Genomic DNA, 57,671 nt, shown 5'->3' on the forward strand with positions numbered 1-57,671 from the left:
AAAACAAAGCGCATCATCCGATGCATTAATAAAGCAGTTTGTAATGGTTACGTTCTTTGAGTCGGTAATATCAATACCGTCATTGTTCCAGTATGCAGTGCTTTGCACGGTAATGCCATCGATCGTTACGCCGTTGCATTCCCGGTAATCCTGTACCCAGTCTGCCGAATTCTTAAGGGTAACACCGGTTACCTTTACCTTGCTGCAGCCCGTAAATGTGAGCAGCAGCGGTCTTCCCTCCGGGCGTTTATACCGCCAGACAGAATCCTGTTTCACCTCCCCGCTCCGCAGCCGTTTAAACAGGTCCAGCATCAGCTCCTGCCCCTGCCCGTCGATAACACCGTTGCCGGTAATGGAAATACCGGTTTGATCCCTGGCAGCTATAAAAGCGGCTGCCCGGCCGGGCCGGTCTCCATAATCGGCATGACGGGTAGAGGCCAGCAACCGCGCACCCGGCTCCAGGTGCAGCTCCACACCGGATTTGAGATACAGGGGCCCCGACATGAAATTTCCCGGAGGCACCCTTACCCTGCCACCACCGCCGGCCGATACCTTATCGATCAGTTGCTGAATGGCTGCTGCGTTGTTGGTTTGCCCGTCGGCAATTGCCCCATAGGCGGTGATCGGCTCCCCGGTTACCTGGCCTTTTAAGGAAAGTACCCCTGCCAGTGCTGCCAACAATAATAATTTTCTTTTCATGTTTGCGTTTTTGCTTTGTCCCTGTTCAGGTACAGCGCTTCTTTTATTTGTATCCTTACCGGAAACGCTTTCCCGTCGGCGCTGCTTTGATCTGTTCCAGCAAGGCGGATAGTTCCTTTACTTTTTGAGGATAGCGCTCATATACATTTTGTATTTCGCCGATATCCGTTTCCAGGTTGTAGAGCTGGCCGGCCGGCAGACCGGCGGTTTCTTTTATAATGGACGGAATAGAAAAGCCGCCGGAGCCCAGGCCCGCAATGAGCTTCCAGGGCCCCTTGCGGATATCGTAAAAACCTTTGGAAGAAATATTAACGATTGCCGGTTGCACGGCCACCGTATCCGATTGTCCGAGCAGCACGGGTGCAATGGAGTAACTGTCTTCCGTTTCAAATGCCGGATCATGCGCGCCGGTAAGATCTGCACAGGTTGCCATCAGGCTGGCCAGGGTGATGGTGGCCTTACTAACCGTGCCCGGTCTTACACGCGCCGGGTAACGCACTATAAAGGGCACCCGGTGCCCGCCTTCAAAAGCATCGCCCTTCATACCCCGGTAAGGGCCGGCCGCCCGGTGATTGTATTTTTTTACAAAATTCCCGCGCCAGTAAGGGCCGTTATCACTGGTAAAGACCACCAATGTATTTTGTGCCAGGCCGGTACTGTCCAGCACGGCCAGTATGCGGCCCACCATCGCATCTACTTCCTGTATATAATCGCCATAGTCGCCGGCTCCCGACCTGCCCCGGTGCGCCCTCTCCGGCATCCAGGGAGTATGCGGGGCCGGCATGGGGAAATACAAAAAGAAAGGTTGGCCGGAGCGCGATCGCTCCCGGATGAAATGCACCGCTTTACCGGTAAATATGGGTAACACCTTATAAAAATCAAAAGAAGGGCTTTGCAGGCCTGCCCTCCAGAAGGCACCGGTATAACCCGTATCCGGTTTGTTGCCCGGCGTATAGGCCGTCAGGCCTTCTGTTAAACGATCATTTTCCAGGTAGCAATAGGGCGGCATATCCAGCGATGCGGGCAGTATAAACGAATAATCAAAACCCTGGGTGCGCGGACCGCGAACCGGTGCTTTTGTAAAATCGATCTGATCCGGGTTCATTTCACTGGTGATGCCATAAAGCTGATCCCTGTTAAAGGCGGGGCTCACCGAATCCCCGAACGCCTCTTTGAGCACCCAGTCCAGCCCCAGGTGCCATTTACCCACCACCCCGGTATGATAGGCTTTTGTTTTCAGCAGCATGGCTACGGTGGGCAATCCAGCCTCGATCAATGTTCTGCTATATCCCCGCAGCACGCCAACCGGAAGCCGGCTGCGCCAGGGATACCGGCCGGTAAGGATGGAGTAACGGGAGGGCGTACATACCGATGAAGTGGTGTGTGCATCCGAAAAACGCATGCCCTGTGCGGCCAGTCCGTCTATATGGGGCGTACGAACCTGCGCCTGTGCGTTGTAACATTGAATATCCCCATAGCCCAGGTCATCTGCTAAAATGTATACGATATTGGGTAAGGGCGGTTGCGATTGTGCCCTTAAGGCCGCATTACCGGTTGCCAGCAAATAAACGGCCAGCAAGCAGCAAGACCTCAGACGCAACAGGAACGGTTCTTTTTTTGGACGGAACATCATTGTTTAAAAATTTATTCTTCGACGGTCTGGGAGGAGAGGGAGGGCGGGGCCTGCCCCGGTCTGCTGCCCCATTGCTTATTGGGCTGCGCGCCCATTTGCAGGGTCAGCTCACCGCCGTTTACCAGGGTCTCGTGGTAAAACCAGGGCTGGTTCAATGCCTTGCCGTTCAGCGTCGCCGACCGGATATACCGGTTTTGATCATTGTTGTTTATTGCCCGTATCACAAAGGTTTTACCCTTATAATAGTGCGGGTTTAAATGAATGGTGATCTTTCGGAACAACGGGCTGGTAATTTCATAAAACGGTTTTTCTGAAGTGCCGCCATTAGTGGCAAACAGCCCGGTTTTCATCAGCACCGCCAGGGCACCCATAAGGCCCTGGTCCTCATCGCCGCTATATCCCTTTTGCGGCGAAATACCACTGTAAACGGAATCGATGAGCAGCCGCGTCCAGTATTGGGTAAGCCAGGGTTTACCGGCATAGTTGAACAGGAAGGGGGTTTGCATACAGGGCTGATTGCCGTAATTGATATACACCCTCCGGTTGAGCTCCTGGTCTTTCGGATTTTCCGATTTTCCGGATACAAAGCCATGCTTACGGGCCTCGGTAAAGGACCGGTTCAATTTGCCGGTGAAGGCATCCCGCCCGCCGATCAGTTCAATAAGCCCTTTTACATCCTGGGGTACAAACCAGGTATACTGTGCCGCGTTGCCCTCCACAAACCCATGCTCATATTGCAGCACATCTACCGGCTGGTTCCAGTTGCCCGCATGATCCTTTGTCCACATCCACCCGATGTCTTTATTAAATACGTTCTTATAATTCAGCGCCCTTTTGCTGAACAGCCGGTAGTCCTCCTGCTTACCCAGCGCCTTTGCCATCTGCGACAGCGCATAGTCCTGGTATGCATACTCGAGGGTTTGGGCCGTACCATCCTGGTGATACCCATATTTGATGGCAGAAAGCGGATAGGGCACATAACCCAGCCGGATGTATTCCTCAATGCCACCGCCTTTAAATGTAGTATGCTCATACCCCGCCTTGCTCATCATACCCCCGGGGAAATGATCCTTGCGCATGCCCTCATAGGCCTTTTGAACATCGAACCCCCGAATGCCTTTCATATAAGCGCTTACAATAAAAGGGGTAACCGCGGCTCCCGTCATTACATAGGTGTAATTACCGCCCGAAGGGCCGCGGGGAATCAATCCCCCGTTCTTATACATCTCCAGGAAGGCATTGATGAACGATTCGGTCACCTCCGGGTATACCAGGTGCCAGAGGGTGTTGAGGGACCATTGTGCCCCCCAGAACGAATCAGAATTGTACTCCCGGAACAGCGGCTCTCCGCCGGCGTCCAGCGGTATTTGCCGGGCAACCGGCTGAGGGCCGGTATTATCAATATAGGTACCGCTTACATCGCTTACGATCCGGCGCCCCTGCAGGGCATGAAAAAGATCCGTGTAAAACCGGCGCCGGTCTGTTAAGCTGCCCCCCTCTACCTCAATACGCCCCAGCCACGCATTCCATTCACTGGCCGACTCTTTTACCACCCGGTCAAAATCCCAGTGGGGCAGTTCTGCCTGCAGATTCCGCCGGGCCTCATCCGTACTCACATAGGAAATGGCCACTTTCATTTTGCGTACCTCGCCCGCCCTGGTCTTGAAGCTTACAAAGACACCGGTATGCGCGCCTGCTACTGTTTGCTGCGGCGGCAGTATCTTACCATTTTGCCAGCCGCCAAAGGTTTCAAAATCCTTATCAAAATCCACTACAAAAAAAACAGTAATGGGTTTGGGCCGGCGTACCGTTGCCGCCATGGTTACCGCTCCCTCCATGGAATGCCGGCTGGTTTGTGTAACCCGGGCCGTTTGGGTGCCGGCGGATCCGAGCACGGTGGTAAAATCAAACAATATATGGGCCGGCGAGGCTGCGGGGAACCGGTACCGGTGAAAACCTACCCTTGTGGTAGTGGTGAGTTCTGCCGTGATGCCGTAATCCTTTAATACCACTTTATGATAACCAGGTTTGGCTACCTCATCCTTATGACTGTAAAAAGAGCCATAGGCAGCAGGACCTAAATGCCCTTTAAAAGCACCCGTAACCGGCAACACCGGTATACCGGACATTTCCCAGCAGTGGATATGACTAAACGCCCTGATGGTATCTTCGTTGTAACGGTAGCCTGAGTTCCAGGTGCCGTCCAGCTCCATATCCGGACTCAGGTTTACCATACCAAAGGGTCTTGTAGCCGCATTAAAATAAAAGAACCGGGAGTTGGCTGCATCCACCATCGGCGCCACCAGGTCTGCGGGAAGCTGCGCCTGTTTGCCGGCAGGCTGCGCTAAAACGCCCTTATTGATCCATAAAGAAACCAGAAATAAAAATGCGCTTTTAAAATACATGTTGCGATGTGTTTGAATAGTGCAACCATTAAAGAAACCGGCACCCGCCTGCTTTTTTAAAAATGATCCTGCAATGGCAATGCTGAACCCCGTAAGATTGCGACCGGTAGTTCCGGCACGTATGTTTTTATAATGAAGTTGTTTAAACAACTTCAATGAGAAAAAGCGTTGTACATTTTAACGAACAGAAAAGGACAACCGCACCCCTAATGGCAATGGCGGGGCCCTTTTCTGCCGGATCAATAACCGGCGTTCTGCTCCATGGACGGGCTGGACAGATCGATCTCACTTTGAGGAATGGGCCTTAAATAGTGAAACTCTTTGATCGTATTGCTTTTTGCGGCCCAGGGGTTGTATTTTAAGACCCGTTCGATGAGCTTGCCGGTTCTTTTCAGATCGAACCAACGGTCATACTCGCCCAACAGCTCGCGGGCCCGCTCATCCAGGATCAGATCCACCGTTATATTGGCTGCGGTAGCCCGGTAAGGAACCGACTCCAGCGATTTGATGTTCTCCGGAAATTTTGCACGCTCAGGATTGGTACCGGCCCGGCCTGCGAGTGCACGGTCCAATACTTTATTATAATACACATCGGCCGTGCCCAATTTGCCGCCCTTGGCTCCTTTCACTATGGCTTCAGCGGCAATCAGGTACGCTTCGGCAGCGCGGAACACGCATTCATTAAATGTACCGTATGCATCGCCATAGGGGATATTCGGCTGCCAGAACTTCCACATGACGGGCTCCCCGGAAGGAAAACCGCTGGCAGCCACACCATTGACCATATTATACCCGCCGCCCCATTCGTCACCATTAATAACGGAATATTTACGGGTGCCGCCCACATCAATGCCCCGTTCATCTGCTGTGGTGGCCGGCTGGTTCCAGGGCCGGTAATAGACTACCGTATCCCCCGCCTTAATATCGATCTTAAGATTGGGGTTTACCTGGGGAAGCGGTTTAAATCCGGCTACAGCTGTTAATGCATAACCCACTTCCAGGAAATTATGATCATAACGGCTGTCATTTTGCGGATCATAGAGCCTGTAAATAGCCGGCCCCAGCGGATAAACGGACTGGTAGCGGTTATAATCACCGGTGCGGCCTTTTGAACCCGGAAAATTTTCGGGTCCTGATGCTCCTCCAAAGACAGAATGCAGGTTATTACCGCCTGCCACATCCTGGGTAAATGCCGGATCGGTCTTGTTGGTTAATACATCAGCATTGTACTGTATGGAAAAAATGATTTCTGCATTCTTATCATTCTGCGCACCGGTATATTGCTGCAAGGGGTTTTCTGAGCGTTTGGGAAACAGGTCGCTGTAACTGGCCGCCAGCGGGTAGGTATCGATCACTTTATCCGCATACTGTAATGCGGCGGTAAAATCGGCATCGGATCCACCCAGTGTATTATTAAAGTTCCACCCGCGTGTCAGATATACTTTTGACAACAGGAACTGAGCGGCCCCTTTTGTAATGCGCCCGTAGTTGGATGCCACAGCCGGAAGTTTGGCTTCGGCCTCCAGCAGATCGGCAATGATCTGCTTGTAAACATCGGCAGCGGCTATCCTTTTCGCTTCCTTGCTGGCGCTTTGGGTTTCCGTCAGCGGCATGGGCACATCGCCCCATTGTTGTACCAGGTAAAACAACACCAGTGCCCTCAGGAACCGGGCTTCCGAAACTCTTGTCGTTTTTAAGGTTTCGTTCATGCCTGCAACCGCATCCGCCCGGCTGATCGCGGTATTGACACGGCCCAGCTCTGCATATAAAAGTGTCCATAACACCCGCACTTCTTCCAGCGAGCCATTGAGCCCGGCATCGTATTGATTCAATGACCCGGCATTGGCAGGCGTGGTTGCAAACTTCGGATCGTTGTACCCGTTGGGTGTAAAAAGATCGGTACCCAGCAATGCCAGCGCCCGGGCCTGGTAAATGTTCCTGAGCAAGGGATAGCAGGACTTTACCAGGTCCTCAAATCCGGCTTCTGTTTTGTAATAGACATCCGTGGTCAATGTGGATACGGGTGTTTCATCCAGAAAGGATTTTTTGCATCCGGCCGCCACCTGTAAAATGAAAAGGACGGCCGCCGCTTTATATATTAAGTTGAATCTTGACTTCATGCTCGTTTCAATTAATTTAAGTTAGAAACTGATGTTTACGCCCAGTGTGTAAATGGTTGAAGGCACATCATCCTGGTAAATGGCAGAGTTAAACTCGGGATCGAACCCTGTATACTTTGTAAAAATGAAGGGATTGGATACCTGGGCATAGATCCGCGCATTGGCGATCTTATACCGGTTTAACCGGCTCCGTGAAAATGTATACCCCAGGGTAATGTCCGACACCCTCAGGAAACTGGCATCCTGGTAATTGATCGCGCTCCGGTAAGGGTTGGCCACATAGGGCGAAAAATAGGTATTGGAGGGGTTGTCTTTTGTCCAGTAATCCAGCGAAGCCAGGGAATTGTAGCGGCTGGCCAGCTGACCAAAGGTACCCGAAAGCGTAGCATTGCTGTATTGCACCCCGTTGCGGTAATACAGGAAAAAAGACAGGTCCACATTTTTATAATTAAACCGGTTCGTAACACCCAGCAGCCAGTTGGGTAACTGCGTGCCCAGCACCTTGCGGTCGTCGATATCATTGGAGGATGAGATCTTGCCATCATTGTTCTGATCTGTTACCCGCACTGCACCCGGCACCTGCCCGTAGCTTTTGGCCAGCACCGAATCGGCAAGCTGCCAGATACCGGCAAATTCATAATCAAAGTTTGACCGTATGGGATAGCCTACAAACAGCTTGTTGCCCTTGTCTACCGTTTGATCGCCTCCATAAAGCTCCAGCAGTTTGTTGTTATTCCTGGTAAAATTCACCGTGCTGTTCCATCCAAAATGGGTTTTTGCAATGTTTACGGTATTCAATGTGATCTCGATCCCCTTGTTCTCAATTTTACCCACATTGGCCACCACCTGTGTGAACCCGGATACCGCGGGTATTTTCTGATTCAGGATCAGGTCCACGGTATTTCTTTTATATATCTCGATCGTGGAGGTGATGCGGTTTTTTAACAGCCCGAGATCGACTCCCAGGTTCAGCTCTTTGCTCCGCTCCCATTTGAGGCCCTTATTACCCAGATTGGCCGGGGCAAAGCCATAGGCTGCCGTACCATCAAAATCGTAACCGGTATTCAACACCCCTGCCTGTGTGCTGTATGGTGCCACGGTGGAGTTGCCCACTTCGCCATAACTGATCCTGAGCTTAAGGTTGGAGAAGAGGTTCATTTGCTCTATGAATTGCTCCTCGCTTAACCGCCAGCCCAGCGCTACCGAAGGAAAGAACGCCCATTTATTGCCCTCGGCCAGTTGTGAGGCCCCGTCTGAACGGCCGGTAACCGTTAATAAGTATTTGTCGTTATAGGTATAATTGATCCTGCCCATAAAGGACTGCAGGGTACGCTTTACCAGGTTGCTGCTTTGCGCAGTAACCGTGCCGGTATTGAGGGCATACCAATAAGAATTGAAGGGTAGGTCCTTAACGGCAATGCTGGTTGTTTCATCTTTTTGAAGGAACGCACTTTGCAAACCGGTTACCGCCAGTGAATGCTTCCCGAAGCTGCGGTTATAGTTAAGGATATTATCAATGGTATAATTGAGCATACCCCGGGTATCTAACTGCGCCCGCGGTTTATTGCCGATCTGCGATTTTGACCAGGTGCCCCGCCAGTCTCCGGTTTTTGCATTGCTGTATGAGCTGGAAAGCGAACTGCGGAAGGAAAGCCCTTTTGCAATCGCTACTTCCACATACCCATTGGCCAAAACCGTAAGTGTGGTCGTATTCAGCCTTGAGTTCAGCGGGTCGATATCCGCAATGGGATTGGGCACCTGTTTGTCGTTGATGCCCATCCAGATGGCCAGCCCGTTGTAGTCCAGATCCCCGTTCTGACTGGGATTGCTCAAATCTTTGTAATAGGCCGTACCGGTAGGACGTGCCCGGAAGGCTCCCCGCAGCGATTCCATAGACCCCCACTCCTGGTCGGCATAGGTTACATAGGAGGTAAAGCCGATCTTTACATGCCCGCCGACCTTGCTATCCAGACCCGCATTGAGGCTGTACCGTTTATACCCGGTATGTTTAACATTGCCCTCTTCATTCAGATAACCGCCGGAGAACCGGTAAGTAGTACGGTCGCTTCCCCCCAGCACACTGAGGTTATGACTGGTTTGCAATCCATTTTGTGTAATGAGATCTACCCAGTCCGTGGTCCTGTTGGCTTCGATATTTTCCGTTTCCGCAGTGGTGAACACCACTCCGGTAAGCCCGGCCGCCACGCGGTCTGTAAAGACCAGTTTATAGAACTGCGCAACATCCATCATTTTGGGAACATGGGCGATCTTCTTTACGCCCACATAGGCATCATACGCGACCCTGGGTTTTCCGGAAAGTCCTTTTTTTGTGGTTACGATCACCACGCCATTGGCGCCCCGGGCACCATATATGGAGGTGGAGGATGCATCCTTAAGGATCTCCATGGACTGGATATCATTGGGGTTCAGCGTATTCAGATCTCCTCCCATCAGCCCGTCGATAACCACCAGGGGTTGTGTGGAGTTATTGATGGTATTTTCCCCTCTTATCGTAATACTGTAAGGAGCACCCGGCCGGTTGCTGGCCTTGGTAACGGTAGCCCCGGCCACCTGCCCCTGCAGGGCCTTGGCTGCCAGCACGGGGTTGGCCCTGTTAATATCTTTGGACTCTACAGACGCCAGGGCGCCGGTAAGGTCCCGCTTTCGTTGTGTGCCGTAGCCCACCACCACCACTTCATCCAGCTGGTTTTCGATTTGCGTTAATATAATCGGGCCTGCGGTCAGTTTTTGTACCGGAAGCTCCAGGTCGGAATAGCCCACCCTTGTAACCAGCAACACCGCATGCTCATCCTTAATTTCCAGGGAAAAACTGCCCTCTTCGTCGGTGGTGGTCCCGTTCAGTGTGCCCTTTTCAACAATATTGGCCCCGGCCAGCGGCGTTCCCCTTTCATCCGTAACCTGGCCCTTTACTGGCACAATCGAATCCAGCACCTGCTGGCTGCCGATGATCACATACAGCCCCCGGTTGATCTTTTTGTACGAAAACGAGGTATGCTGTAAAAGTTGCTCCATTACATAATCAATGGTTGCCCGTTTTGCATATACATTGATACGCTGCCGGTTAAGCCCGATTTCATTGGTATACCCAAAACGATACTCATAGTGGGATTCGATCTTTTTCAGCACCTCTATGATCGAGGCATCCTTTATATCCAGGTTGATCCGGCTTTGGGAAGCACCTCCCAGCGCCATTGCCTGAAAAGCTGAAATAAAAAGAATAAAAACAGCAAGCTTCATTATGATGATATATTTTACGACCGTAACGAAAACGACACGGCCCGTGCAATCCTTTTTTATCATATATTGCAGGTTCATTTAAGTGTGATAAATATTGCTTTCAGCAGTTTTGTCCATTGAGCGGAGAATGGTCTCAACATTTTCCGCTTTGTTTTTTTCAGACTCGTTTCATACGCAGGAATTGTTTTTAAAATATATAAACCAGGGAATTATCCTTTCGGTAATCAAACCCCATTGTCAGTTTTAGTGTTTTGAGCACATCGTCAATACTATCGTTATCAAAAACGCCGCTAAAAGTTCTTTGAACCGGCGCTTTTCTTTTCATAATAATGGTTATATTATACCATCGTTCCAGAACGGGCAGCATATGCTCCAGCCGTTCGTTTTCGAACGCCAGCCTGTTGCTGACCCATTGGGTTTCGTAGATCAATGAATCGGCGCCGTTCCTGTTTACCGCAACCACGGTCACTTCCGCTGTGTCGGCAGCATCAACTGCGTGATAGGCTGCGTTGCGTACAATGGCCTTTTCGTTGGGCCGCAACATTATTTTTTTGCCCGCTTCCTTATTGAGCAATTTTATTTGCACAGAGCCCCGCACCAGCGTGGTTTGGGCATTGGCCTCATTGGCATAGGAGCGCACGTTAAAGGCCGTACCCAGCACCTTTATATCCATATTGCTGGTGTGCACTATAAACGGAAGGTCTTTGTTCTTTTCCACCTCAAAATACGCTTCTCCCTCCAGCGTTACCTCCCGCAGTCCTTTGCCGAACGATTCGTCATAATTTAACCGGGTATCCGAATTGATCCATACTTTGGAATGGTCCGGCAATACAACCATGGACTTGGAGCCCTTATTGGTTGCTACAATGTTGGCAGCCTTGCCGGTGCCTGCCGGTCTGCCGGCCATAAACCAGATGAGCGCCCCGGCCACGATCAGCACCGAAGCGGCCACTCCAACGGCATACCAGCGTCTCTTTTTTGTAACGGGCAGCACGGTATCCGTAAACGGGGAACCCTGTTGTGCAACCGTTGTTTTTTCCAGCACCCGGGACCAGCTTTCTTCTGCCTTGCGCTGTTTTACCGCTTCATCATTATGGTAGCCGGCGGCCATATACTCATAAAGGACCCCGACCTGCTGCTGCTCTTCCGGGTGCTCCCCTAAAAGAGCGGAAAGCTCCAGCTGCTCCTTAGGGGTAATAACCCCTAACACTTTTTTCGACACCAGTTCCAGGATCCGCTCTTCTGACATTTTAGATAATTTTCCCTTCGGTTTCACCGGTTTACAACAATGGGCCATCAGCCCTTTTTTGCTTCCGGCTCTTTACAATGATGATACGTGTGCACGCTTACTGTTTTTAATATCTTTTTGATCGCTACGTTCATGTGATTTTCGATCGTTTTTAAGGATATATCCAATAAAGCAGCGATCTGCTTGTAAGACATGCGCTCTTCTTTTACCAGCCGGAATACCAGCCGGCATTTCGGAGGCAGGGATTCTATGGCACAGTCCAGACTTTTGAAGAGCTCTTTTTCAACAAAAATATTTTCCGGCGAATACTCCGTCCGGTACTGCTCCTCATTTATTGCCGCTTTCAAAGAGAACCGGGCCTGTTTATTCCGGTTCAGGTAATTGATGCTTGCATTTTTAACGGAGGTGTACAGGTAAAAGGACAGATTGTTTACCGAGCGGAGCATGGAGCGGTTCACCCACAGCCGTACAAATACATCCTCCACATGCTCCTGCGATACCTGCTGATCTTTCGTTATGGCCGATGCATAGGTCAACAGCCGTTCAAAAAAGAGCGTAAACAACTCTTTAAATGCCAGCTGGTCACCTGCATCAGCAACCCTGCCCACTAAGTATGCCATCCGTTCGTCCGTCATTTTTTTCATACAGCTTTGCCAGTCCTTTTCAAATATATATATTCCTTCTGCAATATCTTTATCCGAACACTAACTATATATTTCGTTTTGGCAATGTATCCGCACATATGCGTTGTATTTTAATCTGCACAGATCCGCGGAAATTTTAAGGCCTATCTAACCGTTAAATAAACATTTTAAACAAATTCATGAATCCGCATACAATAAAGGCCTGTTTTTAAGCGCTTAGCCGGCCTTCTTTTTATGTGAAAAACATCGTTGTTATTATATAGACCCCATTTTTCTCATTGTCCCCTATTTTTCTTTTCATTTTCTGTAAAAAAAGTCTGAGAAACAAAAGAAGCTGTTTAAAAACACCATTTTGATGCTCCTTACAAGCGCCATCCGGCGCGTTGTTGCCGTTAAAGCGGTTGTATCAAAAGTCTTTCATTTGTCATGCCGGACTTATTTCGGCATCTAATAATAGTTGCCTATCAATAGATTCTGAAACAAGTTCAGAATGGCAACATGCTATAAAGTGACTTTTAATACAATCTCTTTAACGAAGCCGTAATTTCATAAGTGCCATCGGCACGGATCATCATGCCCCGAGCCCAGGGCTCTCCGTTGTTCTTTGGGACGTATGAACGGGTTGAAACCCGTTCTTGCCGGATCTTCCGAGGCGATGCCTCTTTTGCCAAAATGATCGTTGAACCCCTTTTTACAGATGGCGGCCCTAAGCAGAGGCGATAAAAAGCCGGTACCTTTTTTGACGACAAGAATGTTCCGGAATCGCTTTTAAACAGCTTCTCAAAGCACTGATAATTGAGTGGTTTACAAAAAGAAAATCTATCGGGCCTGTGTTTACAACCAGATCGTCCTAAGGAACTCTTATTCGGGCCAGCCGCTCCTTTTAAGGAATTGACGCCTGTTCAGGACCCGCAGATGCATTACGCTTTAAGAAAAGGTCATAAATATCATCCGTGAAAGTCAGGCGGTCGTTTGTTTGCCGCATATGATTCTTCAACAGGGTGATCATGTCTTTTGCCGTGGAATAGTGTTCGGGCGTCAAGGCCAGGTTCCTTGTTTCCTCAGGATCTTTAATCACATCATAGAGCTCTATATAAATTTCATCTTTAAAACAATCAATGATCAGTTTATAATGGCCTTTCACGATGCTCCGTTGATTGTTTCCATACCCCGCATTCCCATCATACTGAATAAATACCTGGGACCTGCTCAGCTTTTCATTTTTTAAAAGCGGCATCAGTGAGATGCCATCTGTTTTTCCGCTGGTTCTTATTTTTAAAAAGTCGATCAAGGTCGGCCACACGTCAATCAGGCTTACCAGTTCTTCCGACGCCCGGATTTCCGGCCGAAAGGATGAAGGAAATTTTATGATCAGCGGCACCCGGGCCGATTCTTCATACATACAGGATTTTTGCCACAAGGAATGACTGCCGAGCATTTCCCCATGATCAGCGGTGAAAATAATAAGCGCCTTATCATAAAGCCCCGATTCTTTGAGCGCAGCAATCACCCTTCCAACATTATCATCCAAAAGATTCACCAAACCCAGATACTTAGCCCATATCTCCTTCCAGGCCGACCGGTCATACTGCGTACCCACAAACCCCGATAAATTGTACAGTTGCAGCGGGGATTGATGATCATACCAGGCGCCCACATTGTCCGGCAATTTTAATTCCCCTGGTTTTACCTTACTGTAGTACGGCTCTGGTATACTAAAGGGAGGGTGCGGGGAATAAAACATCAGATTCAGCAGAAGTGGCTTATCGCTTTTATGTTTACGAATGATCTCCACCGATCTGTCTGTGTAATAATTATCATGAAAAAAGGCGGCGCCTTCCCTGTAAACACCCAGGGCGGGCTTTGTATACCGCCGTATCTGTGTATATTTTCCTGAAACCAGTTGCGGCACAACGGTGGAAAACGTTTTTCCCCCGGGCGGTTTTACCCCTTTTGCCTCCATCCATGCTTTGTAATCGGCAGGCAATATCCATGTAGTTGCCGAATGCGGATCCTCATCAATCCTGTCTTCCGTGTAAAAATGTTGCTTCCCGACATGCCAGCTATCCCAATGGGATTGCATTGTTTCATACAAATTAGATATCCCGGATTTCACATACCGGAAATGTTCATCCTTTTTTTCCCAGCCATTCAACAATGAACCCGTGTTATTGGGATAGCGTCCTGTAAAAAATGAACCGCGGGACGGAACACAAATCGGGCTGGCAGTATAGGCCCGGTTAAAACTTACCCCTTCTTCCCTGAGGGCATTTATATGCGGTGTCATAGCGCCCAGGGCATCGGAACGCAGCTGGTCTGCCATGATAATGACAACAGGAATATCGGGCAGCGAATCCGGTTTCTCATTCGCAGCATTTTTTTTATCCTTTTGCCGGACTCCTTTTTGCGGAAGTATTTTCGTTGGATCGTCTTTTCCTTTTTTATAGCCTGTATTATATTTTCCCTGCTCCTTAAACCCCGGGAAATCGCGCATGGCTCCAAACCGCGGGTATGTCTCAAAAATGTCACCATCCCCTGTCATTCTCGGATCCTTTTGATTTGACAGCGTCTGTACCAACGTAGCTTTTAATGTCGTTCTTAAAGCCTCATATCCGGGTGCATAAGCGAGATCATGTATACAGTCCGGATCCTTTTGAATATCGAACAGCTGATCTTCTTTCCGTTTTTCAAATCCGGCAGCAAACAACAGCGGCCATTTTGCCTGCTCTTTCAATAAAAATTCTTTGGTGGGGGAAGGATCGTCGATATCATTGTATCCCATTCCAATGGGCTTGAAGCCCGGCAACAGCGTTTCTGGTTTCCTGTGATCCGACCCCGGAGGGGGGTCTCCCGCCGGCCACCGGTCCGGCCGGATGTTCATTATATACAAATACCGGCTGGTCCTGATTGCCCTGGAGGGATATCCTTCATTATCCGGCCGGGAATGGCTATGCCGCTCCCTTCCGGTCACTACAAATTCCCGGAAATCTGCTTCCCTGTTTTTGCCGTTAAAAAGAACCGGGGCCAGATCTTTCCCGGTAATACCCGGTACTTTATTCAAACCGGCAACGGATAAAAATGTGGGGGCCAGATCAATTAAGCTCACCAGATCATCTGAAATACATCCCGGTCTGATCTTACCCGGCCAGCTCATGGCCAATGGCACATGTGTGCCGTATTCCATAAGATTCGCCTTTGCAGTGGGAAAGGGCATTCCATTGTCTGAGGTAACCACGATCAGGGTATGATCCAGCTCCCCCCGGTCTTTTAAAAAACCGATGACCTTTCCAAGCTGTTTGTCGAACCACTCAATCTCTGTCAGGTAATCCGCAATATCACTTTGCACAACGGGATCCTTCGGTAGGAACCCGGGTACATCAATGCGACTCAGATCTTTTCCGGATCGCCGGCCACTCCCTTCCAGGTAATTACGGTGGGGTTCATGTGTGCCGATCCAGAAAAAGAACGGTTCATCTTTTTTCTTATGCTCAAAGAAGTCAAAAAAGTTTGCCGAATAATCGATATTGCTGATATATGGATTGGGAGGGATGCGCTTTTTCTTATTAAACTCCGGACCTGCCGGGTTACGTTTCCACCCGGCATCTTTCCAGTTACCGGGCCCCCAGCCTTTTCCGGTGTAACCGATCGCATAGCCGGAGGCCTCCAGGAGGTCGGGAAATACCTGAAATTTCTTTGGAAAATAACTGCTGTGTGTGCCGGCTTCTTCCAGTTGCCAGATGTTCTTACCGGTCAGCAGGGCAGCCCGGGAAGGACTGCATTGCGGCGCTGCCGCGAATGCATTATTGAACAATATGCCCGTTTTAGCTACCTGGTCAAATGCGGGGGTTTGCACAACAGGACAACCATATACAGATGCGTAGGGGAAACTCTGATCATCGGCAATCACAAAAAGAATATTCGGCCGCCTGTTGCCAGGCCCGGGGCCCGATCCGCTGCCATAACAACTATTCAGTAACATGAACAGCAGCAAAATAAGCATTGCTGATGCCTTACCTGCAGTACTTTTTAAAACCGGTTGGGGAACCGTTCCAGGAGTTTCCATATCCAGGCGCTGTTTTTATTGTGACTTATTATTTGTTTTCAGAAGGGGGCCGGAAGAGAGGGCTTCTGATCCGACTTTTTGAAAATAAGCGATCAATTCCTCATTCATTTTTTTTGCCAGTTCCGGCATTTCGGGGGAAAGATCATGCACTTCGCCTATGTCATTTTCAAGATCATATAATTCAAGTTTATTTGTCTTCCATATTTTCACCAGCTTGTATCTGCCGTCAATTATTGAAGAATGTTTATACGCATTATTGTAGCGATGAAAAAAGAATGCATCCTCTTTACGAATGATCTTATCACCGGTCCTATTGTGCAGCACGGGCTTTATGCTTCCCCCGTCCAGGAACTCCGGAAGTGCCTTTATACCTCCGGCCAGATCCCCAATTGTGGGCAGGAGATCAAATCCCGCAACAGGAACGTTGGAAACCGTTCCCTGCTTTATATGGGGCCCGCAAACAATAAAGGGCACCCGGATGCCTCCTTCATACAATACCCATTTTCCCCCTCTTAAGGGGTAGTTTCCCATTTTTTTGCCAAATGAGGCCGGGGGATTCATTTTGTCCTTAACCGGCGGAGGTGGTATAAAATCCACACCGCCATTATCCGCCATAAAAATAATATAGGTATTGTTGTCGATCCCCAGCTCTTTTAGTTTATCCATTATCCGTCCAATGCCCTTGTCTAATTCATACAGCATCGCCGCAAAGCCGGCATTATTATGAATTTCGCCTTTCTTCTTTTGGGAAAACTTTTGAAAAGCTTCTTTCCCTGCCTGTATGTCCACATGCGTGGCATAATAAGACAGTTGCAGGAAGAACGGATGCCCACTGCTGTTTTGTCTCTTTACAAAATCCAATGCGCGGTCGGTAAGGGAAACCGTTTTCTTGGGATCATCATTCAAATAGACGTCCGTCCATTTTTTGCCTTTATCTACCATCACATCCCCGTTCCTGTTCCCTGTATCCCCGTCGCTTTCATCATACCCTATATCCTCCGGGGTTATTGCCGCCCGCAGGTCCCATTTACCAAAGTGTGCCGACCGGTACCGGGGATCGATCGATTTCAATACCCCCGGTATCGTAAGCCATTGATCCCGGTGCGCCGCATACTTTTCTTTAAAGGTTAGGTCACCCAGGCGAGCGGGTGTTTGGCCAAATTGAATGCCTCTTCGTGAGGGGCAGCAAATGGCAGCCGGTGCATAGGCATTTGTGAACCGCATCCCTTTCGCCACAAGCCGGTCCATACAGGGCGTTTCATAAAAATCGCTTCCGGACGAACTATATCGACTGTCCATCCGGTAGGAATGGGAGGTCCAACCCAGATCATCAGCCAGGATAAAAATAAAATTGGGCGGTTTATCGTTTGCCATCAGGTTGTTGCGTCCAAAAAAAAGCACCTGAAACAGGCCTGCCACCATTATTAAGATTATTCTTTTGCTCATCGCCTGGTATTTTTGATTTCCCATACTTTAAAATTTCTGTACCTGAAAGAAGACCATCGCATCTGCCGGAAACCGATCTTACCCGATTGGTAGGCCGGACCATAGGTTGCGGTGTCATCCCGGTAATCGATAATTTTCCTGTTGTCAACATACAACAGGATCCGCGCCCCCTGTTTGATCAAGCGCAATTTGTGTATCCTTAATGACTGCGCAGGGATACCGGGTGCCCCTTCCTGCAGTAGGGCGAACATCGGGTCCTTTCTCAGGTTGGATCCCACCCGTGCGGGATTCCTGGGATTATTTGCGTAATAGGAAATATGATAACAATTGATCTGCCCTTTATTGTAATACTTAAATGTTCCATCTCTTTCCGGCAATGAGGGGTCGAAAATATCTTTTCCGTTGCTTCCTCTTGCAGCAAAAAACACGATAATCAGTCCCGCTGTCGTATCCAGGTTTTGCATTTCCCATTCAGCTATAAACGAACCGGGAAATTCTACCGGGCACCAGAACACATGATCCCATTGCTTCCCCGGCGAAAACAGCTGCATCCAGCCATTTTTTATCCGGAACGTTCCAGGTCCTTCCATAACCCAGTCTTTCAGTCTTTCCTGATTTTCAAACCCGTTCTGGTAAATCAGTCTGCCTTTGTGTGATGTACTATCATGAACCTGGGCCTGAGCTTTGGATAATCCACCCGTGCTGATCGTCAATACGGATAAAATGACTAACGTCCGAATTTTCATGGCTCTTTCCGTTTTAATTCTATTATCTCAGACGCAGCAAGCAGAAATGCGCCGGTCCCATAGGCTTCGGTGGTGTTCTGATCGAAATTTTTCTTTGGGTCTTTCCCGATCGGTTGCACCCAACCGAACTTCCCGTCATCCCCCAACAGGTCATTTAAACCCTTCCACGCTTTTTTCACAACCGGCCCGAACGTGCGCTCATCCAAAATATGATTGTTGATCCCCCAGGCCAATGCGTAACAGATCAACCCGGTACCGCTGCCTTCGCCTCCCGGGTAGGCCGCCGGATCAAGAAGGCTTGTTCTCCACAAACCATCTTCCTGCTGCAATGTCTTCAAACTGCCTGCCATTTTGTAAAAAATGTTCAGATAATACTTCCGGTTGCTGTAACCGGGTGGCATTTCCCCCAAAAGACGGGCAAGTCCTGCAATAACCCATCCATTTCCCCTGCCCCAAAATATGCGTTTCCCATTTGCCTCGCTTGATACATTCCCCTGTTCATCCGGCAGGTAAGTTGCATCCCGGGCAAACAGCCCCTGCCCGCTGTTAAAAAGCCGGTTATAGCTTTGAGCATATAAACGATCGCAGAATTCCAGATATGCACGGTCCTTTAAGACCTTTGCCAGTTTTGCTAAAACAGGAGGTGCCATAAATAAAGCATCGCACCACCACCAGGTGATCCCATGCTTTGAGATCTCGGTACCCGGCACCGACCTCAGCTTCCTGATGGTATCTATTGTTGGCCGGATCATGGCGCTGTCCTTAAAGATCCGGAACAGGTCTGTGTATAGCTGGCTGATGGCTATATCATCTGCGTGATCATATCGCCGGGAGGGCTGCCAGCCATTTCGTTTTCCGACGGCTACCAATGAATCAAGCAGGGGCTGGAAACCGGTACGCTGATAAGCTGCCATCACACCGGCGTAAAACGTGGCATTGGTCCAGGTATTTTCCGGTTTGCCATTGGGCGATTTAAACTGCCAGTCCGCGGCCCTGATCATACTGGCCCTGATGTATGCCGGATCAAATAAATCCGGCGACGACGACGCAGGGAGCAGCGGACCGGGCGGGAGATCACCGGCTTCTGTTAAGCGAGGGGTCCCGTTTATGGTTTCAATCAATCTGGAGCTGTTCGGCAACCTGCCTTTTATTGCATTCCCTTTGAGGGAGCGCTGATCTCCGTATGCCTCAAAAGCGGTTCCTGCAGCACTATTCGACACGGATAAACCAGGCGCATGATCCGTGGAAAGGTCTGCCTCCACCACCCAGCCCTCAATGGCCAGACGAAGCCGCCCGTTGATCAATCCGGAATCTGTAATTTGTGATACAGACGCATTTTCCCCGATCTTCATAACAGAAAGGAACCTGATCTTGCTCGATTTCTTTTTATTGGTTGCCGAAGCATGCCACTGCGACTGGCTGAACTCCTGTCCGATTTCCGGCTTGTCCGGATGCCTCCAGTTCTTTGCGGGTACCGAAAACGTATCGCTAAGATCCCATTGCAGCGGAGCCGAAGCCCAAAGCTTTCCAACACCATGAATCTTCCCGACCACGGTGGAGTAACTATCGGTGTTCCTGTCCACTTTCATACTGTCGATACTATGAAGCAGCCAAGACCAATTCACCTGCTCCCTTGCTTCCAGCTCGTCGTAAACAATGATGATGTCTGGTTTCAACAACAGTAAATGCCGGTAAAACTTTTGAACGCCCAGATCCGATTTTGTCTGATCACTTCTGTATGCTCCCGATGCATCCCCTTTCGCATAAGCCAACCGTTCACCCTGCAAAAACCGGAGTATTCTTCCGCCAGCCTCAATACTAAGCGGCTGCCCTTTTCCGTCGACCAGGATACCGTTGGCACTTTTGGTTTGCTGGTACCAGCCCGTCCGGTGCGGATCTTTCATAGAAATTTTAAAACCGGTCCGGTAAAACATCCGGTTTCCACCATAAATGATATTAAATGTATTCTGATCCGCTAATATATGCCCATAAGCTCCGAAAGGACTCGCGCGCAAAAAAACAGCCAGGTTATCCGGAGTCGATGAAGGATTTGTATGCATGGAAACAACGCCGGTGCCTTCGAATAAGCGGGCCATTGGCAAATGTATTTCTTTAGCCTCCGGAAGCGGCCAGTTACGGGTTCGGGTAAGCCGGAACCATCGAAGTCCCGGCTCCATTTGGAGGTTAATCGAATCCGATCGCACACATTTGTTCACGTACCAAAGCGCTTTAGGGTCCTGAAGCCATTTTGCCAGCTCGTTTGCAAAGGCAACGTATGGAGCATTGGGTTTCTGCGCGGCCTGCTGCTCCGCATCCTCGTCTTTTTCTGCATTATTCATTGTATAATGGTAAAACAACTGCAGGCTCAACGTTTCGTTGTTATCACCATACCCGTCGGTGAATGAGGAAGGAGGCAAATTATAAATCAACCAGTCGGGCTGATTTGCATACCAGGGATGCGCTTTTATGAAATCGAACCCGGTATACATTTTTATGGTCATGGGAATATCCAGCAACGTTTCAATATTCATCCGAAAATAGGCAGCACCTTCCGCCCATCCCCCATCCAGCCCGCCCAATACGGGCGCCCGTGCCAGGAAGAGCTCGTATGCATAGGTCAGCCAGCGCGCAGACTCCGGATCATTTTTGTCATAAATAGCTACGCAGGTCTGAAAAAAATAATGAAGGATATGTTGCCATACATGACCGCTCAAAACTTTGGCTTCAATATTATTCACCCAGCTCTTATAGAAATGGGCGGCTCTGGCTTTAGCGGCGTTTATTAACAGCTTTCGTTCTTCACCGGTAAGCAGCTCATAAAAGGTATCATACCCTAAAGCAATCGACAACATACACCGGGCATCTGCAAAATCATTCAAATGCGTAATACCCCCGGGGTCCCAGGACGCTACTTTCAAAACGATCTCCCGGCCTCTTACTGCAAATCGTTTATCATTGGTTAACAGATAGGCCTGGCAAAGATTTGTAACCATATTCCTGACCGTATGCCCCAATGCATTTACCGCATCCAATGCAATTTTTTCGCTTTGTTCTGCGGTCTCCCCTGCTTGCTTTTCTACAATGGCATCCCGTTCGTCGGGAATGGCAAGCTGTAAATCACGTTCTGCATCGGCAATGATGATACGGGCCTCAGGATCTGAAGCCAGTGCCTTCAGCGCATTTCTACCCAATTGCCCGGGTAATACACGCGGATGCGGCTGTGGGATTGCCTTAAGGAATCCTGAAGCACCCGGTGATACCATCGCCAGTGCTGAGGGTTTTACGGTAAAATTGAATGTATCGGACCATTTTTCGCCTGAGACCCTGTACTGCCAGTACCAGGTGCCGGGCGCCAGCCGCCGGTGGGGGTTATACATTGCCCAGGAGCTTCCTTCGGCTCCAAATACATTCCGCCCCTTAAAAAGAGCATTATCAGCAAGCCGCACATCATATTTAACCGTTTTTCCTTTATGAACCGGCCATCTCAAAACCGGAGCATTAAATGCTACATCCCGTTGATCCGGCACTGGTTTATCCAAAAAGACGGTATAATACGGGGCGGACGGGGGCGCCTGTTCCTGTTGGGCACGGCTGTTGTACGCTCCCAGGATAAACAGAAAAACAAGCATCCAACGCTGTACCCGGCCTGACAATATCGAAAAATAAGATACCGTTAAATTCATTTAAATTAATTGATGATTTTAATATTCTTAGAACAAAGCCCAACGTCCGGCGTCTTTTTTCCCGTATACAACGTATGTTCAGCAGATGGCTGACCACCGGAACGGAATCGTATACCGGTCTGATGTATCCCGAATGACTGATGTAAACAATCGCTTATTTCACAGCCAGGAACCAAACAACCATACCCTACACAGAAATATCATTTCCCGCCGGCATATTTGTTTATATCCTGTCCAAAAAACCGAACATTCTGTATATAAGACCCTGTTTCATGTATATGCCCCTAGTGGGAAAGAAAAAAAATTCCTCCTGCTAAAATCGGCTTGTTCAAAAAGCCCGGTCACGGGGAGACAAAAAAATACCGCTACGGTTTTTTGCCAGGAAAAGCCGGACATCTGTCTCAGGCTTTCTCACCAAAACAGCGACAGATATATAATAAAAAAATTCAGCTTCTTTTCAAACTGTACCTTAAGAGCTGTTTAAACAGCCTTTTGATGCTCCTTATAAGCGCCATCCGACGCGTTGTTATCCTTAAAGCCGCGCTTTAGCACGGCTTTAAGGAGACAGTGCTCCCACTTCTTGCGCTGGGCTGCGGCGGGGCAATGCGCAGATGCAGACCTGGCAGTTCCGTTGCCTGCCTGCTGTGCTGCGGTTAAGTGACGGCTCCGCACAGGCCGGGAGGCCTGCTCGAGATGCTGGGTACGGATCATCATGCCCCGAGCCCACGGCTCTCTGTTGTTCTTTTGGACGTATAAACGGGTTGAAACCCGTTCTTGCCGGATCTTCCGAGGCCATGCCTCTTTTGCCAAAATGATCGTTGAACCCTGTATGTTACAGATGGCGGTTACAGCGAAGTAATAAGAGCGGGTATCTTTTTGTGACGGATAAGGATGCTCCTTATAAGCGCCATCCGACGCGTTGTTATCCTTAAAGCCGCGCTTTAGCACGGCTTTAAGGAGGCCGTAATTTCATAAGTGCCATCGGCACGGATCATTATGCCCCGAGCCCATGGCTCTCTGTTGCTCTTTTGGGCTTATAAACGGGTTGAAACCCGTTCTTGCCGGATCTTCTGGGGCCATGCCTCTTTTGCTAAAATGATCGTTGAACCCTGTATGTTACAGATGGCGGTTACAGCGAAGCCGTAAGTAGCGGCGATAAAAAGCCCGTACCTTTTTTGTGACGATAAGGATTCTTCTGGATCGTTTTTAAACAGCTTCTAAAAACGGTCATATTTATTTTTCTGCGCGTGTTTATTAATCCGCTTCAAAGTCCAGGGAAATTGAATTCATGCAATATCGCTTGTGCGTGGGTGGCGGTCCGTCATCAAAAATATGGCCCAGATGCGAATGACAGCGCCCGCATTCTACTTCAATACGGTGCATTTGGTACGCGTTATCGTCCTTATATACGACACTATTTGACCGGGCCGGCTCAAAAAAACTGGGCCAGCCGCAGGTACTGGCAAATTTAGCGTTTGAACGAAAAAGCCTGTTTCCGCAAACAGCGCAATAATACGTTCCTTTAACATTGCTGTTCCAATATTTACCGGTGAATGCTGCTTCGGTAGCTTGCTCCCTCGCTACGGCATACAATTGCGGGTCCAGGAGCTTTTTCCATTCTTTATCACTTACCCGGAGCTGCGTAGTATCCGTCCGGGAATAATAAGGATTTTTCTGCTGCACGGCGCGGCCGGATTGAGCACCACAACTACCGCAGACCATTGTAATAAAAAATAACCAGATCATTATCGCTTTCATATTTGTTCTTTTTTATCGTTTATTTCTTCTTTAACCGGTCCTTAAAAACCGCCCGGAATTTATTGCGCTTTGGCTGTATCACCATCTGGCAGTAAGGAAGATTTTTGTTATTTGTGTAGTAGTCCTGGTGGTAATCCTCCGCTTTATAAAAAACCGAAAAGGGCTTTACTTCCGTAACAATACGACTGGGGTATACCTTTTCCTCATTGAGCCGTTTTATATAATAGGTCGCCAATGTACGCTGCATCGGGTTGTGATAAAAGATGGCGGAGCGATACTGCGTGCCCACATCATTCCCCTGCCGGTTCAGCTGCGTGGGATCGTGCGCTACGAAGAAAGCTGCTAAAAGGGCGTCGAAAGAGATCTTCCGGGGATCGTAAACAATATTACAGGCTTCTGCATGACCGGTGGTACCGGTAGACACCAACTCATAATCCGGACCGGCCACATGCCCGCCGGTATACCCGGATGTAACAGCAATCACCCCCTCCAGTTGTTTGAACTGTTCCTCCACACACCAGAAACATCCGGCGGCAAAAGTAGCCGTATCGGTTGCGGCTGTTTCCTCACTGCCGGCACCGGATTTTTCGTTCCTTCCCGTCATTGTCATGAATATTTTTGAATCCTGCACCTGCTGCTGACCGCAGGATGGAAGGGCTGCTATTGTGAACAAAAGTGCCACACAGCTTGCTGAGCCCTTTCCTTTCAGCGTATTTAGAATATTCATTTCATTTAATTTATAGTTCGCTGTATAGTGCGTCCTCAGCTGCCAGTAGCAGGGGAGCGCTGATACGCTGTTTAAAATCCGGATTGATGTATTCGAAACGGATCACTCCTTTCCGGTCCAGGATAAAAACAGATGGAACCGGCAACAGGAGTTCTTTATTTTTGCCACCGGTGCTTTTTGAAAGCATTCCAGTGTACTGCTGCGGGGCCTTGTAAGCGATACCAAATCTAATGGCAGCACTTACAGTGGCATCGGATAATAACAGGTAATCCAACTTCCCGGTAGAAGATCAGCACCGTTGGCTTTTCGGCCATGATCTTATTCAGATCAACCAACATCCCTTCCTTATCCGGAAGCATTATTTTATTGAAGGGTTACCTTGATCATGCCGGTGATTGCCGGTAATGTGTTGAACGCATTCGGATTGGGCACCGCCTGGATGGCCTTAGTTTCCTGTAAAGGAGTGCCTGCCAGGTTTGCCTGGGTTACGCCAGCCCCGGGGTATTGACTCACTGCGGTACCATTATCAAACAGGCCAACCGATGCGGATACATCGCCTTTTTGTGTAGCATTGATATCGTTCCCGGTGGTGGCAAAGAACCAGTCGTTTGAGAACCCGTACATAGTCGCGATCGCGATCCTGTCGCCCGGCACCACGGATAACTGTTGTGTTACTTTGCCGCCCGCTGCACCATTGATCCCCGGCAGCAACACGGTGCTGGCCGCATCTTTAAGCACATATACATTTTTTACGCCTGATTTGGTTTTCAATGCTGCGGCAAGTATATCCGCATTCCCCATTTGCGCAAGCTGCTTTAAACCTTCACCACGGTCGTTCTCTCCCGTTTTATAAAAAGGGTTTACTGCGCCATTGTATACCACAACCAACACTGGGGACAAGGGTGTAAAAATCCCTGTGTTCTGTGTAAGATATTGATTCAACAGGGTATTATCGCCCATTTCCGCAATATTGGTCAGGCCGTTCACAGAAGGCTTGCCAGCCGAATAAACCGGCTCCGGCAACAGCAGGTTACCACCCGCTACATAGGAGATCGCCCATACCCCGGGACTAAAAGGCGTTTCATTGGCCGTTCCTCCTGAAGTATTTTTTATCGTAATGGTAAATTGGGAATTACCCTCATAGGTCAGCAAAGCCTGCATCAGTTGTGATGCCGCCAGGTACGCATGACCGTAATCATCCATGCCGTTTACCTCTTTAATATTTTTAACACCCGCTTCTGCAGTGCCAGGATGCATCACCGCTGCCCCCGGGACCTGGTTCACCCGGGTTCCGTTATCCCAGAGCTTTACCTGTGCAGACACATCTCCTGTAACCGGGGTCCCATCATCATTATACAATTTAATCCCCGGGTTTGCCGGAGCAAAGAACAGGTCATTACTCCATCCATACATAGTAGCAAACGTGAGCCGTTGATTTTTGGCCGCATAAAACGAAAAGGAAACCGATTGCCCGGGCAGGATCACCGGAGGCGTGCCACTCCCTTTAAATGTGCCGGACTCCACCAGCGGTTTACTGTCCAGTACATTTTCAATAGTAATCGTGTTTGACTGAACCTGTGGCATCTCCTTATCCCTGCTGCAGGATGTTATAAAAACGGCCAGGAATACCGGGGCCATGAAGCGGATCATGTTCTTTTTCATATCTGATTGATTTTAGACTACAAAAGAACAGCGACAAGTTCCCATAGGAGTAACAGAACTATAACAAAAGTATCACAACGGCATTTTGATCTGTTTTTTACAGAAATTTGTACCCGGCAACAGAGCAATATGCAAAAAGTACTGATCATAGAAGACGACCCGGAGATCATCGAACTGCTCGGGATCCATTTAAAGGACCTTGGCTGCGAGGTCACCGCTGTTCCTAACGGGCAGGAGGGATTAGAGACCGCAAAGGGCGCCAGCTTTAACCTGATCATCCTGGACCTTATGCTGCCGGGACTTAATGGCATGGAGGTATGCCGGAGGCTCCGGCTAACCGACCGGCATACTCCTGTCCTGATGTTGACCGCCCGGTCCGAAGAAATTGACAAGGTAATGGGACTGGAAACCGGCGCCGACGATTATCTCACCAAACCCTTCAGCATCCGGGAATTTATCGCCCGTGTAAAAGTCATTTTCAGAAGAAATGAAGACGGCCCGCCATCTGAGCGCACCCCTACATCCTCCGTACTCCGGTTTGACGTGCTGGAAATTGACCTGGATAAACGGAGGGTCACCTTAAACCAGCTTCGTGTTGACCTCTCCCCGAAAGAATTTGAACTGCTGGTGCTACTGGCTTCCAACCCTGGTAAGAGTTATAGCCGCAAGCGGCTGCTGAACCTGGTATGGGGTTATGATTTTGAGGGATACGAGCATACCGTAAACAGCCATATCAACCGCCTGCGGGGCAAGATAGAACCCGACCTTTCTGCACCCAAATACATTTTAACCACCTGGGGCGTAGGCTACCGGTTTAATGAAGAACTATAATGACAAAAGCAACATCCATAAAAGGCAATTTGCTGTTCTGGAAGATCGCCGCTGTATTTACCATTGTTTTGGCAATGCTTGGTCTCGTATTTATACTCATTGCTTCCCGGTTCTCCAGCACCTACTACACAGCGGCACACCAGCAGCTATATGGCGATATAGCCCAACACTTAGCCACGTTTACACAGCCCATTAAAAACGGGAAACCAGATACCGCGGTAACACATGACATTATCCATTCCACCATGGTAGCCAACCCCAGCGTGGAGGTATACCTGCTTGATACATCCGGTAATATCACCGACTTTGTGGTACCTGATACCACCGTGCAGATACGCCGGGTAAATATGGCTGTTGTAAAAAAATGGCTTTCCGCAAAAACCGGGGAGCGCCCCATGGGCGATAATCCCAAGCAGCCCGGTGAGCCGGCTATCTTTTCCGTTGCGCCCATTACAGAAAACGGCCGTCTTGCCGGTTATGTATATGCCGTACTGGCCAGCGAAAAACAACGTGAGGTGCTGGCAGCGCTGAACAGTCATTTGTATGTTCGCCTGAGTGCCTCCATTTTTTTCGCCGCCCTGGTTGTGGCACTGATCGTAGGACTGGTTACGTTTTTTTTGATCACCCGCAGCATCCGGAAAACAGCTGCCGTAGTGCAACGTTTTAAAGAAGGCGATTATTCGGCCCGTATTGAAGGTACCGTTAAAGGTGAGCTGGGCATGCTTAGTGCCACCTTTAATGACATGGCCGACGTTATTGTAAGCAATATCGATCAGATAACTGCTACTGATAAATTCCGGCAGGAGCTCATTGCCAACGTATCGCATGATCTGCGTACCCCTCTTTCCATTATGCAGGGCTACATCGAAACCCTGACCATGAAGAAAAACGAACTCTCCGGTGTTGATAAAGAACGCTACCTTTCGGTAATTCATGCCAGCGCCCAAAAATTATCAGCGCTGGTAGAGCAGCTTTTTCAATATGCAAAACTGGAAGCCAATCTTGTTACCCCGGAGAAAGAGCCATTTTTAGTTAATGAGCTTGCATCTGATATTTTAATGGCCTACCAGCTAAAAGCAACAGAACGCTCCATCCTTCTCGACCTGGATGCGGACCGCAACCTTCCACGCGTTTTTGCAGATATCGCTCTTACTGAGCGGGTGTTTCAAAACCTGCTGGACAATGCATTTAAATTTACCCCCGATGGCGGAAGCATCCGGATCATACTGTCTGCAGTAACCTCCGGTGTAAGCGTGCAGATAGTGGACACCGGTATCGGTATTGCGCCGGAAGACCAGGCCTATGTATTTGAACGCTATAAACAATTTGACAAAGAGGCGCCTCCCAAAAAAGGGATGGGAATCGGACTGGCGATCGTAAAAAAAATACTGGAACTGCATCATACCACTATTGCTGTAGCCAGCGAACCGGGCAAAGGAAGCGACTTCCGGTTTATCATTCCTGCATGACACCCCCAGCAATGCATTACATGAATAGCCGCGATATTCATACCCCAAATCCGTTTTGTATTCAAGAGCGCTGCGATGGCTGAGGACCGCATCCGGTATCCGTGCAACAAGATAAAGAACGAGTTACGACGCACTATTTTTTAATTTTCATCGTCGATTTAAGTTAAAAAGCGGAATTTTGCGTTTATAAATACAGGTTAATAAAAGGTTTAGTGGAAATTCATAATAAAAGAAAATATCTTGGTTTTTTAAAGTTCAAAAGAAATTTTCAAAAATACGGACTGGAAAAAGTTCGCAGCTATGAGCTTATTTTACACTGGTTAAAGAGCCGGTTAAACCGCAACCAGTTCCTCATTCTATCGGGTATTTTAGTAGGCTGTACAGCCGGTCTGGCTGGCGTATTGTTAAAGGCCCTTGTTCATTACATTCATTATTTTATAGTAACCAAGGTACATTTTGAGTACCAGATCCTTTTTTATATCGTTTTTCCTTTTTTAGGTATTGTTCTTACTACGGCAATCGTCCTTACCGTATTCAAAGGACAGGACCGCAAGGGTATTGGAGCTATCTTATATGAAATTGCTCAAAATTCCAGTATTGTTTCCAGCGTAAAAATGTACTCCCAGATCATTCAAAGCGCTATAACAGTGGGACTTGGCGGTTCTGCCGGGCTGGAAAGCCCCATTGCCGTTTCAGGAGCAGCAATCGGATCTAATTATGCGCAAACCTATAAACTGGACTATAAAGAACGTACGCTGTTGCTTGCTGCCGGCGCTACAGCCGGTATTGCATCTGCATTTAATGCACCAATAGCTGGTATTATGTTTGCATTTGAGATACTGCTTACCGGGGTGGTCTTTTCTGATTTTATTCCATTAGTGGTTGCCGCCGTTTGCGGCAGTTTACTTTCCCGGGTTCTATTGCAGGAAGATGTGCTTTTCCGCTTTTATGCCCGGGAGTCGTTTAACTATCATAATATCCCCTACTACCTGGTGCTTGGCTGTATTGCGGGTCTGTATGCACGCTATTTTGTGCTCATTTCCCAAAAAGTGGAGCATTTTATTAAAAGGCGTACCATATCCCGCATGCGGATAGCAATGCTGGGAGGCGCTGCTCTTTCGATGTTGTGTTTATTACTACCTCCTTTATTTGGCGAAGGCTACGATGTTGTAAAAGCGTTTGCAGATGGCAATACCCAGGGGATTATACATAACAGTTTTTTCAGATACTTTGAAACCGGCGAATGGAGCCTTATTCTTTTTTTAGCTCTGATATGCCTGTTAAAAGTTTTTGCCACTTCAATAACTATTTATAGCGGCGGCAATGGCGGTAATTTTGCCCCCTCCCTGTTTGCGGGTGGTACACTTGGGTTTTTATTTGCGATTATCTGCAAGCAAGTCGGTTTTACAGATGTGCCTGTTTCAAATCTTGTTTTGGTAGGTATGGCGGGAGTGATGAGCGGCGTTATGTATGCTCCGCTAACCGCCATTTTCCTAATCGCGGAATCCAGTATGGGGTTTGATTTGTTCATTCCGCTGATGATCGTGTCTGTAATGTCCTATCTTATCGCCCGGTGGTTTTCAGTTGTTCCGCCAGACTTCAGAACACTGGCTGCGGAAGGAAAGATATTTACCCACGAGCATGACAGGAACCTATTGTCGATCCTGCATACGAAAGATCTCATTGACAGCGATTCACAAACGATAAACATTGACAGATCTGTTACCGATCTGCAGGAGATGATAAAACACGGGGAAAAAAATATTTTTGCCATAATTGATGCCCGCAGGCATCTAAAAGGCATACTTACCCTGGACGATATTCGTCCGCTGCTTTTTAATACGAACCTGGGAGATGCCGGTACGGTACAACAACTCATGAAAGCTCCCATAGCGATCGTTCATCCGCAGCAGGCACTGCCCGAAATAATTAAATTATTTGATGATACGGGCGTATGGCATCTGCCGGTGATAAATGACCAGGATGAGTTCATTGGATTTATTTCCAAATCGGCTATTCTTACCAGCTACCGTCAGCTGTTAAAAGAATATTCCGTCTAACGATATATAAAACGAAGGGACACCAACCGGCATATAAGATCCATCTAATTAAAACAACGTGGTTTGCGGCATGACCGGACTTTATTGCAGCGCTCTTAACCCAGGCGGTAATGATAGCTGTTATCATACCGGCAACGATGAAAAGGCGGTGTTGTAGTATTTACATTCAGGCTTACGCAATAAACCCCATTTTTGAATATTGTTTTATATCAGCTGTCCATCATTTTCTTTTCATCAAATTCTTTAATCCGCCTTTTCGTCGCAAGTCCCCGCCAACGCCGCTCAAGCACCTCTTTCAGTATTCTTTTATCATAAGCGTGGGTCCACATACAAATGTATGGATAGGGTTTATAATGACCGGGTAAATGAAAAATTTGTCAATGACAGATTGCTTACGCATTGGAAATCAATTATACTTTAGTTATGCCGTCCCAATGGCGATCGGGATTGTTTCGTCAGCTATGCATGATTCAGGCAGATCCTGAAACAGGAATAGATCCCGGAACAAGTCCGGGATGACATCTTCAGGATGACCCAAAGCAGATTTGTCATGGCTTCATTGATTTCAAAGTCTGCGTAATTAGAACTATTTGCTTTTCCTTTCATTGTCTTTGCCAATGGTTGCCCTCTTCTGAACTCTTTTTCTTACCGGCGAGCGGCTTGTCGTTTGCAGCACATCCCCCCTATTGTATCTGTGTTTGTATTCAACCGGGGAAAGCCCCGCGATCTTTTTGAATAAGTTCCTGAAAGCATTGATATCGGTATAACCGACTTCGTACATCACTTCACTAATTGTTTTTGGTGTGGTTTCAAGCAGGCGTTTTACGATTTCTATTTTTACCCGCTGTGAATATTCTGCCGGTGTATTGCCTGTTGCTTTAACGAACCTGCGGTCGAACTGCCGCCTGCCAACTGCAAACTTTGCCGCTAAACTTTCTACGGTTATTTTTTCGGAAACATTGCGTTCAATATAGGCCTGAGCCTGCCTGATCAATTCGTCGTCGTGAAATTTCTGCCCGGTAAAGATCGTAAAGGTTGCCTGTGTTTGCCGGTCCATTTCAACCTGGAATATTTTTGAACATAAAACGGCCGTTTGCCGGTCATAGTATTTTTCTACCAGATAGAGCAAAAGGTTCAGAAAAGAATAGGCACCGCCATTGGTATAAAGCCCATTTTCATCTGTAATTAATTTATCTGCCTGTAAATTTACCTGTGGAAACATTGTCCGGAAAGCATCTGCTGCAAACCAATGTGTAGAGCAGCTTTTCCCGTTCAGCAAACCCGAAGAGGCCAGCATAAAAGCACCGGTGCACATACTTGCCACTTCCGCACCCTTCCCGTATTGCTTTTTAATCCAGCCAATCAACGCTTCTTCCTGGTGTGCCATTTTTTGAAAATCGCGTACCAAAGAAGGAATAATGATCAGGTCCGTCTTCCGGATGGACGTAATGAGCCTTTGGGGAATAAGGGCAAATGCACCTTTATAAACTTCACTTCTTTGTACTGTACCGGCCAACTCAATTTTAAAGAGTTGCCGTTTGCCGGTTTCGGTACAATATTCATTGGCGGTCGAAAACATCTCATAAGCGCCGACGGCGCCCGCAATGGTATATAAATTCGTTTGACCGGCGGGGATGATAATCGTAAGATGTTTCACAGCATTCCTTTTATCAAAAATAACCAAAAATTCGGCGAGGTCTAAATCAGCATGCTACAAAGTCCAATTTACATGGGAAAAGATCATTTGTATTATGTCAATTTTGTACTGGACAATTAAATAAGCAGGGTATGAAACTACGTAACTTATTAACAGTGGCCTCAGTCTACATGGCGCTTGTTGGCCTCGGCCTCGTATTTTTCCCGCAGGCTTTTGGTCGGGGGGCTATTCCCGAAAATGCTTCTGCTGCGCTTATTTCCTATTTACGCCTCTGGGGCAGTCCGCTGCTGGGCATTGCCGTACTCGACTGGATGGCAAGAAAAGAGGGCGCTTCCAAAGCACGCGATGCGATCATTACAGGCAATATGGTCGGGTTTGCGGTAATCGCTTCCCTGGATGCATGGGGATTGTTGAATGGCGCGCGGCCGATAACCGCCGTATTTGTGGTCGTTCATCTGGTCTTTACGCTGGCTTTTATCCTGATAGGGAAAAAGAACTTTTCAAAACGTTAATCAATTTAAGTCATATACAAACCAAGATCATGAGGAAACTAATCATCGAAGCGGAAGTCTCAATAGATGGCATCGTGAACAGCCCCGACATCTGGGGGGAAATCTTCAGGTATCACAGTGCGGATGTGACCAGTCATCTCCATTCATTACTACGTAATGCGGATGCGCTTATCTTAGGCCGTAAGACCTATGAATTTTTTGCACAGGTCTGGCCGGAACGGGATGACGAAAATGCGAAGAAAATCAATTCCATGCCCAAGTATATCGCTTCAAGAAATCCAGACCTGCCACTCAAATGGAACGCGGCGCATATTCCGGGTACTATCGGCGAAGGCGTACAGGCGTTAAAACAGGAACCGGGTAATTCCTTGGTGCAATACGGAATAGGCGAGCTGACCAAAACATTGCTGGGAAGCGGTCTCATAGACGAATTTCAATTACTGGTCTTCCCTTTTACTTTTGGGAAAGGGGAGCGCTGGTTTGATATCATTGGGCCCTGTGACTTTCAGCTACTGGAATGTAAACCATTTAGTTCCGGAACGCTGTTGCTGCGCTACCAGCCAAAGTACACTTCCTGACCAGCATACAGGGGACTCGTCAATACATTAAATAACAAAACCTAAAACGATGGATACTCAGGCATCAAACGATAAAAGAATTTCTAAAGCCCGGCTCCGGGTGGCCCGGGTTATGGGAGGAATCGTGATCCTATTCATGCTTTTCGATGGTATCATGAAACTTATCATGCCCCCATCAGTAGTGGAAGCTACCGTTGCCCTGGGATTTGCCAGGCACCACATCCCGGTTATCGGCGTACTCGCACTGATCAGTACAGCGCTTTATGCCATCCCGCGAACCTCCGTTTTTGGTGTTGTATTACTAACGGGATATTACGGCGGAGTGGTTGTTTCCCATCTGCGTCTGGATAATCCATTGTTCACCCATACGCTGTTCCCGGTTTACCTGGCCATCCTGGCCTGGGGAGCACTCCTGCTAACAAACGAACAATTGCGGACACTATTCGGTTTTTCCGAAAAAAAAATATAAACAGGTGAAACAACAGCAACAATCAATCATAACCTGGGGTTGCGGGGAACAATATTGCATTGTTCGGAGGTTCTTTAAACGCTTTCAGCCTCACATTATCATCTATGATCCTATGGGTAATGGGCTTCACCGGGGATCGCGACAGATGACAATATAATCCCTACGTTGTATATCATCCCCGCAGCCAGGTAATTCGCGGAATTTTAAAAGACCCTGTACAATCCCGTTCGATAATCCCCCGTACGCGGTACAGGACCGGGCTTTTTAAGGGATTTCTCTACCAAATTCCGAGGCCAGGTATTCTTCGGGGGAACATATCCACTTCCTTATAAATGATCGGCATTTCGCCGGTCAGATGATCCAGGGTCAGCTCATACGTTTCTCCATCGATCCCTTTCAGGCCCGGACGAATTGTTCGCTGAGCTTCTTTTTTGAAACTTACCGGCCGAAATTCTAAACCAGGCAATCCGCAAACTTCAAATATCCTGAACGATGTGTTTGGCTGTAATACCCGTAAACATAAAAAAGCCGGGCTGTATGTCCGGTCTTTTTATTTGCAAAATCATTCACGCCTCTGATCTCCGAAGCGGATGGCGAATATACATTACAAAAAACAGGATCACCTGCCAGCCTTTACTGCTAACTCGGGAACGAGCAAAAATTTAACCGGACCCAATAAACCAGAAGTCCGTAGCAGTTTTTCAGCCCCGTCTTTCTCAAATTTAACCACATTGGTTTGGGTAAGCCGCTTTTCGGCAGGCAGTCCGCGGTCCCCGATCAGACGGTTTGCCCAGAGGTTTACCACTTCCACAACCAGTGTATTTTCTCCCGTTTTTATAGCATCTGTAATATCCAGGCGATAAGGGAAGCACCATTTTACGGAGTGTTCCGCTCCATTAATTCTTACAACCGCCAGGTCCTGCACATTGCCAAGATCCAGAAAAATACGCTTTCCCTTTCTTTCTTTGTCGCTCAAATGAAAACGGGTCTTGTATATACCCTTACCTGAATAATATTTCAATGCCGGGTCTTCAGACATGGTCCAGGACTTCAAATCATGCAACTGATACGTTCTTCCTTTGCCCCAATGCTTATCAAGCGTTAACTGCCAGCCGTTGGATAAAGGTTTTTCTATAGCACCTTCACTGACATTTAATAAAGCGGATTGGCCATTTGACCAGCCGATCCTGTAATTTCCCTTTTCATGTACACGCGCATATATCAAATGATTATTCCGATGAAAAGAAATGGGTTCAAACTCCGGCGCCAGTTTGCTTTGCAAAGCAGCAAGCGTTGTTCCGTCCTTTACTATTTCAATAATGTGCGGAGCAACAGCTTTTTCTTTTTTAAAGATGATAAATTTAGATCCGCCCGGCTCAAAATGAAGCGGGATAATGGTTCGGCCCTTTTCCTCGCGATAATTTAAAATATCGGTAACCCTGCCTGATTGCGCATCCCAAAGCTGGGGCTGCCGGCCCGAAACGCGAAAACTGATTTCCATTTGTTCGTAGCGGTCGGGAACTTCCGGCAGGTAGCGGTATTGAAAATCGTCGTAAGCGCGGTATTCAAACCGGTTGGATAAAAAATAAATATCGGCATCATCTATACTGCGGTGTATATAATCAAGAGACGCCTTTGGGTTAGCACTTGTAAAACTTAAATCGGGCGTTACCTGCATCGATTTCAGAACCGTATTAATATCTTTTCCAAAAATCACTTTCCCTTTGCCATAATGATTCTCTGTAACCAACGTTCCGTCAATCTTTCCCCACAACCGGTCGGCAATGGCACGTAATTCACTGTCGCTTCCGGGATAACCTTTCAAGCCAGTAGCCATGGCTGGCTTCGGTCCCAAGACCGTCATGCCTGCTTTCACTAAGGCTTCTATTTTTTTTAAAACATCCAGGCTGATCGCCTTTCCTTCGGGCAGCACCAGCAGGCGGTATTGCATCCCATCGGGCAGCAGGATCTTTCCGTTCACAACAGAAAGGCGGTTCAAAACCACATCGCGGGAGCATTTGTCCCAATCATAACCAAAATTCAATTGCGGAAACTCATCCTTCAAAAAAACAAAGCCGGGCACATCATCCCCATAATAATACAATACATCCGCAGTAAATAATCCCTGCTGCAGCAGGTAGCTGGCGCGGTTCAGATAGGCGGTAAAAGCCCCGGCCTCGTTCCACCAGGTGGTATTGGGGTTCATGTGCGTACCGGCAAAATATTCATTGCCCGGCAGGCCATATTCTTTTGGCGACGAAGTAAAGGTATGCCACACAATGCGGTTAACGCCGGAGCAGAAAATGCGGTCAATATTGCTTTTTAAGTCGCGCGGGGAGCGCTCCCACTGGGGCCCGATGCTGGTAGGCCCTTCGGCGCCGACAAAGCGCTTACCGTTGGTATGCGCCACACAGGCGCTCTGCTTTACCGCCAGCCGTGCCGCGTCTGAAACCCGGTGCGTATTGGACATGGCCCAAAATTCGCCCTGCGGAAAATCGTTAATGGCCATGACCTGCAACGCATCGATCGGTGCGGAATGTGGTCCCCCGGATTCGGGGTGTATACCCATTCCATGCTGATGAGCGGTTTTGTAAAACAGCCGGTAATGGTTGTCCAGAATGCAATCGCCAACAGTTTTTCTGAAATCATATAAAAAACGGTTGGTGAGCTCCTGGCTTTCTACCAGATACCCGGCCAGCACGGGCATAAACGGTTTGATATCATACCCCCTGCGGCGGCTGAACTCTTTTGGAAATGCCTGTGTCCAGTTGACCACGCCCATCTCCCAGCTGTCCGTTTGCAGGTAGCGTACGCTGTTGCCGGCAGATTTTGCGGTTTGAATGAGCGGCTTGATCACCGAACGGTTGTACAGTTCGAATGCAGCAGGGCTCAGATGATCGAGCGATAAGCCATTCCAGCCATCGCTGGTAGTGGAGGTTACCACGCCCGTGTTGGTCCAGCCATAGCGGATAATGATCCATTCCCCGGGAGGGGCATCCCATTGAAGCCGCCTTCCATCAAAATTTTTTGTAAGATCAATGATCGCATTTTGTTTCAATGGTATTGTTCCTGACACGGTATCAAATCCTGCCCGGAATTTATACAGCGGGTAAATCCCTTGCCCGCCCATCGACTTGTTGAATGATTTTATAGACCAATCCTGAACAGCACTATCTTTTAAAAAAATATTCCCGGAGGGTTTACGGATCGCCTGCACCAGTACGTCGCGGTACATTAATTTTGACGGCGGCGCCGGAAGAACTATTGAAAGTTCTCTGCCTCCCTTTACAACCGTATCGGCTGTAACGATTTTCTTCAGTGCGTATTCCGGCGTAACAAAAGGCCCGCCGGGGTTCCAGCCGCTTTGAATATTTACACTCAGTTCGATGCCCAGCCGGTCGGCTTCCTTTACGGCATGCCTATACAACTCCATCCACTCCGGGCTCATAAATACGGGCCCGGCGGCGGTTTTGAGCGCCTCTTTATAATTGGAACTTCCCGCATCCACCAGCGACGCGCCGCCATACCCCTTTTTCTTCATTTCTTCGAGGTCCCTGGTAATGGAGGCTTTGGTTGCCATGCTGTTGAGCCACCACCAGTAACAACGCAGGCGGGCTTCGGGAGGCGGGGCTGCAAAATGCCGGGCCAACTCCTGCAAAGAAACCTGCCTGTCCGTTTGCAAATCGTACAGAGTGATTTGCCCGCTTGCAGGCACAATACCTAAAACACTAAACAGTAAACTTATGATACCAGTCCTCATATGGAAGATTCTATTAAACATGTTTGAACCAATTGCCCGGCAGTGCGGGAGATGAAGCCCTTCCAGGGAAAACAGATCCCTTCGTCAGGCAGGATGATCTTTCCCCGGCAACTGCCACCGTTCGCCTGGCGAAGGTGCACTTTTATTTATTAAGCCAATCCGGATTTTGTTCAATCACTGCGTCTTTATTGGTCTCAATCACTTTTTGGGGGATGGGCCATAAATTGTAATTGAACGTTAAAGTAGCTTTTGCCTCCGGCCAGTAAGCATATTTCCGAATCCGGTCGACGGCAATGGTCTTGCCCATTCTTAACAACGTATTCCACCTGCATTCTTCATACAATAATTCCCTTGCCCTTTCATCGAGTATCAAATCAAATTGATCATCCATATCGGCCGGGGTAACCAGGTAGCTGCATTGCGCCCTTTCGCGCAGCAGGTTGATATCCGCCGCTGCCCCTGCTTTATCGCCGTTCCTTTGTTTGGCTTCGGCCCTTAAAAGGATCGTTTCAGAGAGCCGGATCACATAATCGTCGCGGAACAGGTTGCTCCGGTTCTCGCCATCTGCAAGGCCCACATATTTGTCCGTAGCCACCTTGCAGGAAACCGGGTAGCAAAGACTGGCATTGTTCGTATTCGTAGTAGCATCGGGCCCGCCGTTATAAATAACATCCCAGGGAACATCCTTTCTGTAATAAGGAGAAGCGGCCACATTGCCTTTGAAACGGCGCCGGAGTACCACATCGCTGTTTCGCATGTCGGCGCCCCATTTCGATTCGTACACCAGGTCGCGCGTATAAAATGTAGGAATGATGTCGGCAATCCCTCTTCCGCCCACATCTTCGAGCGTGCCGGTCAAATGGCTTTTGGCACCATCCCTGAATACGGGAGCGTAAGCCCTTGAATAAACCAGCTTCGACTCACCATCTTCTGCGCGATATGCTGCATAATCGACCTGCACCGCCCAGATGCATTCTTTATTCCCGTTCTGATAATTCACATTCCCCTCCTGGAATAAATCCCAGAAAACATTGGCAGTCTGCTGCACCGTATCCACAATGTTAGCCGCAGAAAAAGCACCGCCTTTATACACAGGGATGGTAATGGAAGCTTCGCCGGCGCGCGTCCCATACCGGTTTTTCATGAGTGCATACGTACCACCGTCAATCACGTCATTTGCATATTGTATCGATCTGCCATAGGCTTCTTTAGCGCCCGCGCTGTTCCCATCCGTATCCAGCTGGGTGCCTTTGGCCAGGTATAATTCTGTAAGATTATGCTGCGCTGCACCTTTTACGATCCTTCCGCCCACAGCTGTTGTTTGCGGCAGGTCATTCAGGATCGCTTCAAGCTCGGTTATTGCAAAATCGTACGTTTCCACTCTTGTGGAGCGTTCGAAATTGAACGCCGGAGTTTGCGTAATTGCCGTTACAATCGGCACGCCACCAAACAGCTCACCAAGATTACGATATGCAAACGCCCTGAAGAAGCGCGCCTGCGCCAGTGCATATTTTTTATCTGCATCGGAAGACCATTGCACCTGCGGCAGATCGGCCGCATAAATAGCAAGATTGGCTTTGTTAATGATATCGTACCAAAAACTGTAAATGCTGTAAAATATGCCATTGTCCGGGTTAATGTTTCCGTAATTGTTAAACGACGCGCCCCGCCTGATACTGGCAACATCAAACATATCTGACCCGTTCCCCCTGAACACAAACTTCCATCCCTGCTCAGAAGGGTTCGTCCATAGTTCGCGAATATTAGAATAAATAGAAATCAGCACCTGGTCTACCTGCGCGGCATTGGAAAAGGCATTATCGGTCGTATAGAAGGTCTCAGGTTTTTCTTTCAGAAACTCTTTATCCGATTTGCATGCAGCTAATAAAAGCAGAAAAACTGCGATCATTAAATTATTTATAACCCATTTCATATATATAGTTTTTTAATTTCTAACTACCCATGTAGAATTTTTATCTTTTAAAACGTGGCCGAGATACCAAAAGAATAAGTGGATGGGACGGGGACCGTATTATCCCGAACCGCATTTCCGAGCTCCGGGTCGCCCCCTTCCCATTTAGTAATTACGGCAAGGTTTTTTCCGGAAACAAACATTTTCAAATTAGAAAGATGCAAGCGCTGTACCCAGGGCTGGCGGAAAGCATATGACAAAGTAAGATCCTGCACCCTTACAAAAGCCCGCGACTGCAAACCGAGGAACCTCGAATCGGCAGAATAGGTTGCGGAAGGATAGCTATTGCCGGGGCTATCAGCCGTCCAATAAGGCACGTATATAGCATTATCGTTAAACCTGTTTGACCGGGTAAGATATGCAGCGGTATTGGGCCTGAGGTAATAACCATTGCCGCCGAAAATAGCGGCTACAAAGGCATACAATTCAAGATTTTTATAAGAAACGGTATTGCCCAGGCCCATGCTGAAGTTCTCTTTTCCATAGCCCAGTATTTTCCGGTCGTTCACCGATATGCCGGGCACGCCGTCAATGTCCTTATACATGGGATCCCCGGGTGCTGCTCCATTTAAGGTAATATAGTCCTGGTCACCGGCCTGTACAATCCCGATCTGCTCATAACCATATATTGCGTCGAGCGATTTACCGATAAACAAACTGTTTGCAATATCATCATCCTCTTTACCATCGCCGTCATTATCCATACCATATAGCCGAACCAATTTGTTCCTGTTAATATAATAATTGAACGAAGTAGACCAGCTGAATGAATTTCTTTGGATATTGATCGTCGAAACAGCCAGCTCCAGTCCTTTATTGTCCACCTCGCCCATCGATGCATTGATAGAGCCAAAGCCCGTCATGATCGGGATTTCCCTTACAAACAGCTGGTCGGTTGTTTTCGATTTATAAACATTCAGGTCTACCAACAACCTTCCGTCAAACCAGGCTGATTCGAAACCTAAGTTCCATGCCGTTGTTTTTTCCCAGCCCAGGTTGGCATTGCCCAAAGCCTGTTGTGCCAAGCCATAAAAGATATTGCTTCCGCTATTGGAAAATTCATAACGAAAACCGCCGGAAGGACCATTGACCACCCTTGCCAACGTACCGTAGGGATCAATGCCCTGGTTACCGTTTTGCCCCCAGGATAATTTCAATTTCAGGTCATTTAAGGCAGCCAGATTTTTCATAAAATCTTCCCCGGAAATACGCCAGGCCAGTCCTACAGCGCCAAAATTGCCCCATTTGGTGCTATCGCCAAAAACAGAAGCTCCATCCCTTCGTATGGAAGCGTTCAACATATATTTACCATCAAAACTATAATTCAGCCGGGCGAGGTAGCCAATATTTGCCCGTTGCGTTGCAGCCAGATCGGTACGCTGGGTTGTGGCTTTATGCAGCCCCCACATTCCAAGCAGCGAATTGCCGTTGGCGGAAAAATCGGATCCAATAGCGTTCACATCTTCCTTCCTGTAAAAATCACGGGTTGCAACAGCGGTCAGATCAATATTGTGCTTTCCAAATATATTTTTATAATTCAGGATATTGTCAATTACATAACTGAATACGGATGTGTTTCGCTGGTTGCCATTTGCATTAGCAAGAAAGCCATTTACCACCGTTGGGTTGTAACGCTCTATTCCTGACCCTTCCGCTATAAAATAGTTCTCATATTCAAAAGTACCGGATTTGTTTTTGTCTGCATTTGCAGCATAGTTCAGGCGATAGCTTAAGCCTTTCACCCAGGGAACAGAAACAACTGCATAAGCATTGAGCCTGAAGTTTTGCCGGATGTCCACATTATCCCTGGTGCCATCCTGCACCCCCCACAAAGGACTTGCAAGGGACTGCGTATAAGGATATTTTTCGAGGTTGCCCAAGCTATCGCGGTACAGCACTCCATAGGGCGACATGAGTTGCGCTGCCGATACATTTGCCGAAAAGCCCGAATAGTCCAGTTTGTTGTATGCCCCGTCCAGACCCAGCTGCAGCCAGCTGGTAACTTTAGCATCGATCTTGCTTAAAACAGAGATGCGGTTAAAATCATCGCCGATAACAATACCTTTATTGTTGTTGTAGGAACCGGACATATAATAATTTACAGTTTCGGAGGCCCCCGAAACAGCCGCCTGATAGTTTTCGATCGTTCCTTTGCGGGTGATCTCATCCAGCCAGTTAATTTCGGTTCCTGCGTTATAATTTTCCAGTTCGCCAGGTTTCATCCAGTCGGTAGAACCTTCGGTGTATTTATTCCGGTCGTTCACAGATCTGATCCATTCTGCTCCTGTCATCATCACCGGCTGCTTCAGCCAATGCTGCACTCCATAAGAAGCATTCAGGCTGATGGTGGGCTTGCCGCGCCTCCCGCGTTTTGTGGTAATGGCAATGACACCATTGGCCGACCTTGAACCATACACAGAAGCCGACACGGCATCTTTCAGCACATCCACAGATGCAATATCATTGGGATTGATATCGTTCAAGCTCCCCTGGAAGATAACACCGTCCAATATGATCAATGGATTATTGTCGCCATTGATAGAGTTGGTGCCCCGGATCAGCATGGCGGGTTGCGAACCTGCGGAGTTGGAAACGCCAATTGCCAGCCCCGGTACATTGCCTTTCAACACATCCAGCGGGTTGGAATTGGGCAGCTGCGCTATCGGTGAGTTCTCGAGTTTTACCGAACTCACTGCGCCGGAAAAGTCCTTGCGCTTTGCTGTACCATAGCCGATCACAATAATTTCGTCCAGGTTGTTTTCTTTTCGTTCCAGCACCACTGTTACCGGGCTTCCGCCGCCTGCGCCGATGGTTTGCTCCACCTCATTATATCCGGAGAAAGAAATAACCAGCACGACCGGTATTTTGCTTACTTCGATAGTAAACTTTCCCTGCGCTCCTGTGGTTACCCCCCGCCCCGGGGTTTCCTTTTCATAAACACTGGCGCCTTGCAGCGCGTTTCCCTCTTTGTCTATAACAACTCCGTCCACCCGGGTCGTTTGTGCCCACAGATGGGATTGAATCAGGAAAAAAAGGATCAACAAAAAGGGCTTCCTGAGCCTGGTAAATAAATAGGCAAGATCATTAAACATACAATCGGTTTTAATTTATTAAGAAGATAACGGCCAACTTTATCTTGATCTAATCCAGCATGAAATCGTGGAATAAAATAAAGAGAAAAAATTTTTCATCTAAATATTTAACCGCCATTGTTCTCATGAGCAATCATGTTCCGGCCGGCAGTTATCAAATACGATGACGGCCCAAACCCCGGGGTTATGGTACAAACCGCGAGGCCCTTATTCCCCTCGTTTCCAACCATCGGCTCCAATTTCTAAATGATCCTTCAGCGCCTCCTGATCTTCGGACAATGCAGGATCCGCTACCTGCGACCCTTCTGTATGCCCGTTTGCGCCTGAACTTCATTGATCACTTCATCGCAAATCACTATTTGTCCGGTGGCAAAGCATTCCCTGCCCGCCTGCACCGTAATACATCGCGCGCCTGTAACCATTTGTCATATTGGTCCCCGCGCCATGGATGGTAAACCCGTTGTGAAAGGAACAGCTGCCGGCTTTTATTTTTGAGGGCACTGATCGTTTATTTTTAAACCGGGGGTATACATCAAAAATGCCACCCATATTTTCCCCGATCCCTTTGTTTTCAAACGTAGTTTTCCGGTGGGAACCCGGAATAAAATACAGGCAACCGTTCTCCAGGGTTGCATCGTCGAGGGCCACCCAGATCGATAATGCGTTCCTGTCTGAGAACGACCAGAACGGTGTGTCTAAATGCCAGGAAGTCGGGTTTGCCCAGGGGTTTTTAAAAAGCGCCTGGTCGTGCCAGATCCTGATCTCATCTGCGCCGGCCAAAGTAGCGGCCATTTTTCCGATGCGCTCATCGAGCATGATCTCTTTTACCTTCCCGCTGGTTTGCCAAAGATTGATCAACCGGTCAAATACCTTCGAAAAATATTCAGTGTCTTCATTGATCCCGTCGTCCATTCCTACCTGTACATTTTGACCCGGGATTTTTATACCATTGCGCTTTGTAACCGCTTCGCGCCATTCGCCAAGTTCTTCTTCGAATAAAAAATCTTCGATAACAATAAAACCATTTCCCCGGTAAAAAAGCACATCGCTTTCTGTAAGTTTACATTTCATGGGGCTTTTTATTTGTATAATTGTTACATGTCGAACCACGCTGATACAAAATGGAAATACCTTCAGGGCGCTATTTCCGGCAATCATTGTAACCCAAATATAAAATCATGTACGGCTGTTGTATATACACGAAATAATTTTTAATTTACACTTTTTGATATTTTCTTTTACCTGCTCCTTATGCAAAATTTTCATAAATACCTTAACCACACAGAAGTAGAAGCAAAATGGGGGGGCATGTTACGACCGCGGCTATTCGAAAGTGGAAGGCAATCCATCTTATCCCTTCAACAAGGAACACCCGGCCACGCATAGTTTTACCTGGAACAAAGGGCGCTTTTGAAACAGCTAACCGGCAGGAATATACGATCCAAGAAGGGAGTTGCTTTCTTTTATTCCCCGGCGTCTGGCACCATTACAAACCGTCTTATAAACAAGGCGGGGAAGAATATTGGATGGGCATTAACGGGTATGATCCGCGCAAGCTGCTCAGATCGGGGTCCTTTAATAAAAAAAACGGTAGTGCATACCGGTTTCAACGAAGCATTGCTGCAGTCCTTTCAACTGATGCTGTCCAAAATCAAAAACGGAACACCTGGTTATCACTTGGAAATTACAGGAAGGCTTTGCATATTTTATCACTGATCTATAACAGCACGCTTCAAAAAGAAAACAAAGATGACCGGTTGGCCTATATCCCGAAGGCTAAATTCATACTATCCGATACCATTGCAGAAACCATCCGTATGCCTGCCCTGGCGAAAGAGTTCGCAGTCAGTTATTCGAAATTCAGGAAGGGTTTCCGGCAGGTTATTGGCATGGCGCCCTTCACAGTTGGACCATTTCCCAGGTATCAATATTAACGCTAAACTGTAACGGCCATCACATCCTGCTAAAGGCGGATCTTTTGAACACGAAAAGGTTTTTTTGCCGCCTTGTGAGCGGCGTCTTTTACGATTCTTGCCTGAAGCGCTGTGACCGACCCTGGTTTATAGGGATTTTTCCGGACGTCTGAACGAAATAACATTTCATACCAAACACAGGCCGCGGCAAAACGTCCATAGTCCAGCTGCAAATGATACCCATCTCTCGTCAATTTATCACCCAGGCTGGATGTACGGGCATTTTGAATGGCCGTACCCGCCGGAACAATAAACCTGAACTCTCCCGATTTCGAGATGCGTCTGGTTGCATCCATTATTGCCCGGTACATCACAGTTTGGTTGTTATCATAATTGGCAAAACCCTTATGCGTCGAATTTTGCTGGTAGGCCCAGGTTTGATGATAAATAAGAGCGGCATGCGGCGCTTGTGAACGCACATAGTTAACCAGCTTCGGTAGCCCTGCCATAATTACCTGGTATTGTCCGGAAAGCGGACTCGCCTGCTGAAGACTAATATAGTCCCAGTCCTCATCCCGCATCACTTCCGCCAGGCTTACTTTTTTTGTAGTTCTTTTCTCTCCATTTTGATATATTTTCCGATAGCTGTATGCATTTTTATTACTGTCTGCATTTTTTACGTGCAAATCGATCGGCGCTCCCCCGATGTACATATTGCCTATTATAATTTTTTTATTTGCCGCTTTTGCCAAATCATATAAATTATTTTCCAGCGCGTCTACGGAAAAGCTATTCCCAATTGCCAGTACTTTTAATACGGCCTGTTCCTTTTGTGCCCAAACGGAACTCAGGGACAGGGCAAAAGCGATCCCTAACAACCACAGTTTTTTCATATATCTCTTTAATTTAGGTCCAAAATAACACTTTAAACGATCCCAACGGATCTAAGTGCAGAAGATTGCTGAATATTTTTCTCCGAAACCCTGGTGAATACCCGCTACTTTGAATGTATTTATATACCTGCTTTCCTACCCCCTAACAAGGCAACCCTCCGTTTGGCTTCCGCTATAATCCCCGGCTTTGTAAAAAACCGGCGCCGCAAGAAGAGGGACTTCAGCTGCTGCGACTACACCTTTAATACCATATCCGTTCCACCGAAGAAAACCGCCTGCATGCTACACCAGGGGCCTGGAGATAGCATGGAATTCAATGGAGACAACATGGTTCACATCACCTATATCCGTACTTATATTTTTGAACCGGGCTTGCCGCGCGGTCGAACGATCGCTGCTTGTTTAACATCGGGAATACCAGCGGCAAATGCCGCTGGTATGGCTTTATATAACTGTCCTCAAGCGATGCATATATATGCATCGCTGTGTTAATACCGTCAGCGATCTTTTTATTAAAATTGATTTGCTTTCTTAAAGTTTACGCGTATTGCTTCCTGCCATTTTCATTCCGCCCGGCCCTCATAAACAGCTCTTATCATTCAAGCTAAGGCCTGCTATACTGAACTTCGGCAAATGAAGTGTAAAACAGATCAATGCAATTTTCTACCGGCATATACGCTGTTCTGTATTTTACGATGCCCGGGTTTTGAATACCGGGCAACGCCGCTCTATTTTCATAAGGCGTAATCCGTACCGTGTCCATACCCCCGCCGGCATTTGTGTACACAATTTCGGTAAGTTGCATGGGATAAAAATTTCCCGGCTGAGGCAGGTTGACCTCCGGCCTGAATACAACTGAATCCATGCCATCAGAAAACCTAAAGGCAGAAAAAACCCTGTTGGCCAACGCACTGTTATAATTGGAGCCGTAAATAAACTGGCTCGCCGAAACCGGTCTTGAGCTATCCTGACTACCCGAATAGGAGCGGATCGAAATGGAATAGGTGGTTTCCTGTAAACCGGGCAGATCCACTTCCTTTATACTGCTGTATTCATCGGTCCGGATGGGGATGTCTATTTGGATCATTCCCGCCGATAAACTGTTTCGCACAAAGGCTTTCAGCAGGGTCACTTTAGGGTCGCTTGTCATTCTAAACCGTATCCGCCCCCTGAGGTTGCCCGTCAAAAGGGATAAGGAATCGATCCTGCCGGGGTAATAAACCTCACCCGTTTTTAAATATTCCTTATAAGCCTCGCCGGTCTTTTCACAGCCCGACAGTATGGCCAGCATGAGCGCCCCCAACATATATATTTTTGAATACTTCATTTTACGAAAATGATATGATGAATTAAGTAATAATTTTATCTTCCAAACAGCTTTAGCTCCGCCAGACAAATAGTGCCGGAATTCGGAATAGGCCGATACCGGGCGCCATCCCACATACTGGTTATTTTTATGCGGAAATACCGGTAGCTGTTCGCATTGGGCCAGTCTACTTCAAAGTCTTCTCCTGCCTTCGCATATGCTATATCCTCCGCAGTAGGTTCCGTTGGATATGCAAGCCCGGAGGGACGGAAGCTAAAGCAGGTGGATATATACGTCCACGAATCCCAGGACCCGTCTGATGCGGGATCATTGCTGGCATATAATTCAAATTCCTTAATATGGGTTACCTTATATAAGTTATCCGGGGTTATACGGGACCAGAGTTTTATATTACTCAACTGTACCGCGTTCCCTTCTCCCAGATCCAACGTAAACTGCATGGGTAACGGCGCATTCAGCCCCCACCATTGTTTGGCCCCTATGGGGTTAGCAGGTGTCCCGTCGAAAAACGCTTTCTGCATGCTCTCTCCATTCGATGCTGTAGATCGGACCGTATAGTCACCATTTAAATTGGTAGCTGTATCAAAAGCGGCCATTGCAGGAGGTTCCAGCACTTTTATATCCTTAAACTCCGTTTCAGCGAGCGGGGTTAACCTGCGTACAATCGTATCCGATACATTTTTCCACTGGTCCCTTACAATAACGGCATAATCTGTAGTAACGGGCTCCTGGCCCCGCTGGTCCCGCACCCTTATGGTTCCTTCTATAGCCTTGGTGTAGGTTTCATTTAAGGATGCCCAATAATATTCTCCCGTGGTTGAGTCCTGCCGCCATTTAAATATCCTGATCACTATATTCTCCGCATCTTCATTCAAGTACTTGGCATTAACACCTCCAAAAGTGGCATAAAAGGCAGTATCGCTTTCAAATGATTTAGCAATGGTTATATAGTTGGGCTGGCCTGTTGTAATGATAATGCTTACCGGATCGGAAGCTACATCGCCAACGCTTACGGCTTTTAGTACCACTTCGTTCTGACCTATCCTTGCAAACCCCTGCACTAATACCCGGTTGTCATAAACGCTGGCTTTTGATGTCATCTTTGCTCCGTTTTCCAGCGTATACTCGGCCATCACGTACCTCAGATCCGGATCATTGGGTAAATTATATGATATGACCGCGCCTCCGGGGGTCGATTCGAACCGGAGATTTGTCAGCGGTGATGGTTTGGCGCCAAGCCTTGCCGGTTCTATACCAATATCTTCCTTACATCCGGTATGAAGACCAAGGATCGTAAATAAAGAGCAGCAAAAAAGAAGAAACAGCACTTTTTGCTTATACATTGTTTTCATTTTATAAACTATTTTAATAGAAATGAGTTTAATTTTTTACCATTGTGCAGCCTGTACCAGGTTGGAGTTTACCCTTCGCTCATTAAGGCTTATTGGCCAGAAGTAATCCCTGTTTATAAATGCCCTCGTAAAGAATACGGCCGGCCGGTAATAATTGGCGTCGGTATATTGATAAATATCCCACCCCCTGATGGGTGTGTTCAATTCGGCAACCGCATCCTTCCACCGGCGCAGGTCCCAGAACCGGATGCCTTCCAGCGCGAGCTCACAGGTCCTTTCCCTTTTTATGATTTTCCGCATTCCATCTTTGGAAAGCGGTTTTGAGGGATCGCTGGAATAATTTGCCCAGGAACTCACCACACCTTCCAATCCGCTGCGAGCCCTTACCCTGTCTATGTATGTGTACACTTCATCCGTAGGCCCGTTTACTTCATTCAGGGCTTCTGCATAATACAGGTACAGGTTGGCCAGCCGCATAATGGGATAGCCATATTGCCGCGCCGAGTAGTTATTATCCGACGCGCTGTTCTGATAGTTAAAATGCTTTTTGGAAGCATAGCCGGTAAAATTAAAATCTGTGGGGCTTGTTTTGCCCGAAACACCTCCATTCCTCATATCGATATTATAGGCATTGGCATCTTTCTGATCCGTAACCTGCCTCATGTATATACGACCGGCATCGAACGTAAGGGTACCGTAAAACCGGTCCTCCCTGTCCAGGTTCATGCGGGCAGTATTCCTGTTTGCCACTAAATCATACTTATACTCATTGGTATTGGGCACCGTAACCAGGTCAAACCTTGTACTGTAGGGGTAGGTTTTATCTTCTTCAATAGGCACCCCGTTCTTTGAATAGAATTTTTCCACGATGTTCAGGGGTACCGACATATAGGCCGAAAGCGTGGTTGTATTGGCAAGCGTTGTGCTTCCGGTGTACTTGCGCAGCATAAAGGCGCCCTGGATAGCAGTAGTCGCTATAGAACGGGTATCGAGCCATAATATTTCGGGGTTGTTGGAGGATTCATTAAAGGCCTCCCGTATGCTCATCTGATAGACGGTGCTTTGTTGTAAATCGCTGCGCAGCGGAGTCCAGGTGTGCAGGCGTTTGTTGTGGCCTTCAGCAAAATCGATGGCTTCTTTGCAGGCCGTAGCTGCCCGCTGCCATTTTTCGGCAGCATACATATGGTTAAACAACTCTTTAGCATCCTTATTCTTAATGGATGCTTCCACATCATTGTTTCCATTGAACAGGGGGCTGGCAGCATACACCAATATTTCGGCTTTCATTGCTTTGGCCGCTACTTTGGTAATGCGACCGGTTTCCGTTTGTACATCGGCTACATCATCCATCAGGTATTCCATGTCTTCATCCATCAGACCCACGATATAGGAAAAACATTCATCCACGGTATTCCGGGGCAGACGGCTCTCTGCCGGATCGCTGTATACCGGGATATTTTTATCCATAATGGGTATGGGCCCATATTGTTTTACCAGCAGAAAATGATAATACGCTTTTAAGAACTTTACCTCCGCTGTCCACATCTGCTTTTCCGTTTCATCCATATCCGGCACATTCATGATATTTTCGAGAAACGTGTTGCATTTACTAATTCCTTCCCAATAGCTTTTTCCTCCCTTAGCACCGGTCCAGTTATCCACCAGCGGCGCGTCGCCATTTTGACTGCCCAATGCGATAAACCAGTTATTATAGCCCGAATAAGTGGAGGTGGAGCTCAGCCAGAACTCATCTGCCGACAGCCAGGCGGGGTTGCCGGTTAATGAAAAATTAGCAGGAAGGCCGTTATAGCAGGTAGCCAGGTAGCGCTCGGCCATGGTACGCTTTGCAAAAGCCTGGTCCAGCACAGGGGTATTGTCCGGCACGACATCTAAGAATTTATTACAGGATAAAAAGATGAGGCACGCAGAAAGCCCGATGAATGATTGATATATTTTTTTAGTAACGATCATGATAATTATAAATTAGCGTTAATACCAATATTAAATACACGTTGCAGCGGATAGTTCAAGGCATTTCCGCCCATTTCTGGATCCCAGATCTTAAACGCCCCCACCCGGAACAAATTCGTTGCGGTAACATAGATCCTGAACGTCTTCAGTTTCAGGCGTTGTATCAGGTTCTTATTTAAGGAATATCCCAACTCCACCTGCTTTAAGCGCATAAAACTGCCATCCCGCATCCAGAAAGTGCTGCTCACCGTATTATTGGCCATTGGATTTACACTTAAACGGGGCCATGCCGCATATACGTTCTTATCCGACTCGCTCCAGTAATCATTGGCCCAGACAGATAGCACCGCATTGGGACTCGTGGTGCTTCCAAATGGCGCGATCCCTTTGCTGGTGGAAGTATTTTCGGCAGTAGGATTGATAAATAATGAAGTCCTTGCCACCCCGCTGAAAAAGAAGGAGAAATCTATTTGTTTGAACATGGTGCTCAGCCCAAAGCCATAGTTAATTTCCGGTGTGGTGGGATACCCGATGGGCATACGGTCGTCATCATTTACAACACCGTCCCTGTTTACATCCAGGTATTTAATATCTCCACCCAAAACAATGGAGCCAAATTCCTGGGCAGGGCCGTTGTACACTTCTTTATCATCAATAAACAGGCGCTCTGCCAGGTAACCAAAGCGCTGGGCAGCGCTGGTGCCGATACGCCTGCGATACGCATTGGCATATTCAGGCTCTTCAAAAAAAACATATTCGCCCGTGCTATAGGTAAAGGTGCTCCTGCCTTCGAACCACAGATTTTTATTTACTCTTTTATTGTATGATAATTCTCCGTCAAATCCCCTGCTTTTATATTTGCCCACATTGGCATATACCCCTGCTTCAAGTCCCATGTTTGAAGGAAGGGTCCTTTGCTGCACGATATGATCTCTCCGCTGGTCGTAAAAGTCCCCAACGAAATTCAAAGCCCCGTTAAACATGCCCAGGTCTATTCCCAGGTTGGTTTGCTGTGATACTTCCCAACGGATATCGGGGTTCGCATACCTGTTAATGGACACGCCGGGTACCGTGTACCTGCTCGATTCGCCCGGCAACCCAAACGTATAATTATCTCCGGAGCTTAAATTAACATCGGATAAATAGAAGAAGCGGGTGTCCAGGATATCGTCGTTCCCAAGGAGCCCCCGGGTAGCCCTGAGTTTCAGATTACTGATAACGGGCTTCAACGGCATAAAAAACTGTTCCTGCGAAACATTCCAGGCCACGCCCAGGGATGGGAAAAAGCCCCAGCGAAATTTTTCTGAAAATCTTTCAGAACCATTGTACCCAAAGGCAAATTTGAGCAGATACCGGTTATCATACCCGTAGTCTAATGAGCCGGAAAACGATATATTTCTAAAGGGGAGGGTGTTGATCAGCGATATGGATTCGTCTACGGGGGTGCTGATGTTGCCACGGAGCGTACTAATTACCATGGCGCCAATATTGTGCACCTCATTCAACCGGCGGTTCCAGGTCACCTGGTTTTCCATGTAAAATATGGCCTGCATAGTGCGGTCGCCTGGTGAAAAACCAAGATACTCGGTGCCTTCGTTTGGATTGATCTCCCGGTATATCATGGAGCCGGATTCTCCGTCCATACCAATGGGCTGATAATAGAAAGGATTATAGGTCCTGGATTGCGCAAAATAAGAGTTCCGGGTAATATTTACCAATCCCCGGTATTTTAAACCCGGCGTAATGATGTTGGAAAAATCCTGATTCAATTCCAGCTGGGCCTGCAGATTGCTGCGTCTTCTTTCCGAATATCCCCGCATTATTTGTGCATACGGGTTGGAATAGCGGCCGTCATCGGCGTTGCCAAACAGCGGGTGCTTAATATAAGACTGGGCAGGGCCCGCTTCATATACGGGCAAGAACAGCACAGGATTTGCCCTTAAAGCGAGGTTGTACGCTTCTGTACCGCTTGCAGGAGGGCCATTATAGTTTTGCAGGTTTAAAATGGTACGCACCATGACCCGGGTACTGGATGTAAGGTTAATACCAATATTGCTTCTTAAATTATATACCTTAAAGTTTACATTATTATTAAAGTTGTTCAGGCCATTCATTTTCAGCAGGCCGTTATCATTTGTAAAGTTGCCGCTTACATTGTATTTAGCTAATTGTCCGCCGCCCGATACCGATAAATTATAATTCTGTGTAGTGGTTGTTTGTTTGGTTAAGGTCTCCAGCCAGTCCACCGCAGGATATTGCAACGGATCGGCGCCTTCTTCTGTTTTCTCAATCTTAAACTGGCTATAAGGCTCAATGCCTAAAGGGTCCCTCGTGAGCACCGCTTCATTATACATTTTCATCCAGGTTACCGGATCGGCCAGTTTTAACCGTTGTGTGGGCGCGGAAATTCGTTGCTCGGCCTTAAAAGAGATGGAAGCAGGCCCTTCTTTACCTGTTTTAGTAGTAACCAATACTACCCCGTTTGCGCCCCGCGAACCATATACGGCAGAAGCGGTGGCATCTTTTAGTATGGAAAAGCTTTCGATATCATCTACCGGTATCCTCGCCAGATCATCTGTGGACACTTCCATATTATCAATTAAAATAAGCGGCCTGTTATTGGTTCCGAATGTGCCTACACCTCTTACAAAAAAATCAGCGTTGTCCATTCCCGGCTCACCGCTTCTTTGAAAAGAAACGATGCCAGCAACCTTACCCTGAAGCGCCGTGGTTAAGTTGCTGGAGGGGCTTCTCAGTTCTTTGGGATTGATGGAAGTTACAGACCCGACCATGTCTATTTTCCTTTGCCTTTGCCCGAATGCGGTAACAACGACCTCCTCGCCCGCCTTCAACACCAAAGGTTCCAGCAGGATGTTAAGGGTACGCATGCCGGAAGTTATCTTTACCGAATCAGGTTTAAGCCCAACAAAACTAAATACCAATGTACTGTTAACCGGTACATCAATGATAAACCGCCCGTTGGGATCCGTGGCTGTTCCGCCGGAACGACCGCCCGAAATTGTAACACTGGCGCTGTTAACCGGTGCACCGGCCGTATCCCGCACCGTACCCGTAATTGTAACCGCTGCTTTCGGCGCCGGAATGGTATCCGTATCATTGTTTTTCCGGACACCCGGCGCCCTGGCCTTTTTTACCACAACAATTGTTTTACCAATGATATTGTAACCCAGGGGTTGATCTCTGAAACAGGCTTCCAGTGCTTTCTCCAGCGATACATGCCTTACATCCAGCGTAACGCGATTGGCCTGCCGCAACGCCTCCTGATCGTAAAAGAACACAAAGCCGCTCTGGCGTTCAATGGTCTTGAACACCTGCTCGATAGGAAGATTTTTCATGGAAACAGTAATTCTCTGCGAGTAGCCCCGGGCACTTACCTGGAGCATTCCTGCCAGTAGAAATACGGCTAACAGTTTCATAATTTTTATGTTTTTTGAAAAACTATTCCCCCTTCCTGTCAGGGGGAAGTCATAAGCATGAAAAGACATACCTTTGCTTTTGGGTTAATGAATAAAATGCCGTGCCATTGCACAGCAACAATCCTCGAAAAATTGTTATTGGTTAACCATTTATTTCAACCGTTCCGGCCGGAATCCGGGGCGGTTTTTTTATGGCATTACTATTATCTTTCTATTTTCAATCCTGAATTTTACCTGGCTCGCTTCTAATATTTTCAGCACTTCCGATGCATGGATATCCCTTGATATTTTGCCGCCGAATTTCCTGTCCGGGATCGTTCCCTCGTAGCTCACTTCCACATCATACCACCTCGCGATCTGCTGCATCACCTGCTGCAGGCTCGCCCCGTCAAACTGGAAATAGCCGTTTTTCCAGGCGATTGCTTCATCCACGTCCACACCGCTTCGTACGTTGATCTCAGATCCGCTCTGGCTGGCCTGCTGCGCGGGTTTTAAAACAGCCATGCTACTGCCGCTCGAGATCTTTACACAACCTTCCAATAGTGTTGTTTTAGCGGCCCTTTCATCCGCATAGCTCATGATATTAAAATGCGTGCCGAGCACTTCCACCTGGCTTTTCTGCCCCGAAGGTGTTTCAAACGCCACTCTGAACGGCCGGGCCGGGTCCTTTGCCACTTCAAAATAGGCTTCGCCCGTTATCTCCACTTTTCTTTCGTTTCCTGTAAAGGCCGTAGGGAACCGGATGGAAGACCCGGCATTCAGCCAAACACGCGATCCATCTGCCAGGATCAGCTGGTATTGCCCGCCTTTGGGCGTTGTAATGGTATTATAAAAAACAGTGCCGGCATTCGCACCGCTCTTATTATAGATCAATTGGCCGTCCTTTTTAACAACCACTGCCCCGCCCTGCTGCGCCAGATCTCCATTCCGGGCATCTTCCAGCATCACTTCGGACCCATCCTGCAACATAAGGATCGCTTTATTGCCCCCGGGCGCCAGATCATATTTTGCAAGAGGCTGCTGTACCACCTGCGGGTCTTTCCCACCCGTTTTTATGGCCCGGATAAAAAAATAGCCCCCCACTATAAATGCGCCGGCCATCACCGCGGCGGCCAGCCAGCGCATGCTGCGCTTTTCGCGCTTTCCGGAGGCGCTTGTTTTTCCTTTTTCTATTTCTTGAACAATCTTCTCCAAGATCGCTTCCAGCTGCTCTTTATGCCTGCTGTAATGCTCATCATCGCTTGCCTCCGAGGCCGCGATCACCTGCTTGATCATATCCGACTGTTCCGGCCGGTACTCTCTGCCGGAAAGCCACGCCAGCACCTGTTCCGCCTCTTCCGGGGTACATTTATTATCCAGATATTTTTGTAACAGCCATTCCATGCGCAATCGTGCACCCCATCGGGTTGCTTTTTATAAAGACGCAGCTAAATGAAAAATCATCTGCTCCGAAATAAACTTTTTTTTAAGCGCCGCTTCAATGCGCACAGCCACCTGCCGGCCCAAACACAATAACAAGGAGGCGCATCATATCCTTCTGACCCGAACGGGCATGACCTGGGTGACCAGCCGCAGCGACTGTCTCCAAAAGCCAATCCGGGACCATTTTGCGAAACCCTCTTAAAAGACACCGGTACGGGCTTCCTCCGGCATATGCCAAACGGATCGGATGAAGACCGGCCCGGCACGCTGACCGGCCCGGATCAGCGGAAGACCAGGCCCCCGTAAACAATGAATGGTCAAATAAATGCGCGGAAATAAGGCATTGTTTTTCTTTAACGGAACCGGTACCAAGGGGAATGGACCGCCTCAGCCTGCCTGGCGCAGGAGCAGGGCGGCGATGCACAGCGAGATCTTTTCGGGGTGAGAAAGTACGAACTCCCTTATGGTTCGGGAGGCCTTTACAATATGATCGTTAATGGTGGAAGTAGAAATGTCCATCAGCCGGCTCACTTCCTGGTATGACTTCCCTTCCATTTTGCACAGGTAAAATATTTTTTTTCGCTGTGGGGGCAATGTATCCAATGCATGGTGTACGACCGACCGGATGGCCTCATGATCCGGGTATTCATCCGGTCGCCACTCCAGCACGGCCGCCGCCTTAACGGACTCGTATAAATCCCGGTCTTTTGTGAGCTTCCTGAAAAAATCGTGCACCATATTTACAGCTACCCGGAAGAGGTAACGGTCGAGATCCTGTGTGATCACGATGCTGCTCCGTTTTTCCCATATTTTCAAAAACAGGTCCTGCAATAGATCCTGTGCTATTTCCGGTATTTTTACAAGTCGTAATATATTATGATACAACCTGCCACTATGCTGTTTGTACAGTGCTGAAAAAGCAGTTTCATCGCCGCTTTTTAAGCGAACAAGCAATTCCGTTTCTCTTTTATTGACATCATCCATCATCAGGTGACAAGACTACCCGGGTACTAAATCGGATTTCATGTAAATTAACAATTTAGTAAGACATAATGCTCAAAAAAAATACGAAAACGATTGCGTACACCGGGAGGCTCAAACGCTTCCTCGGCAATGCCGGCCCTTTAATTGCCTGCGTAATATATTGCACGCATAGAAGCGCGGATTATGCCGGCCGGACATCCGTAGCAGACCCATTGCATTGGCCTAACGGCTGATCACATCGGCTTTATACGGTCTAAAATAAATATCTGTTTCGTATAAGATGCCGGAGGCTGCACAAAAGCAGCTCCATGAATACCCGCAAGAGGCAGCATTGGAAGCAAACCCCGGATCTGCCCGCCCCATTAAAAGTCAAAGATCCGGCTTTCCAACTCTGCCATCAGCTTTGCAACCAATTGAGGATGTTCCGCGCTCCGGTTTACCTGCTCTCCCGGATCCTGGGCCAGGTTGTACAATTCATAACGCCATGCGCCCGCTGCCGTTCTGCCCGGGATCAGTTTCCAGGAACCGTTCCGGATGGCATACTGACCGGAATAGGTATGGTGGATCAATTCTTTCCGGTGCTGCTGCGATTGCGGGTTGCGCAAAACAGCGGCGAAGCTCCTGCTGTCCTTGCCTTCCGGCATGGGCACGCCGATCAGATCCGATACCGTGGCCATCATATCTAGGTTGGAAATAAGCGCACCGCAAACAGCGCCCCGCCGGATAACCGAAGGCCACGACACAATAAAGGGCACCCGGTGCCCCCCTTCATACAAAGCGGCTTTAAATCCTTTCAGGTTTCCGCAGGACCGGTGCCCGTAATCGTTACCGTCGTCGCTTGCGGGTGTGCCCCCGTTATCGGATGTAACGATCACCAGCGTATTCTTTTCAATGCCAAGCTTCTTTAGCTTGTCCACAACTTTCCCCACGGCCCAGTCAAACTCATAAACCATATCGCCCCGCTCCCCGGCCCTGCTTTTTCCCCTGGCAACAGCAGCAGGCGTACAGGGGCGATGCGGCGCCACCGGTGTAAAATAAATAAAGAAGGGCTTCTTTGCGGCAACAGAGGACTCCATGAACCTTACCGCCTCCTGCGCCAGCAAGGGCCCAATGGCGGTGTCATTCCAGTTCTCAGCCATCCAGCCCTCGTGCACTTCCGATGCCGATGTACCGGGAACCGTAGGTGTTTTGGCAGTCCTCCACTTATCCGGGTTGCCCACCACATAACGGTTCATTATAAAAGCATGCGGCTCCATATTCTGCCCGCCTGCTGAACCAAAAAAATAATCAAAGCCCAGGTCATTGGGCCCGCCGAAAGTAGGCGTCATAAAATCCACATTGCGGGTGCCTTTTAACCCCGACTCGTGGAAGTCCTTGGGTACGACAAAACCATAACCGGTCTTTTTTAAAAACCCGATCCCGATATGCCATTTTCCGATTGCCGCAGTGCGGTACCCCGCCTGCTTAAACAGGTCGGCAATCGTTACTTCATGGTTACCGATCAGCGGCTCATCGTATCCGGACCACAGTACTTCTTTCTTTAAACGCGATTTCCAGGCGTATTTTCCATTGATGACGCTGTACCGCGAAGGCGTGCACACCGAGGAAGCCGAATGCGCATCGGTAAACCGCATGCCGCCAGCCGCCAGCCTGTCCATATTGGGTGTCGGTATCCCGGACTCCTTATTATAACAATGCGGATCTCCATATCCCATATCATCGGCCATGATGAAGATCACATTGGGCCTGTCCGCAGGTCTGGTTTGGGCGGCGGCCGCCATGCTCCATAAAACAACTGTCCAAAAAACGGTCGGTACTTTTCTCATTTTGCATTTAAGATGATTTGTTCACCAATCGTTGTTTGTATATAATATGTATG

At 48.1% G+C, this 57,671-nt stretch carries 36 protein-coding genes and 1 pseudogene (2 of these 37 cut by a window edge); 8 read left to right on the forward strand and 29 right to left on the reverse strand.

The features are described 5' to 3' along the window. From B160_RS0127090 to B160_RS0127180, 15 genes are all read right to left on the reverse strand, one after another. Positions 1-699, reverse strand: partial view of a glycoside hydrolase family 28 protein gene (locus tag B160_RS0127090; protein WP_018631113.1) — the 5' end (the start) only. 894 nt of this gene lie to the left of the window's left edge; only the first 699 of its 1,593 coding nucleotides appear in the window; it begins with the start codon at positions 697-699; the stop codon falls past the left edge of the window. A 55-nt stretch (positions 700-754) separates the two neighbouring features. Next, the gene (locus B160_RS0127095) at positions 755-2,332 is read right to left on the reverse strand and encodes a sulfatase family protein (RefSeq protein ID WP_018631114.1); all 1,578 of its coding nucleotides are present in this window, start codon (positions 2,330-2,332) and stop codon (positions 755-757) included. Positions 2,333-2,343: 11 nt separating this feature from the next. Further along, positions 2,344-4,893, reverse strand: a complete 2,550-nt coding sequence (locus B160_RS0127100) for a GH92 family glycosyl hydrolase (protein WP_211218120.1) — start codon at positions 4,891-4,893, stop codon at positions 2,344-2,346. 83 nt (positions 4,894-4,976) lie between these two features. Then, the gene (locus B160_RS0127105) at positions 4,977-6,857 is read right to left on the reverse strand and encodes a RagB/SusD family nutrient uptake outer membrane protein (protein WP_018631116.1); all 1,881 of its coding nucleotides are present in this window, start codon (positions 6,855-6,857) and stop codon (positions 4,977-4,979) included. Between the two features lie 21 nt (positions 6,858-6,878). After that, positions 6,879-10,115, reverse strand: a complete 3,237-nt coding sequence (locus B160_RS0127110; RefSeq protein WP_026310061.1) for a SusC/RagA family TonB-linked outer membrane protein — start codon at positions 10,113-10,115, stop codon at positions 6,879-6,881. A gap of 187 nt (positions 10,116-10,302) precedes the next feature. Further along, the gene (locus tag B160_RS30955; RefSeq protein WP_018631119.1) at positions 10,303-11,364 is read right to left on the reverse strand and encodes a FecR domain-containing protein; all 1,062 of its coding nucleotides are present in this window, start codon (positions 11,362-11,364) and stop codon (positions 10,303-10,305) included. A 47-nt stretch (positions 11,365-11,411) separates the two neighbouring features. Continuing rightward, entirely contained in the window at positions 11,412-11,984 is a 573-nt protein-coding gene (locus tag B160_RS0127120) for an RNA polymerase sigma-70 factor (protein WP_169540151.1), read from the reverse strand. Between the two features lie 907 nt (positions 11,985-12,891). Beyond that, positions 12,892-16,071, reverse strand: coding sequence for a sulfatase-like hydrolase/transferase (locus B160_RS32175; RefSeq protein ID WP_018631122.1), 3,180 nt, complete (start codon positions 16,069-16,071; stop codon positions 12,892-12,894). A 15-nt stretch (positions 16,072-16,086) separates the two neighbouring features. Next, the gene (locus B160_RS0127140) at positions 16,087-17,517 is read right to left on the reverse strand and encodes a sulfatase (protein ID WP_169540153.1); all 1,431 of its coding nucleotides are present in this window, start codon (positions 17,515-17,517) and stop codon (positions 16,087-16,089) included. After that, on the reverse strand, positions 17,514-18,263 hold the full coding sequence (locus B160_RS0127145; RefSeq protein WP_018631124.1) for a DUF1961 family protein: 750 nt from the start codon (positions 18,261-18,263) through the stop codon (positions 17,514-17,516). The genes B160_RS0127140 and B160_RS0127145 overlap by 4 nt, the downstream gene beginning before the upstream one ends. Next, entirely contained in the window at positions 18,260-21,946 is a 3,687-nt protein-coding gene (locus B160_RS31455; protein ID WP_018631125.1) for a DUF4962 domain-containing protein, read from the reverse strand. The genes B160_RS0127145 and B160_RS31455 overlap by 4 nt, the downstream gene beginning before the upstream one ends. Before the next feature lie 1,254 nt (positions 21,947-23,200). Then, positions 23,201-23,704: a peptide-methionine (R)-S-oxide reductase MsrB gene (msrB, locus tag B160_RS0127165; protein ID WP_018631128.1), complete on the reverse strand. Its 504-nt coding sequence runs from the start codon at positions 23,702-23,704 to the stop codon at positions 23,201-23,203. Between the two features lie 19 nt (positions 23,705-23,723). After that, a complete protein-coding gene (gene msrA / locus B160_RS0127170) occupies positions 23,724-24,431 on the reverse strand; it encodes a peptide-methionine (S)-S-oxide reductase MsrA (protein ID WP_018631129.1) in 708 nt (235 codons plus the stop codon). 10 nt (positions 24,432-24,441) lie between these two features. Further along, the gene (locus B160_RS30305) at positions 24,442-24,705 is read right to left on the reverse strand and encodes a thioredoxin domain-containing protein (RefSeq protein WP_018631130.1); all 264 of its coding nucleotides are present in this window, start codon (positions 24,703-24,705) and stop codon (positions 24,442-24,444) included. An 89-nt stretch (positions 24,706-24,794) separates the two neighbouring features. Continuing rightward, positions 24,795-26,093, reverse strand: a complete 1,299-nt coding sequence (locus tag B160_RS0127180) for a spondin domain-containing protein (protein WP_018631131.1) — start codon at positions 26,091-26,093, stop codon at positions 24,795-24,797. 129 nt (positions 26,094-26,222) lie between these two features. Between B160_RS0127180 and B160_RS0127185 the strand changes: the two genes are divergently transcribed. The 3 genes from B160_RS0127185 to B160_RS0127195 all read left to right on the forward strand — a co-directional run bounded on the left by B160_RS0127185 (position 26,223) and on the right by B160_RS0127195 (position 30,453). Then, on the forward strand, positions 26,223-26,924 hold the full coding sequence (locus B160_RS0127185) for a response regulator transcription factor (RefSeq protein WP_018631132.1): 702 nt from the start codon (positions 26,223-26,225) through the stop codon (positions 26,922-26,924). After that, the gene (locus B160_RS0127190) at positions 26,924-28,393 is read left to right on the forward strand and encodes a sensor histidine kinase (RefSeq protein ID WP_018631133.1); all 1,470 of its coding nucleotides are present in this window, start codon (positions 26,924-26,926) and stop codon (positions 28,391-28,393) included. Before B160_RS0127185 ends, B160_RS0127190 begins: the two co-directional genes overlap by 1 nt. A 212-nt stretch (positions 28,394-28,605) precedes the next feature. After that, entirely contained in the window at positions 28,606-30,453 is a 1,848-nt protein-coding gene (locus B160_RS0127195; protein WP_018631134.1) for a chloride channel protein, read from the forward strand. 586 nt (positions 30,454-31,039) lie between these two features. Here B160_RS0127195 and B160_RS0127210 read toward each other — a convergent pair. Next, positions 31,040-32,110 carry a GlxA family transcriptional regulator gene (locus tag B160_RS0127210; RefSeq protein ID WP_018631137.1) on the reverse strand — a complete coding sequence of 357 codons (1,071 nt, stop codon included), beginning with the start codon at positions 32,108-32,110 and terminating at the stop codon, positions 31,040-31,042. Positions 32,111-32,241: 131 nt separating this feature from the next. On the opposite strand from B160_RS0127210, the gene B160_RS0127215 reads away from it, so the two are divergent. From B160_RS0127215 to B160_RS0127225, 3 genes are read left to right on the forward strand one after another with little or no spacing between them, the layout of a single operon-like run. Then, complete coding sequence (locus B160_RS0127215; protein WP_026310063.1) at positions 32,242-32,622, forward strand: hypothetical protein; 381 nt, start codon at positions 32,242-32,244, stop codon at positions 32,620-32,622. A 29-nt stretch (positions 32,623-32,651) separates the two neighbouring features. Continuing rightward, complete coding sequence (locus B160_RS0127220) at positions 32,652-33,200, forward strand: dihydrofolate reductase family protein (RefSeq protein WP_018631139.1); 549 nt, start codon at positions 32,652-32,654, stop codon at positions 33,198-33,200. A 49-nt stretch (positions 33,201-33,249) separates the two neighbouring features. Continuing rightward, the gene (locus tag B160_RS0127225; RefSeq protein WP_018631140.1) at positions 33,250-33,669 is read left to right on the forward strand and encodes a DoxX family protein; all 420 of its coding nucleotides are present in this window, start codon (positions 33,250-33,252) and stop codon (positions 33,667-33,669) included. A 619-nt stretch (positions 33,670-34,288) separates the two neighbouring features. On the opposite strand, the gene B160_RS0127235 is transcribed toward B160_RS0127225, so the two are convergent. From B160_RS0127235 to B160_RS0127250, 4 genes are all read right to left on the reverse strand, one after another. Next, on the reverse strand, positions 34,289-37,429 hold the full coding sequence (locus tag B160_RS0127235; protein WP_018631143.1) for a glycosyl hydrolase: 3,141 nt from the start codon (positions 37,427-37,429) through the stop codon (positions 34,289-34,291). A gap of 142 nt (positions 37,430-37,571) precedes the next feature. Further along, positions 37,572-39,362, reverse strand: a complete 1,791-nt coding sequence (locus tag B160_RS0127240; RefSeq protein ID WP_018631144.1) for a RagB/SusD family nutrient uptake outer membrane protein — start codon at positions 39,360-39,362, stop codon at positions 37,572-37,574. A 47-nt stretch (positions 39,363-39,409) separates the two neighbouring features. Next, a complete protein-coding gene (locus tag B160_RS0127245; protein ID WP_018631145.1) occupies positions 39,410-42,493 on the reverse strand; it encodes a SusC/RagA family TonB-linked outer membrane protein in 3,084 nt (1,027 codons plus the stop codon). A gap of 342 nt (positions 42,494-42,835) precedes the next feature. Next, a complete protein-coding gene (locus B160_RS0127250; protein ID WP_018631146.1) occupies positions 42,836-43,564 on the reverse strand; it encodes a phytanoyl-CoA dioxygenase family protein in 729 nt (242 codons plus the stop codon). A 227-nt stretch (positions 43,565-43,791) separates the two neighbouring features. Between B160_RS0127250 and B160_RS32630 the strand changes: the two are divergent. Beyond that, a pseudogene (locus tag B160_RS32630) lies at positions 43,792-44,064 on the forward strand (AraC family ligand binding domain-containing protein); the annotation flags it as partial. 126 nt (positions 44,065-44,190) lie between these two features. After that, positions 44,191-44,427, forward strand: coding sequence for a hypothetical protein (locus tag B160_RS32330; protein ID WP_245562290.1), 237 nt, complete (start codon positions 44,191-44,193; stop codon positions 44,425-44,427). Between the two features lie 29 nt (positions 44,428-44,456). Here B160_RS32330 and B160_RS0127260 read toward each other — a convergent pair whose 3' ends face one another. The 9 genes from B160_RS0127260 to B160_RS0127315 form a co-directional block, all read right to left on the reverse strand. Then, positions 44,457-45,299: a DUF4886 domain-containing protein gene (locus tag B160_RS0127260; RefSeq protein WP_018631148.1), complete on the reverse strand. Its 843-nt coding sequence runs from the start codon at positions 45,297-45,299 to the stop codon at positions 44,457-44,459. 604 nt (positions 45,300-45,903) lie between these two features. Beyond that, the gene (locus tag B160_RS0127270; protein WP_018631150.1) at positions 45,904-46,626 is read right to left on the reverse strand and encodes a DUF4998 domain-containing protein; all 723 of its coding nucleotides are present in this window, start codon (positions 46,624-46,626) and stop codon (positions 45,904-45,906) included. Positions 46,627-46,661: 35 nt separating this feature from the next. Continuing rightward, positions 46,662-47,969 carry a DUF5000 domain-containing lipoprotein gene (locus B160_RS0127275; protein WP_169540155.1) on the reverse strand — a complete coding sequence of 436 codons (1,308 nt, stop codon included), beginning with the start codon at positions 47,967-47,969 and terminating at the stop codon, positions 46,662-46,664. A gap of 45 nt (positions 47,970-48,014) precedes the next feature. Continuing rightward, entirely contained in the window at positions 48,015-49,949 is a 1,935-nt protein-coding gene (locus tag B160_RS0127280) for a RagB/SusD family nutrient uptake outer membrane protein (protein WP_040680592.1), read from the reverse strand. Between the two features lie 5 nt (positions 49,950-49,954). Next, positions 49,955-53,386, reverse strand: a complete 3,432-nt coding sequence (locus B160_RS0127285; protein WP_169540157.1) for a TonB-dependent receptor — start codon at positions 53,384-53,386, stop codon at positions 49,955-49,957. Between the two features lie 189 nt (positions 53,387-53,575). Continuing rightward, positions 53,576-54,769, reverse strand: coding sequence for a FecR family protein (locus B160_RS0127290; RefSeq protein WP_018631154.1), 1,194 nt, complete (start codon positions 54,767-54,769; stop codon positions 53,576-53,578). A gap of 426 nt (positions 54,770-55,195) precedes the next feature. Beyond that, positions 55,196-55,762: an RNA polymerase sigma factor gene (locus B160_RS30315; protein WP_169540159.1), complete on the reverse strand. Its 567-nt coding sequence runs from the start codon at positions 55,760-55,762 to the stop codon at positions 55,196-55,198. Positions 55,763-56,154: 392 nt separating this feature from the next. Further along, positions 56,155-57,618: a sulfatase family protein gene (locus tag B160_RS0127310; protein WP_018631158.1), complete on the reverse strand. Its 1,464-nt coding sequence runs from the start codon at positions 57,616-57,618 to the stop codon at positions 56,155-56,157. Then, positions 57,615-57,671 carry the 3' portion of a glycoside hydrolase family 95 protein gene (locus tag B160_RS0127315; protein ID WP_157558261.1) on the reverse strand. Its footprint extends 2,535 nt past the window's final position, so only the last 57 of its 2,592 coding nucleotides appear in the window; its start codon lies off the right edge, out of view; its stop codon occupies positions 57,615-57,617. The genes B160_RS0127310 and B160_RS0127315 overlap by 4 nt, the downstream gene beginning before the upstream one ends.

This window comes from Niabella aurantiaca DSM 17617, from assembly GCF_000374125.1.
Taxonomy (GTDB): Bacteria; Bacteroidota; Bacteroidia; order Chitinophagales; family Chitinophagaceae; genus Niabella; species Niabella aurantiaca.

What these genes read in the sequence shown, in the direction of transcription:
- B160_RS0127095 (WP_018631114.1), bottom strand. Translation starts at nt 2,332, where the DNA reads ATGATGTTCCGTCCAAAAAAAGAACCGTTCCTGTTGCGTCTGAGGTCT.
- B160_RS0127105 (WP_018631116.1), bottom strand. Translation starts at nt 6,857, where the DNA reads ATGAAGTCAAGATTCAACTTAATATATAAAGCGGCGGCCGTCCTTTTC.
- B160_RS0127110 (WP_026310061.1), bottom strand. Translation starts at nt 10,115, where the DNA reads ATGAAGCTTGCTGTTTTTATTCTTTTTATTTCAGCTTTTCAGGCAATG.
- B160_RS30955 (WP_018631119.1), bottom strand. Translation starts at nt 11,364, where the DNA reads ATGTCAGAAGAGCGGATCCTGGAACTGGTGTCGAAAAAAGTGTTAGGG.
- B160_RS0127120 (WP_169540151.1), bottom strand. Translation starts at nt 11,984, where the DNA reads ATGGCATACTTAGTGGGCAGGGTTGCTGATGCAGGTGACCAGCTGGCA.
- B160_RS32175 (WP_018631122.1), bottom strand. Translation starts at nt 16,071, where the DNA reads ATGGAAACTCCTGGAACGGTTCCCCAACCGGTTTTAAAAAGTACTGCA.
- B160_RS0127140 (WP_169540153.1), bottom strand. Translation starts at nt 17,517, where the DNA reads ATGAGCAAAAGAATAATCTTAATAATGGTGGCAGGCCTGTTTCAGGTG.
- B160_RS0127145 (WP_018631124.1), bottom strand. Translation starts at nt 18,263, where the DNA reads ATGAAAATTCGGACGTTAGTCATTTTATCCGTATTGACGATCAGCACG.
- B160_RS31455 (WP_018631125.1), bottom strand. Translation starts at nt 21,946, where the DNA reads ATGAATTTAACGGTATCTTATTTTTCGATATTGTCAGGCCGGGTACAG.
- msrB (WP_018631128.1), bottom strand. Translation starts at nt 23,704, where the DNA reads ATGAAAGCGATAATGATCTGGTTATTTTTTATTACAATGGTCTGCGGT.
- msrA (WP_018631129.1), bottom strand. Translation starts at nt 24,431, where the DNA reads ATGAATATTCTAAATACGCTGAAAGGAAAGGGCTCAGCAAGCTGTGTG.
- B160_RS0127180 (WP_018631131.1), bottom strand. Translation starts at nt 26,093, where the DNA reads ATGAAAAAGAACATGATCCGCTTCATGGCCCCGGTATTCCTGGCCGTT.
- B160_RS0127185 (WP_018631132.1), top strand. Translation starts at nt 26,223, where the DNA reads ATGCAAAAAGTACTGATCATAGAAGACGACCCGGAGATCATCGAACTG.
- B160_RS0127190 (WP_018631133.1), top strand. Translation starts at nt 26,924, where the DNA reads ATGACAAAAGCAACATCCATAAAAGGCAATTTGCTGTTCTGGAAGATC.
- B160_RS0127215 (WP_026310063.1), top strand. Translation starts at nt 32,242, where the DNA reads ATGAAACTACGTAACTTATTAACAGTGGCCTCAGTCTACATGGCGCTT.
- B160_RS0127220 (WP_018631139.1), top strand. Translation starts at nt 32,652, where the DNA reads ATGAGGAAACTAATCATCGAAGCGGAAGTCTCAATAGATGGCATCGTG.
- B160_RS0127225 (WP_018631140.1), top strand. Translation starts at nt 33,250, where the DNA reads ATGGATACTCAGGCATCAAACGATAAAAGAATTTCTAAAGCCCGGCTC.
- B160_RS0127235 (WP_018631143.1), bottom strand. Translation starts at nt 37,429, where the DNA reads ATGAGGACTGGTATCATAAGTTTACTGTTTAGTGTTTTAGGTATTGTG.
- B160_RS0127240 (WP_018631144.1), bottom strand. Translation starts at nt 39,362, where the DNA reads ATGAAATGGGTTATAAATAATTTAATGATCGCAGTTTTTCTGCTTTTA.
- B160_RS0127245 (WP_018631145.1), bottom strand. Translation starts at nt 42,493, where the DNA reads ATGTTTAATGATCTTGCCTATTTATTTACCAGGCTCAGGAAGCCCTTT.
- B160_RS0127250 (WP_018631146.1), bottom strand. Translation starts at nt 43,564, where the DNA reads ATGAAATGTAAACTTACAGAAAGCGATGTGCTTTTTTACCGGGGAAAT.
- B160_RS0127260 (WP_018631148.1), bottom strand. Translation starts at nt 45,299, where the DNA reads ATGAAAAAACTGTGGTTGTTAGGGATCGCTTTTGCCCTGTCCCTGAGT.
- B160_RS0127270 (WP_018631150.1), bottom strand. Translation starts at nt 46,626, where the DNA reads ATGAAGTATTCAAAAATATATATGTTGGGGGCGCTCATGCTGGCCATA.
- B160_RS0127275 (WP_169540155.1), bottom strand. Translation starts at nt 47,969, where the DNA reads ATGTATAAGCAAAAAGTGCTGTTTCTTCTTTTTTGCTGCTCTTTATTT.
- B160_RS0127280 (WP_040680592.1), bottom strand. Translation starts at nt 49,949, where the DNA reads ATGATCGTTACTAAAAAAATATATCAATCATTCATCGGGCTTTCTGCG.
- B160_RS0127285 (WP_169540157.1), bottom strand. Translation starts at nt 53,386, where the DNA reads ATGAAACTGTTAGCCGTATTTCTACTGGCAGGAATGCTCCAGGTAAGT.
- B160_RS0127290 (WP_018631154.1), bottom strand. Translation starts at nt 54,769, where the DNA reads ATGGAATGGCTGTTACAAAAATATCTGGATAATAAATGTACCCCGGAA.
- B160_RS0127310 (WP_018631158.1), bottom strand. Translation starts at nt 57,618, where the DNA reads ATGAGAAAAGTACCGACCGTTTTTTGGACAGTTGTTTTATGGAGCATG.